Annotated in this window: 49 protein-coding genes and 1 riboswitch (1 of these 50 cut by a window edge); of the genes, 32 read left to right on the top strand and 17 right to left on the bottom strand. The window is 74.5% G+C overall.

The genetic code is table 11. From position 1 onward, the window contains the following. Positions 1–98, bottom strand: the beginning of a protein-coding gene (locus AC3EVP_RS33370) for a TetR family transcriptional regulator (protein WP_435136565.1). Its footprint begins 700 nt before the window's first position; 98 of the gene's 798 nt are visible here — the first part of the coding sequence; the start codon lies at positions 96–98; its stop codon lies beyond the left edge, outside the window. 104 nt (positions 99–202) lie between these two features. On the opposite strand from AC3EVP_RS33370, the gene AC3EVP_RS33365 reads away from it, so the two are divergent. Both AC3EVP_RS33365 and AC3EVP_RS33360 read left to right on the top strand, forming a co-directional pair. Then, positions 203–355 carry a hypothetical protein gene (locus AC3EVP_RS33365; RefSeq protein WP_200823366.1) on the top strand — a complete coding sequence of 51 codons (153 nt, stop codon included), beginning with the start codon at positions 203–205 and terminating at the stop codon, positions 353–355. Positions 356–498: 143 nt separating this feature from the next. Beyond that, positions 499–714: a DUF4190 domain-containing protein gene (locus tag AC3EVP_RS33360; protein WP_335976915.1), complete on the top strand. Its 216-nt coding sequence runs from the start codon at positions 499–501 to the stop codon at positions 712–714. Positions 715–805: 91 nt separating this feature from the next. Here AC3EVP_RS33360 and AC3EVP_RS33355 read toward each other — a convergent pair whose 3' ends face one another. After that, on the bottom strand, positions 806–2,281 hold the full coding sequence (locus tag AC3EVP_RS33355; RefSeq protein ID WP_335976398.1) for a glycine hydroxymethyltransferase: 1,476 nt from the start codon (positions 2,279–2,281) through the stop codon (positions 806–808). A 27-nt stretch (positions 2,282–2,308) separates the two neighbouring features. Further along, a riboswitch (ZMP/ZTP riboswitch) is annotated at positions 2,309–2,399 on the bottom strand. A gap of 129 nt (positions 2,400–2,528) precedes the next feature. On the opposite strand from AC3EVP_RS33355, the gene AC3EVP_RS33350 reads away from it, so the two are divergent. The 5 genes from AC3EVP_RS33350 to AC3EVP_RS33330 all read left to right on the top strand — a co-directional run bounded on the left by AC3EVP_RS33350 (position 2,529) and on the right by AC3EVP_RS33330 (position 9,271). Further along, positions 2,529–3,539 carry an enoyl-CoA hydratase/isomerase family protein gene (locus AC3EVP_RS33350; protein ID WP_435136561.1) on the top strand — a complete coding sequence of 337 codons (1,011 nt, stop codon included), beginning with the start codon at positions 2,529–2,531 and terminating at the stop codon, positions 3,537–3,539. 140 nt (positions 3,540–3,679) lie between these two features. Continuing rightward, positions 3,680–4,420, top strand: a complete 741-nt coding sequence (locus AC3EVP_RS33345; protein WP_335976392.1) for a class I SAM-dependent methyltransferase — start codon at positions 3,680–3,682, stop codon at positions 4,418–4,420. A gap of 277 nt (positions 4,421–4,697) precedes the next feature. Beyond that, positions 4,698–5,768, top strand: a complete 1,071-nt coding sequence (locus AC3EVP_RS33340; RefSeq protein WP_435136558.1) for a LacI family DNA-binding transcriptional regulator — start codon at positions 4,698–4,700, stop codon at positions 5,766–5,768. Between the two features lie 316 nt (positions 5,769–6,084). Continuing rightward, complete coding sequence (locus tag AC3EVP_RS33335; RefSeq protein ID WP_435136555.1) at positions 6,085–7,992, top strand: ricin-type beta-trefoil lectin domain protein; 1,908 nt, start codon at positions 6,085–6,087, stop codon at positions 7,990–7,992. Between the two features lie 301 nt (positions 7,993–8,293). Beyond that, positions 8,294–9,271, top strand: coding sequence for a lysylphosphatidylglycerol synthase transmembrane domain-containing protein (locus AC3EVP_RS33330; RefSeq protein ID WP_435136552.1), 978 nt, complete (start codon positions 8,294–8,296; stop codon positions 9,269–9,271). Between the two features lie 76 nt (positions 9,272–9,347). Here AC3EVP_RS33330 and AC3EVP_RS33325 read toward each other — a convergent pair whose 3' ends face one another. Next, positions 9,348–11,045, bottom strand: coding sequence for a bifunctional 3'-5' exonuclease/DNA polymerase (locus AC3EVP_RS33325; RefSeq protein WP_435136549.1), 1,698 nt, complete (start codon positions 11,043–11,045; stop codon positions 9,348–9,350). 135 nt (positions 11,046–11,180) lie between these two features. Beyond that, complete coding sequence (trxA, locus tag AC3EVP_RS33320) at positions 11,181–11,585, bottom strand: thioredoxin (protein WP_435136546.1); 405 nt, start codon at positions 11,583–11,585, stop codon at positions 11,181–11,183. A gap of 122 nt (positions 11,586–11,707) precedes the next feature. Between trxA and AC3EVP_RS33315 the strand changes: the two genes are divergently transcribed. Further along, positions 11,708–11,962, top strand: a complete 255-nt coding sequence (locus tag AC3EVP_RS33315) for a hypothetical protein (protein WP_335976379.1) — start codon at positions 11,708–11,710, stop codon at positions 11,960–11,962. Between the two features lie 55 nt (positions 11,963–12,017). Here the strand turns inward: AC3EVP_RS33315 and AC3EVP_RS33310 are convergent, their stop codons facing one another. Further along, a complete protein-coding gene (locus AC3EVP_RS33310) occupies positions 12,018–13,409 on the bottom strand; it encodes a citrate/2-methylcitrate synthase (protein ID WP_435136542.1) in 1,392 nt (463 codons plus the stop codon). A gap of 114 nt (positions 13,410–13,523) precedes the next feature. On the opposite strand from AC3EVP_RS33310, the gene AC3EVP_RS33305 reads away from it, so the two are divergent. The 4 genes from AC3EVP_RS33305 (at position 13,524) to pspAB (ending at position 17,482) form a co-directional block, all read left to right on the top strand. Further along, positions 13,524–14,684, top strand: coding sequence for a citrate synthase (locus AC3EVP_RS33305; protein WP_335976375.1), 1,161 nt, complete (start codon positions 13,524–13,526; stop codon positions 14,682–14,684). Positions 14,685–14,823: 139 nt separating this feature from the next. Next, on the top strand, positions 14,824–15,777 hold the full coding sequence (locus tag AC3EVP_RS33300; protein ID WP_435136539.1) for a quinone oxidoreductase family protein: 954 nt from the start codon (positions 14,824–14,826) through the stop codon (positions 15,775–15,777). 245 nt (positions 15,778–16,022) lie between these two features. Then, on the top strand, positions 16,023–16,922 hold the full coding sequence (gene htpX / locus AC3EVP_RS33295; protein WP_335976372.1) for a zinc metalloprotease HtpX: 900 nt from the start codon (positions 16,023–16,025) through the stop codon (positions 16,920–16,922). Then, a complete protein-coding gene (pspAB, locus tag AC3EVP_RS33290; RefSeq protein ID WP_435136535.1) occupies positions 16,922–17,482 on the top strand; it encodes a PspA-associated protein PspAB in 561 nt (186 codons plus the stop codon). The genes htpX and pspAB overlap by 1 nt, the downstream gene beginning before the upstream one ends. Position 17,483: 1 nt before the next feature. Here the strand turns inward: pspAB and AC3EVP_RS33285 are convergent, their stop codons facing one another. Together AC3EVP_RS33285 and AC3EVP_RS33280 are read right to left on the bottom strand one after the other, a co-directional pair. Further along, on the bottom strand, positions 17,484–19,025 hold the full coding sequence (locus AC3EVP_RS33285; protein WP_335976367.1) for an APC family permease: 1,542 nt from the start codon (positions 19,023–19,025) through the stop codon (positions 17,484–17,486). A 139-nt stretch (positions 19,026–19,164) separates the two neighbouring features. Further along, positions 19,165–20,121, bottom strand: coding sequence for a hypothetical protein (locus tag AC3EVP_RS33280; protein ID WP_435136531.1), 957 nt, complete (start codon positions 20,119–20,121; stop codon positions 19,165–19,167). Positions 20,122–20,384: 263 nt separating this feature from the next. Here AC3EVP_RS33280 and AC3EVP_RS33275 point away from each other — a divergent pair, with 263 nt between their 5' ends. The 5 genes from AC3EVP_RS33275 to AC3EVP_RS33255 all read left to right on the top strand — a co-directional run bounded on the left by AC3EVP_RS33275 (position 20,385) and on the right by AC3EVP_RS33255 (position 28,382). Further along, on the top strand, positions 20,385–21,908 hold the full coding sequence (locus AC3EVP_RS33275) for an NsdA family TPR-like regulatory protein (RefSeq protein ID WP_435136528.1): 1,524 nt from the start codon (positions 20,385–20,387) through the stop codon (positions 21,906–21,908). 147 nt (positions 21,909–22,055) lie between these two features. Continuing rightward, a complete protein-coding gene (locus tag AC3EVP_RS33270; protein ID WP_435136525.1) occupies positions 22,056–23,219 on the top strand; it encodes a CaiB/BaiF CoA transferase family protein in 1,164 nt (387 codons plus the stop codon). 110 nt (positions 23,220–23,329) lie between these two features. Further along, entirely contained in the window at positions 23,330–24,544 is a 1,215-nt protein-coding gene (locus AC3EVP_RS33265) for an acetyl-CoA C-acetyltransferase (RefSeq protein ID WP_435136522.1), read from the top strand. 85 nt (positions 24,545–24,629) lie between these two features. Next, entirely contained in the window at positions 24,630–26,816 is a 2,187-nt protein-coding gene (locus AC3EVP_RS33260) for a 3-hydroxyacyl-CoA dehydrogenase NAD-binding domain-containing protein (RefSeq protein ID WP_435136519.1), read from the top strand. 150 nt (positions 26,817–26,966) lie between these two features. Next, positions 26,967–28,382, top strand: coding sequence for a M1 family metallopeptidase (locus tag AC3EVP_RS33255; protein WP_435136516.1), 1,416 nt, complete (start codon positions 26,967–26,969; stop codon positions 28,380–28,382). Between the two features lie 34 nt (positions 28,383–28,416). On the opposite strand, the gene AC3EVP_RS33250 is transcribed toward AC3EVP_RS33255, so the two are convergent. Both AC3EVP_RS33250 and AC3EVP_RS33245 read right to left on the bottom strand, forming a co-directional pair. Continuing rightward, a complete protein-coding gene (locus AC3EVP_RS33250; RefSeq protein WP_435136513.1) occupies positions 28,417–28,893 on the bottom strand; it encodes a macro domain-containing protein in 477 nt (158 codons plus the stop codon). A 47-nt stretch (positions 28,894–28,940) separates the two neighbouring features. Beyond that, a complete protein-coding gene (locus AC3EVP_RS33245) occupies positions 28,941–30,032 on the bottom strand; it encodes a fatty acid desaturase family protein (RefSeq protein WP_435136510.1) in 1,092 nt (363 codons plus the stop codon). 291 nt (positions 30,033–30,323) lie between these two features. On the opposite strand from AC3EVP_RS33245, the gene AC3EVP_RS33240 reads away from it, so the two are divergent. The 5 genes from AC3EVP_RS33240 to AC3EVP_RS33220 all read left to right on the top strand — a co-directional run bounded on the left by AC3EVP_RS33240 (position 30,324) and on the right by AC3EVP_RS33220 (position 35,817). Further along, on the top strand, positions 30,324–32,741 hold the full coding sequence (locus AC3EVP_RS33240) for a Tex family protein (RefSeq protein ID WP_335976913.1): 2,418 nt from the start codon (positions 30,324–30,326) through the stop codon (positions 32,739–32,741). Positions 32,742–32,936: 195 nt separating this feature from the next. After that, on the top strand, positions 32,937–33,119 hold the full coding sequence (locus AC3EVP_RS33235) for a hypothetical protein (protein WP_328472075.1): 183 nt from the start codon (positions 32,937–32,939) through the stop codon (positions 33,117–33,119). 61 nt (positions 33,120–33,180) lie between these two features. Next, on the top strand, positions 33,181–33,726 hold the full coding sequence (locus AC3EVP_RS33230) for an MOSC domain-containing protein (protein WP_435136507.1): 546 nt from the start codon (positions 33,181–33,183) through the stop codon (positions 33,724–33,726). Between the two features lie 7 nt (positions 33,727–33,733). Continuing rightward, positions 33,734–34,408 carry a riboflavin biosynthesis intermediates N-glycosidase gene (gene ybiA / locus AC3EVP_RS33225; RefSeq protein WP_435136504.1) on the top strand — a complete coding sequence of 225 codons (675 nt, stop codon included), beginning with the start codon at positions 33,734–33,736 and terminating at the stop codon, positions 34,406–34,408. Then, on the top strand, positions 34,405–35,817 hold the full coding sequence (locus AC3EVP_RS33220) for an FAD-dependent oxidoreductase (protein ID WP_435136501.1): 1,413 nt from the start codon (positions 34,405–34,407) through the stop codon (positions 35,815–35,817). Before ybiA ends, AC3EVP_RS33220 begins: the two co-directional genes overlap by 4 nt. Here AC3EVP_RS33220 and AC3EVP_RS33215 read toward each other — a convergent pair. Further along, positions 35,801–36,646, bottom strand: a complete 846-nt coding sequence (locus AC3EVP_RS33215) for a hypothetical protein (RefSeq protein WP_335976334.1) — start codon at positions 36,644–36,646, stop codon at positions 35,801–35,803. The two genes, AC3EVP_RS33220 and AC3EVP_RS33215, sit on opposite strands and share 17 nt — an antisense overlap. Before the next feature lie 208 nt (positions 36,647–36,854). On the opposite strand from AC3EVP_RS33215, the gene AC3EVP_RS33210 reads away from it, so the two are divergent. Continuing rightward, complete coding sequence (locus AC3EVP_RS33210) at positions 36,855–37,262, top strand: hypothetical protein (RefSeq protein ID WP_435136498.1); 408 nt, start codon at positions 36,855–36,857, stop codon at positions 37,260–37,262. On the opposite strand, the gene AC3EVP_RS33205 is transcribed toward AC3EVP_RS33210, so the two are convergent. Continuing rightward, positions 37,249–37,857: a class I SAM-dependent methyltransferase gene (locus tag AC3EVP_RS33205; protein ID WP_435136495.1), complete on the bottom strand. Its 609-nt coding sequence runs from the start codon at positions 37,855–37,857 to the stop codon at positions 37,249–37,251. The two genes, AC3EVP_RS33210 and AC3EVP_RS33205, sit on opposite strands and share 14 nt — an antisense overlap. Positions 37,858–37,870: 13 nt before the next feature. On the opposite strand from AC3EVP_RS33205, the gene AC3EVP_RS33200 reads away from it, so the two are divergent. From AC3EVP_RS33200 to AC3EVP_RS33190, 3 genes are all read left to right on the top strand, one after another. Next, positions 37,871–38,206 carry a YnfA family protein gene (locus tag AC3EVP_RS33200; RefSeq protein ID WP_335976323.1) on the top strand — a complete coding sequence of 112 codons (336 nt, stop codon included), beginning with the start codon at positions 37,871–37,873 and terminating at the stop codon, positions 38,204–38,206. A 119-nt stretch (positions 38,207–38,325) separates the two neighbouring features. Then, positions 38,326–38,730: a roadblock/LC7 domain-containing protein gene (locus tag AC3EVP_RS33195; RefSeq protein ID WP_335976321.1), complete on the top strand. Its 405-nt coding sequence runs from the start codon at positions 38,326–38,328 to the stop codon at positions 38,728–38,730. Positions 38,731–38,939: 209 nt separating this feature from the next. Continuing rightward, complete coding sequence (locus AC3EVP_RS33190; protein WP_435136490.1) at positions 38,940–40,226, top strand: DUF6397 family protein; 1,287 nt, start codon at positions 38,940–38,942, stop codon at positions 40,224–40,226. Here AC3EVP_RS33190 and AC3EVP_RS33185 read toward each other — a convergent pair. Next, positions 40,133–42,646, bottom strand: a complete 2,514-nt coding sequence (locus AC3EVP_RS33185; protein WP_435136487.1) for a DEAD/DEAH box helicase — start codon at positions 42,644–42,646, stop codon at positions 40,133–40,135. The two genes, AC3EVP_RS33190 and AC3EVP_RS33185, sit on opposite strands and share 94 nt — an antisense overlap. Before the next feature lie 133 nt (positions 42,647–42,779). On the opposite strand from AC3EVP_RS33185, the gene AC3EVP_RS33180 reads away from it, so the two are divergent. Further along, positions 42,780–43,574 (top strand): metal-dependent hydrolase, encoded by a 795-nt coding sequence (locus tag AC3EVP_RS33180; protein ID WP_335976314.1) that lies wholly within the window; start codon positions 42,780–42,782, stop codon positions 43,572–43,574. Between the two features lie 4 nt (positions 43,575–43,578). On the opposite strand, the gene AC3EVP_RS33175 is transcribed toward AC3EVP_RS33180, so the two are convergent. After that, a complete protein-coding gene (locus tag AC3EVP_RS33175) occupies positions 43,579–44,841 on the bottom strand; it encodes an MFS transporter (protein WP_435136484.1) in 1,263 nt (420 codons plus the stop codon). A 135-nt stretch (positions 44,842–44,976) separates the two neighbouring features. On the opposite strand from AC3EVP_RS33175, the gene AC3EVP_RS33170 reads away from it, so the two are divergent. Further along, a complete protein-coding gene (locus AC3EVP_RS33170) occupies positions 44,977–45,735 on the top strand; it encodes a hypothetical protein (protein ID WP_435136481.1) in 759 nt (252 codons plus the stop codon). Here AC3EVP_RS33170 and AC3EVP_RS33165 read toward each other — a convergent pair. Further along, on the bottom strand, positions 45,650–46,621 hold the full coding sequence (locus tag AC3EVP_RS33165) for a LysR family transcriptional regulator (RefSeq protein ID WP_435136478.1): 972 nt from the start codon (positions 46,619–46,621) through the stop codon (positions 45,650–45,652). The genes AC3EVP_RS33170 and AC3EVP_RS33165 overlap by 86 nt on opposite strands. A 146-nt stretch (positions 46,622–46,767) precedes the next feature. Between AC3EVP_RS33165 and AC3EVP_RS33160 the strand changes: the two genes are divergently transcribed. Further along, entirely contained in the window at positions 46,768–47,739 is a 972-nt protein-coding gene (locus AC3EVP_RS33160) for an NADP-dependent oxidoreductase (protein ID WP_435136475.1), read from the top strand. A gap of 32 nt (positions 47,740–47,771) precedes the next feature. Here AC3EVP_RS33160 and AC3EVP_RS33155 read toward each other — a convergent pair whose 3' ends face one another. Together AC3EVP_RS33155 and AC3EVP_RS33150 are read right to left on the bottom strand one after the other, a co-directional pair. After that, positions 47,772–49,556, bottom strand: a complete 1,785-nt coding sequence (locus AC3EVP_RS33155) for an ABC transporter ATP-binding protein (RefSeq protein ID WP_435136472.1) — start codon at positions 49,554–49,556, stop codon at positions 47,772–47,774. Then, entirely contained in the window at positions 49,553–51,487 is a 1,935-nt protein-coding gene (locus AC3EVP_RS33150; RefSeq protein ID WP_435136469.1) for an ABC transporter transmembrane domain-containing protein, read from the bottom strand. The genes AC3EVP_RS33155 and AC3EVP_RS33150 overlap by 4 nt, the downstream gene beginning before the upstream one ends. 308 nt (positions 51,488–51,795) lie before the next feature. On the opposite strand from AC3EVP_RS33150, the gene mscL reads away from it, so the two are divergent. After that, positions 51,796–52,260, top strand: a complete 465-nt coding sequence (mscL, locus tag AC3EVP_RS33145; RefSeq protein WP_335976300.1) for a large conductance mechanosensitive channel protein MscL — start codon at positions 51,796–51,798, stop codon at positions 52,258–52,260. 167 nt (positions 52,261–52,427) lie between these two features. Here the strand turns inward: mscL and AC3EVP_RS33140 are convergent, their stop codons facing one another. After that, positions 52,428–53,024, bottom strand: a complete 597-nt coding sequence (locus AC3EVP_RS33140; RefSeq protein ID WP_435136465.1) for a MarR family winged helix-turn-helix transcriptional regulator — start codon at positions 53,022–53,024, stop codon at positions 52,428–52,430. A 140-nt stretch (positions 53,025–53,164) separates the two neighbouring features. On the opposite strand from AC3EVP_RS33140, the gene AC3EVP_RS33135 reads away from it, so the two are divergent. Both AC3EVP_RS33135 and AC3EVP_RS33130 read left to right on the top strand, forming a co-directional pair. Next, on the top strand, positions 53,165–55,069 hold the full coding sequence (locus AC3EVP_RS33135) for an ABC transporter ATP-binding protein (protein WP_435136462.1): 1,905 nt from the start codon (positions 53,165–53,167) through the stop codon (positions 55,067–55,069). Between the two features lie 101 nt (positions 55,070–55,170). Then, positions 55,171–55,563: a DoxX family protein gene (locus tag AC3EVP_RS33130; RefSeq protein ID WP_435136459.1), complete on the top strand. Its 393-nt coding sequence runs from the start codon at positions 55,171–55,173 to the stop codon at positions 55,561–55,563. Positions 55,564–55,618: the final 55 nt, after the last annotated feature.

Here is a 55,618-nt window from a genome sequence, read left to right as displayed (position 1 = left end):
CGGCGGGTGCCCGGCCGGGGTTCCCCGGTGCCCGGTCCCGGTCCCGGCCCCGGCCCTGATCCTGGCTGCGGCCGCGGGCCGTCGGAAGTGTGACTCATGTCATTCAGTAAACAACCGTTCTCCGACTTTGGCCACCGTACACTGGAGAAGTCAGTGAACAACTGTCATCCGAAATCTCGAACTCGCTGGAGGTGCAGCAGACATGAGCCTCGTCGTCCTCCTGCTGGGGATGGGCATCCTGATGGGTGCCGCCGCCCACACCTCGCTCACGGTCTTCACCGTCCTCGCCGCCGCCATCGCGGCCTGGCTGCTCGGTTTCGCCGTCCGCGAGGGCATCGCCCGCCGCCACCGCTGAGCGGGCGCCCGACCGACGCCCGGAAGAACCCACCGTTTTCCGAGAGGAACACCGTGAACACCGCAGCGCACCCCGTCAGCGCCGCCACCCCGGCCGCCCCCGCGACCCCGGCGGTCTCCCGCAACGTCCGCGACGCGGACGGCATGGCGGTCGCCTCCTTCCTGCTCGGCCTGCCCGGACTGCTCGTGCTCAACGTCGTGCTCGGCCCGGTCGCCGTCGTCCTCGCACTCGTCGCGTTCGCCCGCGGCACCCGCCGCCGCGGCCGCGCCGCCCTCGGCCTGGTGCTCGGCGTGGCCGACCTGGCCGTCATGGTCGCGGTCACCGTCGCCAACCACGGCGTCATCTGGTCCTTCACCTGAGCGGCCCGGCGCAGCACCCCACACCGCGAACGGCCCGCCCCTCGTACGGATCGACGTACGAGGGGCGGGCCGTTCGGCGTCCCGGCGGGCGTCAGCTCAGGTCGATCCCCGGGTAGAGCGGGAAGCCCGCCAGCAGGTCCGAGGAGCGCGCCGCGACCTGCTCCGCGACGGCCGGGTCCAGCACGTAGTTCGCCTTCGAGGTGCCGCCCTTGGCCGCGGCCGCGGGCGTGGCGGCGGTCAGCACCGTGTCGATCAGGCCGGCGATCTCGTCCATCTCCGGCGCGCCCAGCCCCCGGGTGGTCAGCGCCGGGGTGCCGATCCGGATGCCGGAGGTGTACCAGGCGCCGTTCGGGTCCTGCGGCACCGAGTTGCGGTTGGTGACGATGCCCGCGTCCAGCAGCGCGGCCTCCGCCTGGCGGCCCGTCAGGCCGTAGGAGGAGACGTCGATCAGCGCGAGGTGGTTGTCGGTGCCGCCGGTGACCAGCGTCGCGCCGCGCCGCAGCAGGCCCTCCGCGAGGGAGCGGGCGTTGTCCACCACGGCGTGCGCGTACGTGCCGAACTCCGGCCGGGCCGCCTCCGCGAGTGCCACCGCCTTGGCCGCCATCACGTGCGGCAGCGGGCCGCCGAGCACCATCGGGCAGCCGCGGTCCACGTGCTCGGCGAGCGCGTCGTCGCACAGCACCATGCCGCCGCGCGGACCGCGCAGCGACTTGTGCGTGGTCGTGGTGACGATGTTCGCGTGCGGCACCGGGTCGAAGTCGCCGGTGAGCACCTTGCCCGCGACCAGCCCGGCGAAGTGCGCCATGTCCACCATCAGCGTCGCCCCGACCTCGTCGGCGATCTCGCGCATGATGCGGAAGTTGACCAGCCGCGGGTAGGCGGAGTAGCCCGCGACCAGGATCAGCGGCCGGAACTCGCGGGCGGCGGCGCGCAGCGCGTCGTAGTCCACCAGGCCGGTCGCCGGGTCGGTGCCGTAGCTGCGCTGCTCGAACATCTTGCCCGAGATGTTCGGCCGGAAGCCGTGCGTGAGGTGGCCGCCGGCGTCCAGCGACATCCCCAGCATCCGCTGGTTGCCGAAGTCGGCGCGCAGTTCGGCCCAGTCCGCCTCGGACAGGTCGTTGACCTGGCGGGCGCCGGCCTTCTCCAGCGCCGGGCGCTCCACCCGCTGCGAGAGCACCGCCCAGAACGCGACGAGGTTCGCGTCGATGCCGGAGTGCGGCTGCACATAGGCGTGCGCGGCGCCGAAGACGGTGCGGGCGTGCTCGGCGGCGAGCGACTCCACGGTGTCCACGTTGCGGCAGCCGGCGTAGAAGCGGCGGCCGACGGTGCCCTCCGCGTACTTGTCGCTGAACCAGTTGCCCATCGCCAGCAGCACCGCGGGAGAGGCGTAGTTCTCGCTCGCGATCAGCTTCAGCATCTCGCGCTGGTCGGCGACCTCGGCGGCGATCGCGTCGGCGACCCGCGGCTCGACGCTCCGCACGACCTCCAGCGCGCTGCGGAACGCGGTCGAGGCGACAGAGTCGCGCTGCGGGGAGGCGGAGTGGGAGGGGACGGACGGCTCGGCCATGGCGGGGTCCTCCGGAGGTTTCGGCAACGGGGTGGCCCAGGCGTACGGCACTTCGGTCCAGAACGAGCCGCTTCCCGATGGTTGCACCCATCCCAGCACGCCAGTCACGGCTCACCGGCAGCGTATCAAGGCGGAGGTCCGCCGCGTAGGGTCGGTCCGGGGCCGCCGCCGGGGCGGCCTCCTTACGGCGGGGGCCGGGCCGGCGCGGCGCGCCCCCGGTGCGGACGGCGAGCGGCGGGAGCGGCGGATGGGAACGGCACGGGCCTCGGCATCGGTACGGGGCGAGGTCACCGCCGCGGGCGCGGGCGTCATCGCATTGGACCGGCCCCGCGCGCTCAACGCGCTGGACCTGGACATGGTCCACGCGATCGGCGCGCTGCTGCGCGGCTGGCGGGAGGACCCGGCGGTACGCGCGGTGGTGGTGCGCAGCACCTCGCCCAAGGCGTTCTGCGCCGGCGGCGACATCGTGGCGATGCGCGCCGCGGGCATGGCCGGCGACGACGCGGCGGTCCGTGCGTACTTCAGCGCCGAGTACGCGCTCAACGCGCTGATCGCGCGCTACCCGAAGCCGTACACCGCGCTGGTCGACGGCTACGCGATGGGCGGGGGCCTGGGGATCTCGGTGCACGGCTCGGCGCTGGTCGCCACCGAGCGGGCGGTGCTGGCGATGCCGGAGACGGCGATCGGCTTCTTCCCCGACATCGGCGCCACCTACTTCCTGCCGCGGCTGCCCGGCGCGGTCGGCTGGTACCTCGGGCTGACCGGCGCCCGGCTGACCGGCGCCGCGGCCGTCGGGTGCGGCCTGGCCACGCACTACGTGCCCGCCGCCGAACTGCCCGCGCTTCAGGAGGCCCTGACCGGGCCGGACGGGGGCGCGCCGGACGCGGTGCTGGCGCGGTTCGCCGTGCCCGCCCCGCCCGCCGAACTCGCCGGGCGCGGCGCGGTGATCGAGCGCTGCTTCGGCGCGCCGGACCTGGACCAGGTGCGGGAGCGGCTGGCCGCGGCGGCCGCCGGCGGCGGCGCGGACGACCGCGCCTGGGCCGAGGACGCCCGCGCGCTGCTGGACCGGGCGAGCCCGATGAGCCTGGACCTGACCTTCCGGATGCTGCGCGAGGGAGAGGGCGCGAGCCTGGAGCAGTGCCTGGCGAACGAGTTGGAGAACGCCTGCCGCACCGCCCGGCAGCCCGACTTCCACGAGGGCGTGCGCGCGGCCCTGGTGGACCGGGACCGCACCCCGGTCTGGGCGCCCCGGCCGTAGCCGCGGTGTGAGCATTCCGTCGTTCCGCCATATGAGACGTCGGTATCACCATGTGGGCGGATCGGCGTACGCTGGCACCCGACGGCACCGGACCGCCGCCGTCGGGCGGCCGGCGGTGGCCGCGGGACGATTGGAGCGCCATGCCCCGGGAATGGGACGCCAGGACGTACGACTCCCTGCCGCTGCCGCACCTCGGCTGGGGGCGGCGCACGCTAGGGCGGCTGCCCCTGCGCGGTGGCGAACGCGTGCTGGACGCGGGCTGCGGGACCGGGCGCGACACCGAGGGGCTGCTCGACCGGCTGCCGGACGGCCGCGTCGTCGCCGTGGACGGTTCCGCCCAAATGCTGGACAGGCTGCGGGAGCGGCTGGCCGGGCGGCTGGACCAGGTGGAGGTCGTGCTCGCCGACCTGACGAAGCCGCTGCCCTTCGAGGGCGAGGTCGACGCGGTCTTCAGCGTCGCCGCCTTCCACTGGATCGAGGACCACGCCGCGCTCTTCGCCGCGCTCGCCGAGCGGATGCGGCCCGGCGCCCGCCTGGTCAGCGACTGCGGCGGCCGCGGCAACATCGCGGCCATCAACGCCGCCGTCGCCGACGTCACCGGCACCCCCTCCGACACCTGGGAGTTCGCGGGCGTGGACGACACCCGCGAGCGGCTGGCCGCCGCCGGGTTCACCGACATCGACGTGCGGCTGCGGCCCGACCCGGCGGTGTTCGAGCGCGGCGAGCAGCTGGAGGCGTTCCTCGCCACCCTCATCCTCGGGCCGCGGCTGGACGCCATGGCCGAGGACGACCGTGAACCGTTCGTCAAGGCGGTCGCGGCGCGGCTGGCCGAACCCGTCGCGGACTACGTCCGGTTGGAGATCTCCGCGGTGCGCGGCTGAGGGGTGCTTCCTGGGCGGGCGGCGCGTGGGCAGGAGGCCGGCGGGCAGGGGGCGCCGGCGGTGGACCGGCGGCGCGGGTGGGGCGAGGCGGGCACGGTGGGCGCGGTGGCGGGGGCAGGAGCGGCTCAACCGGTTGAGCCCGCGGCGCCCTGACGCGCCCCCACTTGCCGCCTGCGACAGCACCTGCGGACCGGTTCAGCGTTGTTAAGCTGGGTGGCCCGTCCGCCGCACCCGGCCCGCCCGCGGGCCCCATACCGCCCGAGGCCGTATGCCCCCCGTGTCGTCGCCCGTGCCCCCCGCCTCGCCCCGCAAGCGCCCCACGATCGCCGACATCGCCGCGGCCGCGGGCGTCTCGAAGGGCGCGGTGTCCTACGCGCTCAACGACAAGCCCGGCGTGTCCGAGGGCACCCGCGCGCGGGTCCTGGAGATCGCCGCCCGGATGGGCTGGCACCCCAGCAGCGCCGCCCGCGCGCTGTCCGACGGCCGCTGCGGCGCGATCGGCCTGGTGGTGGACCGCCCGGCGTGGGTGCTGGGCATCGAACCGTTCTTCATGCGGCTGATCTCCGGGGTCGAGGCCGGGCTCGCGGCCACCGGCACCGCGCTGCTGCTCCAGGTCACCGAGGACGTCGGCGCGGAGGCGGCGGCGTACCGGCGCTGGTGGGGCGAGCGGCGGGTGGACGGGGTGCTCCTGGTGGACCTGCGCGAACCCGACCCGCGGCCCGGGCTGCTCGCCGAACTCGGCATGCCCGCCGTGGCGGTGGGGCACGCCGGGCGCCTGTCGGGGATGCCGTCGGTGTGGATCGACGACGCGGTCGCGGTCCGCGAGACCGTGGCCTACCTCGCCGCCCTCGGGCACCGCGAGGTCGCCCGGGTGGCCGGGCCGCCGCACTTCGTGCACACCCGCGAGCGCAGCGAGGCGTTCGAGGCCGCCGCCGAGGAGTTCGGGATCGGCGGGGTCACCTGCGTCTACACCGACTACACCGGCGAGGGCGGCGCCCGGGCGACCCGGCGGCTGCTGTCGGGCACCCGGCGGCCCACCGCCGTCGTCTACGACAACGACGTGATGGCCGTCGCCGCGCTCGGGGTGGCCCAGGAGATGGGGGTGCCGGTGCCGGGCGAACTGTCCCTCGTCGCCTGGGACGACAGCGAGCTGTGCCGGCTGGTGCACCCCGCGCTGACCGCGGTCAGCCGCCATGTGCCCCAGTACGGCCGCCAGGCCGCGGAGGTACTGCTCGCGCACATCCGGGGGGAGCAGGCTGCGGGCGCGGCCCCGTTGGAGCCGCCGGTGCTGGTGCCGCGCGGGAGCACCGCCCCGGCGCGGTCGGTGGACGGCGCGGCATCGGCCTGAGCGGCACCGGCCTGAGCGGCATCGACCCGAGCTGGCCAACGCCCTTTTGTTTCACGGTGTTTCAGTGCGCCGATGCATGTGTGGGCCCTTGACGGCCCGGAACGGCGCGAGTTAAATCACGTCGCGATAAAAGTCGTGAAACAAGTCCGGGAACAGCTGATGAGCGCAGGCGTGCGGGCCCCCTCGCCGCATGGCTGCCTCGCCCGGACTGCGGACGTACGGGCGTACGCCCCGCTCACGGCACCGCGCGCACGCCCGTACGCCCGCACGCCCCCCATGTCAGCCCATGCCACATTGCCGAGAAGGGCAACGAACCATGAGCGCAGCAACACGCCCCCGCGCGGGCGCAACCCGGATGCGGCGCACCCTCGTCGGGGTGGTGACGGCCGCCGCCGCGGCCGTCGCGCCGATGCTCGCGGCGCCCGCCACCGCGCACGCGGCCGGCGAGAGCGTCCAGGTCTACCTGACCACCACCAGCGACTCCGGCGGCCGGAACGTCACCAAGGGCCTGGAGCAGCAGGCCCCGCTGGCCTTCTCCGCCGGCACCGGCGGTTCCGGTCAGCAGGTCACGGTCGACGAGAACACGCAGTACCAGCAGTTCACCGGCGGCGGCGCGTCGTTCACCGACACCGCCGGCTACCTGCTGGGCTCCAGCGGCGCCCTGTCGGCCGCGACCCGCGACTCGGTCATGAAGAAGCTCTTCGACCCCGTCGACGGGATCGGCCTGGACTTCCTGCGCAACCCGATGGGCGCCTCCGACCTGGCCCGCAGCAGCTACACCTACGACGACATGCCGGCCGGCCAGACCGACCCGTCCCTCGCGCACTTCTCCATCGCCCACGACCAGACCGACATCCTGCCGCTGACCAAGCAGGCCGAGCAGATCAACCCGGACGTCACGGTGATGGCCACCCCGTGGACCCCGCCGCCGTGGATGAAGGACAACGACAGCTATGTGCAGGGGTGGCTCCAGGCGCAGTACTACGGCGCCTACGCGCAGTACTTCGTGAAGTACATCCAGGCGTACCAGGCCGCGGGCGTGCCGATCGACTACGTCTCGGTGCAGAACGAGCCGACCGTCGGCGGCGACTACCCCGGCGCGAACTGGAACGGCTCCGGGCTCGCCTACTTCACCAAGAACGACCTGCTCCCGGCGCTGCACACCGCGGGCCTGTCCACGAAGGTGCTCGCCCTGGACTGGAACCCCGACTCGTACGACAGCTACGCCGCGCCCACCGTCGACGACGCCGCGATCCGCGACGACCCCAACTTCGGCGGCATCGCCTGGCACGGATACGAGGGCAGCACCAGCGAGCAGACCACGATCCACGACAAGTACCCGGACGTGCCGGACTTCGACACCGAGCACTCCGGCGGCACCTGGATCGGCAACCAGCAGAAGGAGGACATGGAGAACCTGATCGACTACACCCGCAACTGGGGCCAGAGCTGGGTCAAGTGGAGCCTGGCGGTCGACCAGGACATGGGCCCGCACAACGGCGGCTGCGGCACCTGCACCGGCCTGGTCACCGTGCACAACGGCGACAGCCGCAGCGGGCAGGTCGACTACACCATCGAGTACTACACGATGGGCCAGCTGACGAAGTTCGTCCGGCCCGGCGCCCACCGGATCAGCTCCGACGACAACTCCACGATCCGCAACGTCGCCTGGCGGAACCCGGACGGCTCCAAGGCGCTGATCGCCTACAACGAGTCCTCCTCCGCCCAGCCGGTCACCGTCGACTGGGGCGGCGAGCACTTCACCTACACGATGCCCGCGGGCGCCTCGGCCACGTTCACCTGGTCCGGCACCCAGAGCAGCGGCGGCACCTCCTCCGGCCACACCGGCACCATCACCGGCTACGGCGGCAAGTGCGCCGACGTCGCCGGCGGCAACTCCGCCAACGGCACCGCGGTCCAGCTCTACGACTGCAACGGCACCTCCGCCCAGCAGTGGACCGCGAGCGGCAACACCCTCCAGGCGCTGGGCAAGTGCCTGGACGTCACCTCGGCCGGCACCGCCGACGGCACCCCGACGCAGCTGTACGACTGCAACGGCACCGCGGCCCAGCAGTGGACCCGCGGCCCGAACGGCGAACTGGTCAACACCGGTTCGGGCAAGTGCCTCGACGCCACCGGGCCGAGTTCGGCCAACGGCACCAGACTCCAGATCTGGAGCTGCACCGGGGCCGCCAATCAGCAGTGGACGGCGCCCGCCGCCTGATCCACTGCCCGCAACGGCCGGGTGGCGGACCTCTCACCGCCGCCCGGTCGCGCTGAGGGAAGAGCCGCCGGTCCGCGTCACCTCGCGGACCGGCGGCCGCAACTGCTCCCGCCTACCGGGCCTTCTCGGCTCCGCCGCCTGGCCGGCCCCCCTTGCGGGGGAAGGCGTACCTGTGCGCGCGAAATCCCCCGGTCGACTGATGTTCCCCAGCGCTTTGACCCAAGTGGCCCTGGGCGGGTAGGAGAGCGGCTCCACCAGGTCCTAGCCTGGAGCAGCCGTCCCCACGCGCCGAGGAGTCGCCGTGTCCGTCGCACGCACCGATGGAGCCCTTTGGCAGCGCGCCTCCGTGCGGTCCACGGCGATGGCCCTACCGCTCGCCGCCGTCGCGGTCCTGCTGGTCAGCAAGTGGACGGTCATCAACTCCGGTGCGGGGCGGCTGGGTTCGGCCGACGGCGAGTGGCTCTCGGTCGCCTGCCTGGCCGCGGTCATGACCTGGGTGTTCTCCGCCGTCGCGCTCCAGGGCGCCGTGGTGCGCGCGGTCCCGCCCGGGCGGCTGCTGGCCGCGCAGTTCGCCGCCTCGGCCGCCAACCACGTGCTGCCGGCGGGCGTCGGCGGGAATGCGGTGAACCTGCGCTTCCTGGTCCGGCGCGGCATGACCCCCACCGCCGCGCTCGCCGCCCTCGCGGTGCGCGCGGCCGCGGCCGTCGCCGGGCGGATCGCGCTGCTGCTGGTGGCGCTGCTGGTCTTCCCCGACGCCCTGCACATCCGCCGGGTGGTCGCCGGGCGGCCCGCGCTGCCGGACCACCCGCTGCTGCTGGCCGTCGGCGGTACCGCCGCGGTCGTCGGGATCGTGCTGCTGCTGCGCTACGCCCGCCGGCTGGGCGCCCGGCTGCGCGGCTTCCTCACCTCGGTCGTCCAGGACGTGCGGGCGGTGCACCGCGACCCGGCCCGGGCCGCCGCCCTGTGGGGCGGGTCGCTCTGCTTCCCGCTGATGCACGGCGCGGTGGTCGTCGCGGTGATCCGCGCGGTGCACGCGCCCGTGCCGGTCAGCGGCGCCCTGGTGGCGTACCTGTGCGCGAGCACCGCCGCGGGCTGGCTGCCGACCCCGGCCGGAATCGGCTCGCTCGACGCCGCGCTGGCGCTGGCCCTGGTCACCGCGGGCGCCTCCGGGGTCGCCGCGACCTCCGCCGTCCTCGGCTACCGCCTGCTCACCACGTGGCTGCCGCTGGTCCCCGGCGCCGTGGTCCTCGCGGTGCTGGTCCGCCGCGGCGAGCTGTGAGGCCCGCGGTCCGGGGCTCATCGCCTGGGGCCCGGCTTCGGGGCCCGGGGTCCGGTGCGCGCGGCGGCAGGCGGCGTTACTTCGCGTCCGCGTAGCACTCGACGGCGTGCGTCTCCAGCGGGAAGGGCACCGGGGTGGCACCGAAGACGAGGCGGCGGGCCTCCTCGCCGGCCTCGGTGACGGCCGCTTCGACGGCCGGGGCCAGGTCGGCGGGCACATGGACGACGACCTCGTCGTGCTGGAAGAGCACCAGCCGCGGCTGCGGGCCGATCACGGCCAGCCGCCTGCGCAGCGCCGCGAGCATCGCCAGCGCCCAGTCCGAAGCGCTGGCCTGGATCACGAAGTTGCGGGTGAAGCGCCCCCAGGAGCGGGCGGCCCGCAGGTTCGGCGAGGAACTGTCCCCCGGGTCCTCGGCCGCCCCCGGCTCCGCACCGTCGGCGTCGAGGAACCGGCCCGCCGACGGGGTGGGCGAGGTGCGGCCGAGCCGGGAGCGCACGACACCGCCCGCCTCACCGGTGCGGGCCGCCGCCTCCACCAGGGCGAGCGCGGTCGGGAAGCGGCGCCGCATGACCGCCAGCAACTGCCCGGCCTCCCCGCTGGTCTGCCCGTACATCGCCGCGAGCAGCGCGATCTTCGCGCGCGGCCGGTCACCGGCGAACGCGTCCAGGGCGAGCGCCGCGTACAGGTCGCCGCCGGACGCGGCCCTGGCCAGCCCGGGGTCACCGGACAGCGCGGCCAGCACCCGCGGTTCGAGCTGGCCGGCGTCGGCCACCACCAGCCGGTGCCCGGGATCGGCGACCACCGCGCCGCGCAGCAGCCGCGGGATCTGCAACGCCCCGCCGCCGCGCGTCGCCCACCGCCCCGACACCACCCCGCCGACCACGTACTCCGGCCGGAACCGGCCGCCGCGCACCCACGCCTCGCGCCACGCCCAGCCGTGCGCGGCATGGATACGGGACAGCTCCTTGTACCGCAGCAGGAGTGCGGCGGCGGGGTGTTCGACCTCGCGCAGCTCGTGCGAGCGGGTGGTGCGCAGCGGCACCCCGAGCCGGGCGAAGGCGGGCAGCACCTGCGCGGGGGAGTCGGGGTTGACCGGGCGGCCCAGCGCCTGCTGGATGCGCCGGGTGAGGTCGCCCAGGACGGCGGGGCGGGCGCCGCCGGCCGGGCGGGCGCCGAGCAGGCCGGTGAGCAGTTCGTCGTGCACGGCCGCGCTCCACGGCAGGCCGTCGCGGCCCATCTCCACCGCGGCCAGCGCACCGGCGGACTCCGCGGCGCACAGCAGCAGGGTACGGTCCGGGTGCCCGCTCCCGGCGATACGGCGCCGCTGGTCGGCGTAGACCGCGATCAGCGCGGCCAACGGGTCGGTGTCCGGCGGCAGATGGTGCCGGTCGGCCGCGAAGAGCACCGGCTGGTCGTCGGCGCCGGGCTCCGGCGCGTCCGCCGGCTCGGGCAGGTCGTGCAGCCGCGCCCAGGCCGCGCCCAGGGAGCGCGGCCGCGCGTGCCACCCGGCCATGCCCAGCAGCAGGGACTCCACGAGTTTCACGTCATGGCAGCGGCCCGGCCGTACCGCGGCGCGCTCCAGCAGCCATGGATAGATCTCGTCGGTGGCCGCCCACACCCAGCGCGGCCGCTCGGCCGCCTCGCGCCGCGCCACGGCCGCGGCCAGGTCGGGCACGGCCTGCACCGGCCCCGCCGCACCCCCGTCCGCCGCGAGCGCGCACCACCGACCGCCGGACCCCACCGGGTCCGCGACGACGGCCACCACACTCTCCACACCCCGACCTTAGGTCCGACCACTGACAGTGCCGTGTCCCGGGGTCTTCGCGCAGGTCACCCCGCCCGGACGGCACGTCGGCCGCCGGGCGGGGCGGGGGAGAGGGCAGGGCTGGGGAGGGCGGGGGTGCGGGGCTCAGGCGGAGGCGCCGCCGGCCGCCTCGCCCCCGGACGCGCCGCCGGCCTGGGACTCGGCGACCGCCTTGCGCACCTCGGCCATGTCCAGCGCGCGGGCCTGCGCGATGACGTCCTCCAGCGCGGGCTCGGGCAGTGCGCCCGGCTGCGCGAAGACCGCGACCTTGTCCCGCACGATCATCAGCGTCGGGATCGACTGGATCTGGAAGGCGGCCGCCAGCTCCGGCTGCGCCTCGGTGTCGACCTTCGCGAAGACCAGATCACCGTGCTTGTCCGACGCCTTGTCGTAGACGGGCGCGAACATCCGGCACGGCCCGCACCAGGCGGCCCAGAAGTCGATGAGGACGAAGTCGTTGGCGGACACGACCTCGTCGAAGTTCTCCTTGGTCAGCTCCACAGTGCTCATGACTGTCGCAACGGCCGTGGCCCGCCGGAAATTCCGGCCCCGCGCGGCGCGGCCGTCACTCGTTCGTGTGCCGCGTCGGCCGCCGCAGTGGCTGTACCCGACTCGTCCTCGTTGATCGGCGTATGGCAGCAACGAAGTGGGTTCGCCAGGATCTGACGGTCAGCGGCACCGCCGCGACCCCGGCCGCGGGGACGCCGGCGGCCTGGCGGACGGGGAGCGCGCCCGGCCCTGGCGTAACGGTTCTGCAGGCGCCGGACGCGCCGCTGTTCTCGGCCCTGGTCGCCCAGTGGCAGTCCGCCGGGCGCATGGTGCCCGGCCAGATCGACGCCGAGTGGGCCGAGCTGGTCGGGCGCGTCCCCCGGCTGACCGGCGTGTGAGCCCGGGCGGGGCGGGGCAGGTCGGGCGCGTCCCGGCCGTGCCGTTCGGCGCCGGTCAGCGCGGGTCGGGCCGGGGGAGCGGGCAGCCGGGGCGCGGACCGGCGTAGGCGCCGATCAGCCGCATCCGCAGCGGCGGCTCCGCGTACTCCTCCAGGGCGTGGGCGATCCAGCCCGCGGTCCGGGCGACCGCGAAGACCGTCTCGCCCGCCTGCGGCGGCATCCCGTGGGACACGGAGAGCACGCCGAGCGCCAGGTCGACGTTCGCGTGCAGGTCGCGGTGGCGGGCGGCGGCGGTGGCGACCACGTCGCGGGCCGCGCCGAGCGCGTCCGCGGCGGCCGGCACCTGGTCCAGCAGCGCGAACAGGGCGAGGGCGCGCGGGTCCTCGCCCCGGTAGAGCCGGTGCCCCAGGCCCGGGACGCGCTGCCCGGCCCGCAGGTACTCCGCGACGACCGGCCCGGCGCCGCCCTGCACCGCGACCTCGGCGAGCATGCGGTGGGCCAGCGCGCTGGCCTGCCCGTGCAGCGGCCCGTCCAGGGCGCCGAGCCCGGCCGAGACGACGGCGTAGGGGTGCGCGCGGGCGGAGGCCGCGACCCTGGCCGCGAGCGTGGACGCGGCCAGGTCGTGGTCGATGAGCAGCGACAGCGCCGTGTCCAGGACGCGCAGCGCCGCCGCGTCTGCCGGGGCGGCGGTCAGCTTCGGCCACAGCCGGTGCGCGAGCGGGCCGCCGCCGGGGTCGGCGCGGCCGACCGGCGGCAGCGCGTCCACCAGTGTGGCGATCAGGCTGCGCGCGGTGCCCAGGACCGCGGGCTCGGACAGGTCGAAGCGCAGCGGGTCCGCGCTCGCCGCCGCCGCGACGGCGACCCGCAGCCGGTCCATCGGGCCGCTCCCGGCCGGCAGCGCGCCTGCCGTCGTCCGGGCGGCGGCCAGCGGCGCGGGGGCGGCGGTGAAGCGGGTGCCGGGCCGCAGCGCGCCCGTCCACAGCCATTCCGCGATCTCCTCGTAGGCGTACTCCCCGGCGAGTTCGACCGCGTCGACGCCCCGGAAGAAGTACCGCTCCGGGCCGATCAGGGTGATGCCGGTGCGCAGCCGGCCCCAGCCCTCGGTGGTACCGCCGCCCGGCGCCGCGCCCGGTTCCCGCACCGCGGGCGGCGCGGCAGCCGCCGGGTCGGGCTGGGCCGCCGGGCGCCCCCGCCGGGCGAGGGCGGCGACCTGCGCAGGGTCGAAGGTGCTGCCCCGGCCGCCCTGCGCGCGGCGGCTGTCCAGCAGTCCGCGGGAGACGTACGCGTACAGCGTCTCCGGCTTCACCCCGAGCCGCCGGGCCGCCTCCCGGGTGCTGATCCGCGCCGGCGGCTGCGGTCCGGCCGGTTCGCCGCTGCCGTCGGTGCCCCTGCTGCCGTCGGCGCGCGCGTCCTGCGGCTCCGGCTGCCCTTCCTGCTCCCTCGTCATGGGCCCCACCGTATCTGTACATCTGTACTGGACGGGTCTTCATATTGATGAAATCAACGTTGACACGCTTGAATCAATCATGGACAGTCGCGTACATACCCAAGGAGGAACACCATGCCGACCACCGAGCCCAGCGCCCCGATCGACGTACCCCGCGGTCTCAAGGGCGTCGTCGTCACCGAGACATCCATCGGCGACGTACGCGGGGCCGAGGGCTTCTACCACTACCGCGAGTACTCCGCGGTGGAGCTGGCGCGCACCCGCACGTTCGAGGAGGTCTGGCACCTGATGTGCCACGGCGTGCTCCCCGACGCGGCGCAGCTGGCCGCCTTCCGGGCCCGTACGGCCGAGCTGCGGCACCTGCCGGCCGACGTCGTGGACGCGCTGCCCGCCATCGCCCGCTCCACCGCGCTGTCCGGGCCGCTCGCGGGCCTGCGCACCGCACTGTCGCTGGCGGGCGCGTCCGCCGGGTTCCGGCCGCTGTACGACATCGACCCCGAGCAGCGGAAGGCCGACGCGCTGGCCGCCTGCGCCGCCGTACCCACGCTGGTGACCGCGCTGCACCGGCTGGGGCAGGGCCTGGCGCCCGTAGAGCCGCGCGACGACCTGCCGTACGCGGCCAACTACCTCTACATGCTGACCGGGCGCGAGCCGGAGCCGGCCCGGGCGCGGGCGGTCGAGAGCTACCTGATCTCCACCGTCGACCACGGCTTCAACGCGTCCACGTTCACCGCGCGCGTGATCGCCTCCACCGGCGCCGACCTGGCCGCCTGCCTCGTCGGCGCCCTGGGCGCACTGTCCGGCCCGCTGCACGGCGGCGCCCCCAGCCGCGCCCTGGACACCCTGGACGCGATCGGCACCCCGGACCGGATCGACGCCTGGCTGCGCGAACGGGTCCTCGCGGGCGACCGCATCATGGGCTTCGGGCACCCCGTGTACACCACCGAGGACCCGCGCTCCCGGATGCTCAAGTCCATCGCGCGCGGCTTCGGCGGGGAACTGGTCGACTTCGCCCTGGAGGTGGAGGAGCGGGCCGAGGCGATACTCGCCGAGCTGAAACCCGGCCGCGAGCTGCACATCAACGTCGAGTTCTACGCCGGTGTGGTCATGGAGCTGTGCGGGCTGCCCCGGGAGATGTTCACCCCGACCTTCGCCGCGGCCCGGATGGTCGGCTGGAGCGCCAACGTGCTGGAGCAGGCCGAGGACAGCAAGATCATCCGACCGCTGGCCCGCTACGTCGGTCCGCCGCCGGCCCGCCCGGTGCCCGCCGCATGACCCGCGGACCCCACCGCGGCTGCGGGACCTGACCGGGTCGGGCGGAGTCGCGTGCGCCGCATACTGACCAGTCGGTAGTCTTTGCGGGCGAGCTCCCCGCCACCCGGCGGGGACCGCCCCACCCGGAGGAGTGGCGACCGTGCGCGCGATCCAGATCACCGAGTTCGGCGGCCCGGAGGTACTGCACCTCACCGAACTGCCCGAGCCCGTACCGCAGCCCGGCCAGATCCTGATCGACGTCGACTCCGCGGGCGTCAACTACGCCGACACCCACACCGTCGAGAACAGCTACCTGGCCGCCTCCTCGCTGCCCATGGTCCCCGGCGCCGAGGTCGTCGGCCGCACCGCCGACGGCCGCCGCGTCGTCTCCCTCACCGACAACGGCGGCTACGCGCAAAAGGCACTGGCGGCCGAGCACCTGGCCCACGAACTGCCCGACGGCGTCAGCGACGGCCAGGCCCTGGCCCTGGTGGTCCAGGGCGTCACCGCGTGGCACCTGCTGCGCACCTGCGCGCGGCTGGCCGAGGGCGAGAGCGTCGTGGTCCACGCGGCGGCCGGCGGCACCGGGTCGCTGGCGGTGCAGCTCGCCAAGGAGTTCGGCGCCGGCCGGGTGATCGCCACCGCCTCCACCGAGGAGAAGCGGGCCCTCGCCCTGGAGCTCGGCGCCGACGCCGCCATCGACGGCGCGCCCGAGGGCCTGACCGAGCGCCTGGTCGAGGCGAACGGCGGCCGCAAGGTCGACGCCGTCCTGGAGATGACCGGCGGCCCGGTCTTCGACGCCTCGCTCTCCGCCCTCGCCCCCTTCGGCCGCCTGGTCACCTACGGCATGGCCTCCCGCGTCCCGCCCACCCCCGTCGAGCCCGCCCGCCTGATGGGCCGCTCGCGCGCGGTCATCGGCTTCTGGCTCGCCCACTGCCTCGGCCGCCCCGGTATGTACCACGAGCCGCTGGACGAGCTGCTCGCCATGACCGCCGGCGGCCGGCTGCGCCCCCTGATCGGAGCGGTGCACCCGCTGGCCGACGCCGCCCGCGCCCACGAGGACCTGCGGGCCCGCCGCACCACCGGCAAGCTCGTCCTGGACGTGCGCGCCTGACCCGCGGGGTACGAGGGGCTTCGCGCACCGCGGGCTGTGGACTGAGGACTGTGGACTGTGGACCGGATTGTGGACTGGACTGTGGGCGACTCCACCCGAATGCCGCAGCGCCCGTGGAACCGGACGGGACGTCCGGAACGTTGCACCGTTGGGCAGGTAGCCGTCGGGCACACCTGTCCAGCACCCTAGGGAGCACGCGGGCCGCAGGCTTGCGACCCGCGCCCCCGCACCACTCGGGAGGGGCCATGCCACGTAACCGCTTCGCCCCCGACCGGGGACTGACGACCCGCATGGTCGTCACGATGTTCCTGATCGGACTGCTCTACGTCGTCTTCGTCGGCGTGCTGCTCGCCCTGCTGCACGGCGCCTGGCCGATGATCCTGATCATCGCGGGCGGGCTCTTCGTCGCGCAGTTCTGGTTCAGCGACAAGATCGCCGCCTTCAGCATGGGCGCCCGCGAGGTCACCCCCGAGCAGGCCCCCGAACTGCACGGCGTCGTCGACCGCATCTGCGCCCTCGGCGACATGCCCAAGCCCAAGGTCGCCATCGCCGACTCCGACGTGCCCAACGCGTTCGCCACCGGCCGCAACCAGCGGAACACGATGGTCTGCGCCACCACCGGCCTGCTGCGCCGGCTGGAGCCCGAGGAGCTGGAAGGCGTCATCGCGCACGAGATGTCGCACGTCGCGCACAAGGACGTCGCCGTCATGACGATCGCGTCCTTCCTCGGCGTGCTCGCCGGCGTGATGACCCGCATCGCGCTGTTCGGCGGCTTCCGGCGCAGCCGCGACCCGGGCAGCAACGCACTGATCGTCCTGATCCCGCTGGTCAGCGCGGTCGTCTACGCGATCAGCTTCCTGCTCACCCGGATGCTGTCGCGCTACCGCGAGCTGTCCGCCGACCGCAGCGCCGCGCTGCTCACCGGCCGCCCCTCGGCGCTGGCCTCCGCGCTCACCAAGGTCAGCGGGCAGATCGCCGCCATCCCCACCGAGGACCTGCGCCGCTCCCAGCCGTTCAACGCGTTCTTCTTCGCCCCCGCGCTGAGCGCCGGCGCCACCGCCTCCAAGCTGCTGTCCACCCACCCCACCCTGGAGCGGCGGCTGGAGCAGCTCGCCCAGATCACCCGTGAACTGGACCGCCGCTGATGGGACTGCTCGATGTGCTGCTCGGCCGCAGCAAGCCGGTCCGCCCCGACCTCGACCAGCTCTTCGGCCTGACCTCCGCCGCGATCACCCTCCAGGCGGCGAGCGACCTGCGCCCGACCGGCATGGGCGCGGTGTGCTTCGCCGCGGTCGAGGGCGGTGCGTTCGCCGAGACCCAGCAGGACCTGCGCGCCCTGCTGCCCTCGGTGGAGACCAGCCAGGACAGCTACGGCTACACCTGGCTGCTGTCCCGCCACCGCCCCGAGGAGACCACCGACCTGGTCACCGACCTGCACGCCATCAACTCCGCGCTCGAACAGCAGGGCTTCGGCCCCCAGCTGCTGTGCTCCCTGGTCAGCTTCGAGGACGCCGCCGGCCATCTGCTGGCCCTGGTGTACCTCTACAAGCGGGGCAGCTTCTACCCCTTCTGCCCGCTGCCCGGCGAGAAGCGGGACAACGCACTGGAGCTCCAGGTCAAGGCGCTGGTCGCCAACGACCTGCGGCTGGAGGAGGACCTGTCGCGCTGGTTCCCGGTCTGGGGAGCGCCGGGCCTCACCGGCTGAGCTACTGCGCCGGGCCGGCCGCCGCGGCTGCCTTCTCCAGCTGGAACGCCTCGTTGCCCTGGCCGATCCTGGCGTGCACCTCGGGGCGCCGGCTCCGCAGCACCGCGCCGTGCACCAGGCCGATCGCGGCGGCCAGCGCGATGATGCCCGGCAGTATCCAGCGCAGCCCGTGGCCCGGGTCGGCGCCCAGCAGCACCGCGAAGTCCTTCACCGAGTACCCGAAGATGACCAGCAGCCCGATCGCGGCCAGGCCCGAGGTCACCAGCCGCCAGCCCTGCACCGCCGCCGCGCCGCGCTTGACGAAGAAGACGATCACCGCGACCGCGGCCATGGCCATCAGCAGCACCACACCGAGCGCGCCCACGTTGCCCGCCCAGGTGAACAGCCGCAGCACCGGTGCCGTCGGGTCCGGGCCCTGCGGGCCGAACGAGCCGTGGTCGGTCACCGCGAAGACCGCCACCACCACCAGCGCCACCAGCGACTGGAGGAAGGACCCGGCCGCCGGGGCACCGCTGGCCTTCGACGTCCGGCCTACGGCCGCCGGCAGCAGGCCGTCGCGCCCCATCGCGAAGGCGTAGCGCGCCACCACGTTGTGGAAGCTCAGCATGGAGGCGAAGATCCCGGTGATGAAGAAGACGTTCAGGGTGTCGGTGAACGCGCCTCCCAGCCGGCTCTGGTTGAGCGCGAAGACCAGGTTCGCCGACTGCTCCCGCGACTGCCCGACCACATGCGCCGGTCCGGTGGCCACCGTGATCGCCCACGAGCTGAACGCGAAGAAGACCGTCGCGAAGCCGATCGCCAGGAACATCACCTTCGACACCACGCGGTGCGGCTCGCTGGTCTCCTCCGCGTAGACCGGCGCCTGCTCGAAGCCGACGAACCCGGCGATCACGAAGCACAGCGCGGTGCCCAGCCCCGCGCCGCTGAGCGTGCCGGGGTCGAAGGCGTGCAGCGAGACCCCCTGCGGTCCCGGGTCGCCGAGGAAGCTGATGTCGAAGACCACCGTGAGCAGGGTCTCCACCAGCAGCAGCACGCCCAGCGTCCTGGCGTTCAGGTCGATCTTCAGCGCGCCGAACACCGCGGTGACCGCCACCCCGCACAGCGCGGGAATCCACCAGGCCACCTGGTGGTGCCAGTGCTGGAAGACCTGCCCGGATATCTCGAAGCCGAAGATCCCGTAGGTGCCGATCTGCATGATGCTGTACGCGAACAGCGCGACATAGGACGCGCCCGCGCCCATGGTGCCGCCCAGGCCGCGGGAGATGTAGGCGTACAGGGCGCCCGCGTTGTGCACATGGCGGCTCATCTCCGCGTAGCCGAAGCTGAACAGCGCCAGCACCACGCCGACGATGACGAAGAGCAGCGGCACCCCGACGATGCCCATGGTGCCGAAGGTTGTCGGGATGACACCGGCCACCACCATCAGGGGGGCCGTCGCGGCCAGCACCGACAGCAGCAGGGCGGGCGCGCCGATCCGGCCCGCCCGCAGCGCGCGCTGCTCACCCTTGAACGTGTTGATCTCGTGCGGACTGCCCGTCAACATGCCTTCGGTTCCTTCCGGTACACGGTGGGAGGTGCGGATGGAGCACGGTCTGCCGGGGGGAGTGCGGGTGGTGCTGGGCGGCGCCCGGGGCGCGGGCGGGTGGGGCGACTTCCGGCCGATTCCGGTCAGTCCGTCCCGGTCACGACGGTCCAAAACCTAGGGCGTAGTTGCGTGCGGCGAGGAACGCCTTCTTGGGGTCGCGGTCCGGGTACGACCAGGGCACGCGGGTGGCGGCGGTGCCGATCCGGCTGAACAGCGAGGCGGCCTCCACGGTGTCGCCGACGTGGAACTTGCCGTACGCCACGTAGTTCAGGTCGACCGGAAGCCGCGGGTAGGGTGCCCCGTTCCACCCCAGCCACCAGTCGAAGCCGGTCCGGACGCTGTTGCGGGCCCGCGCGGTGGTCCAGTACGGCAGGCCGTCGGGCTCGGGCGGCAGCGTACCGGCCGCGGCCAGCACGCGGTACCGCTCCACCAGGGCGACCAGCGGCAGCGCGACCAACGGTGAGGCGGGACCCGCCTCACCGGCCGCCCAGTCGGCGAACTCGTACACCTCGTGGAACGGGTCGTCGCCCTCGGTCTTCTGACGTTCCGCCAGACATCGCGTCATCAGATAATGTGCGTGGTGGTGGCCGCGGTGCCGGCCGCGTACCTGGTCGAAGGCGCGCACCTGCTCGTCGTCGCTGCCGGTGTGCCGGGCCAGGACCAGCAGGAGCAGCCAGGGTGTCGGGTCGGCCGCCGCCATCCGCGCCACCCGCAGGCACTTCTCCCGCGCTTCCTCCGGCTTCTGCTTGCCGGCGATGGCCCGGAAGACCGCCGCGGCGGCGGCCAGCGCCGCGGCGTCCGCGCTCTCCGGCTCGGCGAGCCGCCACTCCTCCGCCCACGCGGCGGCCGACTTGCCCTCGCCGAGCACCACCAGGCGGTGGCCGCGGCAGTCCCAGTCGTCACCGGTGCCGGCCAGCAGGGTGCGGACCACGGTCCACCGCCCCTGATTGAGGGCCGCCCGCGCGGCGACGAGCTGCTGGTCGCCGAACGCGGGGTCGAAGGACATGCCGTCCTTGCCGCGGGAGAAGCGGAAGGGTGGGGGCGGTGGGGTCATCCGCGGGCAGCCCTCCACGGCGCACGTTACGTCCAGTGATCGCGAACAGCCAATCGGTATGCAACAGTTCAGGACAAGGGCGCACCTGTTGTCTTCGTGTAGTCCCGTATCGTTGCCGGAGTTTGGGAGCCGGACCGCGGCACAAGGCGCTGGGCCACCGGTCGCCCAACAGGTGCGGAACACGGCATAGTTGACATTCGAAAACCTGCTCACCGGGCGGCTGTCGCACGGCGAACCGGGTGAGTCCAGTGGGGACCAGGTGAATGGACGAAAGTAACGTGGCACGAGAGGGCACGCCCGCCGCGTCCACGCATCCACTCGCCTACGTGCGCCGCCGGCACGGCTGGAGCTACCAGGACCTCGCGCGGGTGATCGCCGACCACGCGCGGGCGCTCGGCGTCCCGATGGCCGCGCGGCGCGAGAAGGTGTGGCGCTGGGAGCACTGGGGCGTCGTGCCCGAGGCGGACAGCCAGCGCGCCCTCGCCCGCGCGCTCGGCGTCGCCCCGCGCGAGCTGGAGCTCCACCCGTGGCCCCAGTGGCTGCCCGCCCACACCGGGATGCCTGACGGCCTGTCATGGGACGCGGACGGCTCCCGCGCCGCCCTGGAGGCGCTCCTCGACGGCGCCGACGACTCCAGCGGCTGCGCGGTCGCCCAGGGCCACGCGCTGAGGAACGCGATCGCCGAGTGGGACACCGCCCTCGCGGCGCCGCCGCGGGAGCCGGTGGCCGTGCCGTCGCCGCCGGAAAGCGTGGTGGGCACCACTCTGCGGGGCCCTGGAGGCGCCGGCGCGCGGGCCGCCGGCCGCGCGGCCGTGCGGTCGGCCGACCCGGCCCGCGGCGGCCGCCCGGTGGTGCCGCGCCCCGCGCCGGGCGCCGTCCGGCGCACCCGGGTGCCCGAGCAGGCGGGGGCGCCGGGCGCCGTGGACAGCGGCGTGCTGGAGTGGCTGGAGGCCGGTGTGCTCGGGCTGCGGCGGCTGGACGACCGGCTCGGCGGCTCGGCCGTACGGCACCGGGTCGAGGCCGATCTGCGGCTGGTGCGCGGGCTGTTGGCGCGCCGCTCGCACAGCGCCGCCATCGAACGGCGCCTGCTGCGGACCGCCGCGGACCTCGCCCAGCTCGGCGGGCTGGCCGCCACCGACGGCGGCCGCTACGGCGCCGCCCAGCGCCACCACCTGACCGGGCTGCGGCTCGCCCACGCCGCGGGGGACCGGCCCCTCGCCGTCGCCCTGTGGGGCGGCATCGCCCTCCAGGCGGTGCTCACCGAACGGCCGCAGGACGCCGTCGCGGCGGCCGAGGCGGCGGTCCGGGCCGCGGGCGGCACCCCCTCGGCGGTACGCGCGCTGGCCGCGATCAGGCTGGCCCGCGCCCATGCCGCGCTCGGCGCCGAGGGCGCCTTCCGGCGGGCCGCCGCCGAGGCCGAACGCCGGCTGGCCGCAGCGGAGGACGAGGCCGGGGCCGACCGGGCCGCCGCGGCCGCGCCGCCGTGGCTCTACTGGCTGGACGGGCCCGAACTCGCCGCCCAGCAGGGCCTGGCGCTGCTCGACCTCGAACTGCCCTACGAGGCCCGCCCGCTGCTCGAACAGGCGCTGGCGATGCAGAACCCCTGCTTCGTCCGCAACCGCGCGCTGTACTCGGCGCGCACCGCCCACGCCCGCGCGCTGACCGGCGACCATGACGCCGCGCGCGCCCTGGCCCGTGACGCGGCGCGGCTGTCCCGGCACTGCGCCACCGCGGCCCTCACCCAGGCGCTCGACCTGGTCGCCCCCCTGCTCACCAGCCCGCGCTGAGCCGGCCGCCCGCCTGCCGTCGCGCTCCGGTGCTGCTCACCGACCGCGCCGCGGCCCGACCGGGCCTCGGCCCGGCCGTGGCGACGCGCTGAGCGAGCGCTCAGTCAGCCCTTGCCAAAACTGGAACACGTTCCTACCATCGCGGAAGTGACAGCAGAATCGCCGAACCCGGCCGCCGGTCCCGCACCCGGCCCGCTGGCAGGCGTGCGCGTCCTCGAACTCGCGGGCATCGGGCCCGGACCGTTCGCCGCCATGCTCCTCGCCGACCTGGGCGCCGATGTCGTCCGCGTCGACCGCCCCGGCGGCCAGGGCCTGGGCATCGACCCGGCCCTCGACGTCACCAACCGCAACAAGCGCTCCGTCCTGGTCGACCTCAAGGCCGAGGGCGGCCCGGCCGCCGTACTGGACCTCGCCGCCCGGGCCGACATCCTCATCGAGGGCTACCGCCCGGGCGTCGCCGAGCGGCTGGGCGTCGGCCCGCAGCCCTGCCTGGCCCGCAACCCCCGCCTGGTCTACGGCCGGATGACCGGCTGGGGCCAGGACGGACCGCTCGCCCCGACCGCCGGCCACGACATCTCCTACGTCGCGGTGACCGGGGCCCTGCACATGACCGGCGACCCCGACCGGCCGCCCGCCCCCGCGGCCAACGTCCTGGGCGACTACGCGGGCGGCTCCCTCTACCTCGTCACCGGGGTGCTCGCCGCGCTCCACCACGCCCGCGCCCACGGCCGCGGCCAGGTGGTCGACGCCGCCATCGTGGACGGCACCGCGCACCTGACCGCCATGCTCCACGGCATGCGCGCCGCCGGCGCCTGGCAGGACCGCCGCGGCTCCAACCTCCTCGACGGCAGCGCCCCGTTCTACGGCGTGTACGCCACCTCCGACGGCGGCCACATGGCCGTCGGCGCCCTGGAACAGCGCTTCTACGACCAGTTCGCGGCCCTGCTCGGCCTGCCCGCCGCCACCGCCGCCCTGCGCGACGACCCCGCCCGGTGGCCCGAGCTGCGCGCGGCCGTGGCCGCCTCGTTCCGCACCCGCACCCGCGAGGAGTGGACCGCCGTCTTCCACGGCACCGACGCCTGCACGGCCCCCGTACTGCCGCTCGGCGAGGCCGCGGAGCACCCGCACCTCGCCGCCCGCGGCACCCTGACCACATATGAAGGCGTGGTCCAGCCCGCCCCCGCGCCCCGCTTCTCGGCGACACCCGGGACGCTGCGCCGCGCTCCCGCGCTGCCCGGCGCGCACACCGCGGAGGTGGCCCGCGACTGGGGCGTCCCCGCGCCGGCCCGCGCCGACGACCCGCCCGGCTGACCCGCACCGCCGCCGTACAGACCCCCCGTACCAGGCCCGCCACAGGGCCCCCGCACCCGCATTGCCCACCCGCACCGCCCACCCGCGAACCCTCAACGAAAGGCACGACGTTGAGCACCGACGCCTACGTCTACGACGCCGTACGCACCCCGCGCGGGCGCGGAAAGGCCAACGGCTCCCTGCACGGCACCAAGCCGATCGACCTCGTCGTCGGCCTCATCCACGAACTGCGCCGCCGCTTCCCGAACCTCGACCCGGCCGCGATCGACGACATCGTGCTCGGCGTGGTCAGCCCGATCGGCGACCAGGGCTCCGACATCGCGCGCGTCGCCGCCATTGCCGCGGGCCTGCCCGACACCGTCGCGGGCGTCCAGGAGAACCGGTTCTGCGCCTCCGGCCTCGAAGCGGTCAACCTCGCCGCGGCGAAGGTCCGTTCCGGCTGGGAGGACCTGGTGCTGGCCGGCGGCGTGGAGTCGATGTCCCGCGTCGCGATGGGCTCCGACGGCGGCGCCTGGGCCATGGACCCGATGACGTCCATGGAGACCGGCTTCGTGCCCCAGGGCATCGGCGCCGACCTGATCGCCACCATCGGCGGCTGGAGCCGGCACGACGTCGACACGTACGCCTCGCTGTCGCAGGAGCGGGCCGCGCAGGCGTGGAAGGAGGGCCGCTTCGACCGCTCCGTCGTCCCGGTCGTGGACCGCGCCGGGCTGACCGTCCTGGACCGCGACGAGCACATGCGCCCGGGCACCACCCCCGAGTCGCTGGCCGCCCTCAAGCCGTCCTTCGCCACGATCGGCGACGCCGGCGGCTTCGACGCGGTCGCGCTCCAGAAGTACCACTGGGTGGAGCGGATCGACCACGTCCACCACGCCGGCAACTCCTCGGGCATCGTGGACGGCGCGGCGCTGGTCGCCATCGGCAACCGCGAGGTCGGCGAGCGCTACGGCCTCACCCCGCGCGCCCGGATCGTCTCCGCGGCCGTCTCCGGCTCCGAGCCGACCATCATGCTCACCGGACCCGCCCCCGCCTCCCGCAAGGCGCTGGCCAAGGCCAGGCTGAGCGTCGACGACATCGACCTGATCGAGATGAACGAGGCGTTCGCGGCCGTCGTGCTGCGCTTCGCCGCGGACCTCGGCGTCAGCATCGACAAGGTCAACGTCAACGGCGGCGCGATCGCGCTCGGCCACCCCCTGGGCGCGACCGGCGCGATGATCCTGGGCACCCTCATCGACGAACTGGAGCGCCGCGACCAGCGCTACGGCCTCGCCACCTTGTGCGTGGGCGGCGGCATGGGCGTCGCCACCGTCGTCGAACGCCTCTGACCGGGCCGCCCCCGCCCGGTCCCTGCCCAGTCCCGCCTCGCCCCCACCTCGCCGGACCAACCGGACCAACGGAGCTTCGAAGACCATGAGCGAGTCCACCACCATCCGCTGGGAGCAGGACGCCGACGGCGTCGTCACCCTCGTCCTCGACGACCCCGCGCAGTCCGCGAACACCATGAACGCGGCCTTCGCGGACTCCCTGGACGCCACCCTCGACCGCCTGGAAGCCGAACTCGACGGCATCCGCGGTGTGATCATCATCTCCGCCAAGAAGACGTTCTTCGCCGGCGGCGACCTGCGCGACCTGATCCGCGCCACCCCTGAGACCGCCGAGCAGGTCTTCACCGGCTCGCTGCGCATCAAGCGCCGCCTGCGCCGCCTGGAGACCCTCGGCAAGCCCGTCGTCGCGGCGATCAACGGCGCCGCGCTCGGCGGCGGCTACGAGATCGCGCTCGCCTGCCACCACCGCGTCGCCCTGGACGCGCCCGGCAGCAAGATCGGCTGCCCCGAGGTCACCCTCGGGCTGCTGCCCGGCGGCGGAGGCGTGGTGCGCACCGTGCGCCTGCTCGGCATCGCCGACGCCCTGCTCAAGGTGCTGCTCCAGGGTCGCCAGTACGCCCCGCAACGCGCCCTGGAAGCCGGCCTGGTGCACGAGGTGGCCACCGACCCCGACGACCTCCTGGCCCGGGCCCGCGCCTTCATCGACGCCCACCCCGAGGCCCGGCAGCCCTGGGACGAGCCCGGCTACAAGATCCCCGGCGGCACCCCGAAGAGCCCCGCCTTCGCCGCGAACCTGCCCGCCTTCCCCGCGAACCTCACCAAGCAGCTGGCCGGCGCCCCCTACCCGGCGCCGCGCGCCATCCTGGCCGCCGCCGTCGAGAGCTCCCAGGTGGACATCGACACCGCGTTCACCATCGAGGCCCGCTACTTCACCGAACTGGCCTGCGGACCGGTCTCGAAGAACATGATCCAGGCGTTCTTCTTCGACATGCAGGCCGTCAACTCCGGCGCCAGCCGCCCCGAGGGCGTGCCCGCCCGCCAGGTCGCCAGGGTCGCGGTGCTCGGCGCCGGCATGATGGGCGCGGGCATCGCGTACTCCTGCGCGCGCGCCGGGATCGACGTCGTGCTGAAGGACGTCACCCAGGAGGCCGCCGAGCGCGGCAAGGCGTACTCCGCGGGGCTGCTGGACAAGGCGCTCGCCAAGGGCCGCACCACGCCCGGCAAGCGCGAGGCGCTGCTCGCCCGGATCACGCCGACCGCAGACCCGGCCGACCTCGCCGGCTGCGACGCCGTCATCGAGGCGGTCTTCGAGGACGCCGCCTTGAAGCACAAGGTATTCCAGGAGATCCAGGACGTGGTCGCGCCGGACGCGCTGCTGTGCTCCAACACCTCCACCCTGCCGATCACGGCCCTCGCCGAAGGGGTGCGCCGGCCGGACGACTTCGTCGGGCTGCACTTCTTCTCGCCGGTCGACAAGATGCCGCTGGTCGAGATCATCCGCGGCGAGCGGACCGGCGACGAGGCGCTGGCCCGCGCCTTCGACCTGGTGCGGCAGATCCGCAAGACGCCGATCGTCGTCAACGACTCGCGCGGCTTCTTCACCTCCCGGGTGATCGGCCAGTTCATCAACGAAGGCGTCGCCATGGTCGGCGAGGGCGTCCCGGCCGCCTCCGTCGAGCAGGCCGCCGCGCAGGCCGGCTACCCGGCGAAGGTGCTGTCCCTGGTCGACGAGCTGACGCTGACACTGCCGCGCAAGATCCGCGCCGAGACGCGCGCGGCCGTCGAGGCGGCCGGCGGCACCTGGCGGGCCCACCCGGCCGAGCAGGTGATCGACCGCATGGTCGACGAGTTCGGCCGCACCGGCCGCTCCGGCGGCGCGGGCTTCTACGACTACGAGGACGGCCGCCGGACGCGGCTGTGGCCGGGCCTGGCCGAGCACTTCGGCAAGGCGGCGGACGAGCCCCCAGCGGTGGCCGGGTCGCCGCTGCGCGACATGCAGGAGCGGATGCTCTTCGCGGAGTCCCTGGACACCGTGCGGCTGCTGGAGGAGGGCGTCCTGACCTCCGTCGCCGACGCCAACATCGGCTCGGTGCTGGGCATCGGCTTCCCGGCGTGGACCGGTGGCGTGCTCCAGTACATCAACGGGTACGAAGGCGGCGTCGCCGGCTTCACCGCCCGCGCGCGGGAGCTGGCCGCCGCGTACGGGGAGCGCTTCGAGCCGCCGGCGCTGCTGGTGCGGAAGGCGGAGAGCGGGGAGCGGTTCACGGACTGACCCGGCGGGGCGTGGCGGGCCGCGGCGCTCGCGGTAAGGGCCGGTCGCCTGGCGCACGGGTCTTACCCTGCGTCCGGGCGGCTGGGGGCGGGCCGCTCCCGGCCGCCGCTCCGGGCGCGCGCCGGCCGGCCACCTCGTACGCTGGCCGGCGTGCGCCTACGCCTGCCGCCGCGCGCGGTCCCGCTGCTGCTCGCGGGCTGCCTGCTCGCCTGCGGCGTGTCCTGCACCGGCACCGGCGACCCCTCCGCCACCGGCGCCCCCGGTGTCGGCGACCGGCTCTTCCCCGACGCGGGCAACGGCGGCTACGACGTCGGCCATTACACCCTCGACCTGGACTACGACCCCGCGTCCGGGCAACTGCGCGGCACCGCCGTCCTCACCGCCACCGCCGACCGGCAGCTGGACCGCTTCGACCTCGACCTGGCCGGGCTCACCGTCCGGCGCGTCACCGTCGACGGCGCGACGGCCCGCACCAGCCGGAAGGGCGACGAACTGCGGGTCAGCCCCGCGCACCCGCTGCGGCCCGGCGCCCGTTTCACCACGACCGTCGCCTACCAGGGGGCGCCCCGGCTGCTGACCGACCCGGACGGCTCGCACGAGGGCTGGTTCCGCACCGACGACGGCGCCCTCGCCCTCGGCGAACCGGTCGGCTCCATGGCCTGGTTCCCCGGCAACGACCACCCGTCCGACAAGGCCGCCTACGACATCACCGTCACCGTCCCGCGCGGCCTCACCGCCGTGTCCGACGGCGAACTGGTCGCCACCCGCCCGGTCGCCGACGACCGCACCTCCTACCACTGGCGCAGCACCGCACCGATGGCCACCTACCTGGCGACCGTCGCCATCGGGCACTTCGACGTCACCCGTTCGACGACACCGGACAAACTGCCCCTGTACGTCGCGGTCGACCCGCGCTCCGACGACGCCGCGACCGCCGCGGCGCTGGCCCGCATCCCCGAGATCCTGCACTGGGAGCAGGGCCTGTTCGGGCCCTACCCCTTCGCCTCGGCGGGCGCCATCGTGGACCACCTGGCGCGCGGGCGGGTCGGCTACGCGCTGGAGACGCAGAACCGCCCGGTCTTCCCCGGCGACGGCCCGCCGCCCGCGGTCGACACGACCACGCTCGTGCACGAACTGTCGCACCAGTGGTTCGGCGACTCCGTCACCCCCGCCGCCTGGCAGGACATGTGGCTCAACGAGGGCTTCGCCACCTTCACCGAGTGGCTGTGGAAGCAGCACGAGGGCGGCCCGTCCCTCGACGCGAGCGCCGCCTCCGCCTTCGCCTCCGACGCCGACTGGGCCTTCCCGCCCGCCTCCCCGCCCCACGCGGCGGCCGTCTCCGCCGCGCCCGTCTACGGCCGCGGCGCCCTGGTGCTGTACGAACTGCGCCGCGCCCTGGGCGCCCCCGCCTTCGACCGGCTGCTGAAGCAGTGGCCGGCCGCGCACCGCCACGGCAACGCGTCCACCGCCGACTTCACCGCCTTCTGCGCCCGGTTCACCTCCCGCGACCTGCGGCCGCTCTTCGCCACCTGGCTGTACGGCACGGCCAGGCCCGCCCGCCTGTGAACCCGCGGCCCCCGAGCGGACCCGGGCCCGTACCTCACTCCTGGTCGTAGACCGTGACGCCCACCCCGCGCTCCACCAGCCGCGCGGTGACGAGCGGTTCGACGCGCTCCCACCGGCCCCCGGCCAGGCCGCACCCGACACGCGGCATGTGCACCGACGCGCCCAGCTCCAGGGCGCGGCCGCCCAGGGCCGCCAGCGCGCTGTCGATCGCCTCGTAACGCACCGGCACGCCCTTGCTGCCGGTGCGTATGCCGCGCTGTCCCACCATGTTGGCCACCCAGGTCCGGCGATCGACCCGGACGAGTTGGAGGGCGCCCAGCCCGAAGTCGTTGCGCGCCCGGTCGCGGTGCCAGCGCCGGTAGGCCGCCTCCGGTTCCGGCCAGCGGCGCGAGAGCGCCACCACGAACCCCTTGCCCCAGCCGCCGATGTCGTTGCAGACGTGCGCGATCACCTTGACGCCCTTGCCCCGAGGTGCGGTGGCGTCTCCCCGCACATACGTGATCTCCCCCATGCCCTTCACGCTAGCCGCCACCACTGACAGCGGGACCGGGCGCCGGTTCAGCGCAGCGGCTCGCCGACCGCGTGCATGTGGCCGAGCGCCTGCCGGTAGGACGCGACCAGCCCCGTCTCGGTGTAGGGGATGCCCAGGCGGGCGCAGTGCGCGCGGACCAGCGGCTGGGCCAGCCGCAGGTGCGGGCGCGGCATGCTCGGCACCAAGTGGTGCTCCACCTGGTAGTTGAGACCGCCCAGGAGGAAGTCGACGACCGGGTTGCCGCGCACGTTGCGCGAGGTGAGCACCTGGCGGCGCAGGTGCCCCCAGCGCGATCCCTCCTCTGGCATCGCCATCCCCTTGTGGTTGGGCGCGAACGCGCACCCCAGGTGCACCCCGAACAGCGCGTGGTGCAGCGCCGCGAACGCCACGGCCTGCGCCGGCGACAGCGCGGTCAGCAGCATCGCCGCGTACCCCGCCGTGTGGGCCACCAGCAGCCCGCCCTCCACCAGCCGCTCCCGGCGCGGGAGGCGCCGCAGGTCCTGGAAGCTGGCGACCTTCAGCGCCAGCCCTTCGAGCAGCAGCATCGGGAAGAACAGCCACGCCTGGTACTTCGTCAGGAAGCGGGCGAAGCCGCGCCGTTCGACCGCCTGCGCCCGCGTCCACACCAGGGCGCCCACCTCGACATCGGGGTCCTTGCCGACGTGGTTGGGGTTGGCGTGGTGCTTGTTGTGCTTGTCGGACCACCAGGCGGCGCCCATCCCCAGCAGCAGGTTCCCGTGCAGCAGCGCGATCGCGCGGTTCGCCCGCCGCCCGGCCGCGATCTGCTGGTGCCCCGCGTCGTGCCCGACGAAGCCGGAACGGGCCGACAGCACCGCCGCGGGCAGCGCCAGCGCCAGCACCCGCCACGACCCGGTGCCGCCGACGAGGAAGACCGCCGCCCACACCGCGGCGAACAGCAGCAGGTTCACCGTCATCGACACCGCGTAGTGCCCGCGCCTGCGCCGGAGCAGCCCGGCGTCCTTGATCTGCCGCAGCAGCGGCGCGAACTCGCTGCCCGCGGCCTGTTCCGGGGCCGTCGGACCGCCCTGCGGTACAGGACGCGGGACCGCGGGCACGACGGGCGGCGCGGCGGTCAGCGTACGGCTTTCGGGCGGCATGGACGCTCCTCGGGGCAGGCTCCCGTACCGCGTTGCCGCAGACGGGGAGTCGGGGTGGTGAGCGACCGCGACGGCCGCACCCCCGACGCTAGGAACCGCCGCCGCCCGCAACCATGGCGCCATCACCCGGCTTCCGCCGGGCGGGCCCCACGCCCCACCGGGGGATAACCCCACCCCCGCGGCCCCGCGCCCCGCGGGCGTTCGGGTGCTCCTGGCGTCCTTGGTGCGGCCGACTCCGTCCGGCACCGCCCGGCGTCTACGATGCAAGACACACGCGGGGCGGCGCGCGGGATGCGCCGCCCGGCAGGCGAGCTTAGGAGCGAGATCATCAGCGGCAACGTGTCGGTGGAAGCCAGGATCGCCGAGGAGCTTGGCGTACGCGAAGGACAGGTCCGGTCGGCGGTCGACCTGCTGGACGGCGGTGCGACGGTGCCGTTCATCGCCCGCTACCGCAAGGAGGCGACCGGCACCCTGGACGACGCCCAGCTGCGCACCCTGGAGGAGCGGCTGCGCTACCTGCGGGAGTTGGACGAACGGCGCACGGCCGTCCTGGAGTCCATCGACGCGCAGGGCAAGCTCGACGACGCGCTGCGCGCCCAGATCATGGCCGCGGACTCCAAGGCGCGCCTGGAGGACATCTACCTGCCCTACAAGCCCAAGCGCCGTACCAAGGCGCAGATCGCCCGCGAAGCCGGCCTCGAACCGCTCGCCGACGCCCTGCTCTCCGACCCGGGCCTGGACCCGCAGGCCGAGGCGGCCGGATACGTCGACGCGGACAAGGGTGTCGAGGACGCGGCAGCCGCCCTCGAAGGCGCCCGCGCGGTGCTGACCGAGCGCTTCTCCGAGGACGCCGACCTCGTCGGCGAACTGCGCACCAGGATGTGGAACCGCGGCCGGCTGATCGCCAAGGTGCGCGACGGCAAGGAGGAGTCGGGCGCGAAGTTCGCCGACTACTTCGACTTCGGCGAGCCCTTCACCAAGCTGCCCTCCCACCGGGTGCTCGCCATGCTGCGCGGCGAGAAGGAGGAGGTCCTCGACCTCACCCTGGAGCCCGAGGAGCCCGGCGACGGCCCGACCAGCTTCGAGCGGCGCATCGCCCAGCAGTTCGGGATCGCCGACCGGGGCCGGCCCGCCGACCAGTGGCTCGGCGAGACCGTCCGGTGGGCCTGGCGCACCCGCTTCCTGGTCCGCCTGGGCATCGACCTGCGCGTCCAGCTGCGGCAGGAGGCCGAGGACGAGGCCGTCCGCGTCTTCGCCGCCAACCTGCGCGACCTGCTGCTCGCCGCCCCCGCCGGCACCCGCGCCACCATGGGCCTGGACCCGGGCCTGCGCACCGGCGTCAAGGTCGCCGTGGTCGACGGCACCGGCAAGGTCGTGGCCACCGACACGATCTACCCGCACGCCCCCCGCAACCGCTGGGACGACTCCCTGGCCGCCTTGGCGCGGCTCGCCGCCGCCCACCGCGTGGACCTGATCGCGATCGGCAACGGCACCGCCTCCCGCGAGACGGACAAGCTCGCCGCCGACCTGATCAAGGCGCACCCGGAGCTGAAGCTCACCAAGGCGGTCGTCTCCGAGGCGGGTGCGTCGGTGTACTCCGCGTCGGCGTACGCCTCGGCCGAGCTGCCCGAGCTGGACGTGTCGCTGCGCGGCGCGGTGTCCATCGCGCGCCGCCTGCAGGACCCGCTCGCCGAGCTGGTCAAGATCGACCCGCGCTCCATCGGCGTCGGGCAGTACCAGCACGACCTGTCCGAGGTGAAGCTGTCGCGCTCCCTGGACGCGGTCGTCGAGGACTGCGTCAACGGCGTCGGGGTGGACGTGAACACCGCGTCGGTGCCGCTGCTGCGGCGGGTGTCGGGCATCACCGAGGGGCTGGCCGGCAACATCGTGGCGCACCGCGACGCCAACGGGCCGTTCCGCACCCGCAAGGACCTCAAGGGCGTCGCCAGGCTCGGCCCGAAGGCGTACGAGCAGTGCGCGGGCTTCCTGCGCATCCAGGGCGGCGAGGACCCGCTCGATGCCTCCAGCGTGCACCCGGAGGCGTACCCGGTGGTACGCCGGATCAGTGCGAGCGCGCAGACCGACATCCCGGCGCTGATCGGCAACGGCGCGGTGCTGCGCGGCCTGCGCCCGCAGGACTTCGTCGACGACTCGTTCGGCCTGCCGACCGTCACGGACATCCTCGCCGAGCTGGAGAAGCCCGGCCGGGACCCGCGTCCCGCCTTCAAGACCGCGACCTTCAAGGAGGGCGTGGAGGAGATGAAGGACCTGCGGCCGGGGATGCTGCTGGAGGGCGTGGTCACCAATGTGGCGGCCTTCGGCGCGTTCGTGGACGTCGGTGTCCACCAGGACGGCCTGGTGCACGTCTCCGCGCTGTCCGACTCCTATGTGTCCGACCCGCGGGACGTCGTCAAGCCCGGCGACATCGTGCGCGTGAAGGTGCTGGACGTCGACCTGCCGCGCAAGCGGATCTCGCTGACGCTGCGGCTCCAGGACGAGGCGCGGCCGCGCGGGGGCGACCGGCAGGGCGGGGAGCGGCAGGGCGGCGACCGGCGCGGCGGACCGCCGCGGCAGGGCGGCCGCGGCGGCAACGGAGGAAAGGGCGGCGGCCAGGGCAACGGCGGCCGGCGGGGCGGCTCCGGCCAGCCCGCTCCGAGCGGTGCGATGGCCGACGCGCTGCGCCGCGCGGGCCTGACCGGCGGAAAGTAGGGCCCGGGCTCCAGGCGCGCGCTCCTTACCGCCGCACCCCGTGCTGCCCCGACGGCCCCGCGATGTCTTGCCCGGTTTTTACCCGCCGGGTCTTGCGTCGCGGGGCCCCGGGAACCGCGGCGGCTCGCGGCGCGTTCCACTGGACAGGTACGGTGAGGACGCGGCGCGGGCCGCCGTGAGACGGAGGCGGGGACCATGACGAATCGCACGAAGGTCGCCATCGGTGGCGTGGTGGTCGGGCTGATCCTGCTCGCCTGGATTCCCTGGTGGGTGTTCTTCCTGGTCGTGATCGGCGTGCCGGCGGTCGCCTACTTCACGCTCGACTCCTCCCAGCGCCGCCGGCTGCGCCGCGTGAGCCGGCGGCAAATCGGTCGCTGAGCCCGGGCTCCCCCGATAGGGTGAAGCGTCGGGTCAGGGAATCCGATCGAGGGGACACCCCATGCTCAGCGCTTCTGTCCTGGCAGTCAGCCGAGATGCGAAGCACCGGTTCAGCAAGGCCAACCAGCACAGCATCCGGCTGCTGGCCGGACTCGGCGTCGAGGGCGACGCGCACCTGGGCGTCACCGTCCAGCACCGCTCCCGTGTCGCCCGGGACCCCAGCCAGCCGAACCTGCGGCAGGTCCACCTGATCCACGCCGAACTCTTCGACGAACTGCGTGCGGCCGGGTACGACGTGGCGCCCGGCGACCTCGGCGAGAACATCACGACCAGCGGTCTGGCCCTGCTCGACCTGCCCACCGGCACCCGGCTGCGCCTCGGCCCGGCCGCGGTCGTCGAGGTGACCGGCCTGCGCAACCCCTGCCTGCAGATCGACGCCTTCCGCAGCGGCCTGCTCAAGGAGGTCGTCGGGCGGGACGAGACGGGCGCGGTCGTCCGCAAGGGCGGCGTCATGAGCGTCGTGGTCGTCGGCGGCGTCGTACGGCCCGGGGACGCGATCGCCGTCGAACTGCCTGACCCGCCGCACCGCCCACTGGAAAGGGTCTGAAGCCGTCATGCCGGCAGACACCCCCGCAGCCGCCGCGTCCTCCGCCGGGACACCCGGCGCCGACGCTGCCGCCGTCCGCTCGGTCCCGGACCTCGCCGCCCTGGTGGCCGCCGGCACCCGCGTGAAGTACCTGCACTTCTGGGGTCACCGCCCGCAGCGCGACGGAAGTGTCGGCGCGGGCTGCCTCAGCCAGTGGTGGCCGGCTCCCTTCACGGTCGACGGCGTCACCTACGCGACCGCCGAGCACTGGATGATGGCGGGCAAGGCCCGGCTGTTCGGTGACGAGGACGCCGAGCGCCGCGCGGTGGCCGCCGGCCACCCCAAGCAGGCGAAGAGCGCGGGCCGCTCGGTCCGCGGCTTCGACGAGGCGGTCTGGCAGCACGAACGCTTCGGCCTGGTCGTGGCGGGCAGCGTGCACAAGTTCGCCCAGCACCCCGACCTGCGCGCCTATCTGCTCGGCACCGCGCGCCGCGTCCTGGTGGAGGCCAGCCCGCTGGACCGGGTCTGGGGCATCGGCCTGGCCGCCGACGACGAGCGGGCCGAGCGCCCCGACGCCTGGCGCGGCCTGAACCTGCTCGGCTTCGCCCTCATGGAGGCGCGGGACCGGCTCGCCGCCCAGACACCAGGACGCGCAGCGGACACCGCACCCCGCCCCGCACTCCAGGAGCACACCGCCTCATGACCGAGCGCCTCGTCGTCGTCGGCGGCGACGCCACCGGCATGTCCGCCGCCTCCCGGGCCCGGCGCCGCAGGCCCGCCGACGGCCTGGAGATCGTCGCCTTCGAGCGCGGGCAGCACGTGTCCTACAGCGCCTGCGGCATCCCCTACTGGATCGCCGGGGACACCAGCGGCCCCGACGCCCTCGTCGCCCGTACCGCCGCCGAACACCGCGACCGCGGTATCGACGTGCGCCTGGGCACCGAGGTGACCCGGATCGACCCCGAGGGCGGCCGCGTCCTGGTGCGCGACCCCGACGGCCACGAGAGCTGGACCGGCTACGACCACCTGGTGCTCGGCACCGGCGCGGTGCCCGTACGGCCACCGATCCCCGGCATCGACGCCCCCGGTGTCTTCGGGGTGCAGACCCTGGACGACGGCGAGGCCGTCCTGCGCGGCCTGGACCGTACCGGCGTCCGGCGGGCCGTGGTGGTCGGCGGCGGCTACATCGGCGTCGAGATGGCCGAGGCGATGCTGCGGCACGGCCTGGAAGTCACCCTCGTGGACCGCAACCCGCAGCCGATGACCACCCTGGACCCCGACATGGGACGCCTGGTGCGCGAGGCGCTCGAAGGGCTCGGCGTCACCGTGGTCTCCGGCGCGGCTGCCCGCGAGGTGCTCACCGACGCCGAAGGGCGCGCCCGCGCCGTCGCCACCGACGACGCGGAACACCCCGCCGACCTCGTCGTCCTCGGCCTGGGCGTCCGGCCGAACACCTCCCTCGCCCGCGACGCCGGACTCCCGCTCGGCACACACGGCGGGCTGCTCACCGACCGTTCGATGCGGGTGCGCGGCACCGACCGGATCTGGGCCGGCGGCGACTGCGTCGAAGTGCTCAACCTCGTCTCCCGCGCCTGGCAGCACATCGCCCTGGGCACCCACGCCAACAAGCACGGCCGGATCATCGGCACCAACATCGGCGGCGGCTACGCCACCTTCCCCGGCGTGGTCGGCACCGCCGTCAGCAAGGTGTGCGACGTGGAGATCGCCCGGACCGGCCTGAAGGAGTCGCAGGCCAGGGCCGCCGGCCTGGACTTCGTCACCGCGGTCATCGAGTCCACCAGCCGCGCCGGGTACTACCCCCACGCGGCCCCGATGACCGTGAAGGTGCTCGCCGAACGCGGCACCGGGCGGCTGCTCGGGATGCAGATGGTCGGCCGGGAAGGCGCCGCGAAGCGGGTGGACATCGGCGCGGTCGCGCTCACCGCGGGGATGACCGTCGGGCAGATGGTCGACCTCGACCTCGGCTACGCCCCGCCCTTCTCCCCGGTCTGGGACCCCGTGCTGGTCGCAGCCCGCAAGGCCGCGGAGGCGGTGGCCGCCGACATCGTACGAACGGCGCCCGCCGCCCGGGACGTCACGAAGCCGGGCTGACCTCGGCCGCGGCGAGCCGGCTGAGCGCTTCCAGCAGCGGTGGCAGTGCGGCGCCGCGGCCCACCGGCAGGACCTCGCCGGGCTCCTCGTCGAGCAGTACGAACGCCATGTCGTCGGTCCGGGCCACCAGGCTCCAGCCCGGACCGTCGGCGCGGACCGCTCCGTACGCGGTCCGGACCCGGCCGGGCGGAGGTGGCTCGCGGGTGTACGCCTCGGCGCTCTCCAGGGCGCGGCGGACACCGTCGTGCGAGATGGCGCCGAGAGCGGCCCTAGGATCGGCGGACGCCGCCGGGGACGCCGGGCTGTCGTCGCCGCGGGCTCCTTGCGGTCCTGCGGCGGCCGGGCCGACCTGGTCGCGCCACTCCAGCCACCTGACCGCTATCTCGTCGGCCCCCAGCCGCCGTTGCGGCGGCCCCCACACCGACGTGTCGGGCGGCGCGAGAACCGGTCCGGCATCCGGCGCACCGTCAGGGTCGTGCGGCTCGGGCACCCCGGGCGCCGAGACCGCGACCGGCAGCGGCCAGCCCGGCAGGGACGCGACCATGGTGCTCTCGTCCGGCGCCAGTTCGTAGGCGAGCCCGCAGTCCCACGCGGCCAGCGCGCACGCGACCATCGCGGCATCGCTGGTCACCACCGTCCAGCGGGCCCCGGCGGAGTCCTGTCCGAACACCAGGCCGTAGCCGCCGGCCAGCGGTTCGAGCCCCAACCCTGCGCAGGCCGCGGGATAGTCGTCGCCCAGCACACCGGGAAAGCCGCCGGGCGTCAGCATCGCCGCCGTCAGCACGAGGAGCGCGTCCTCCTCAGGCGTGTCCTGCGCGTTGCCGCCCATCCCCAACCTCCCTGTCGCCACACGGGTCCGCCGCACCCTAACCAGCCGGTAACCTCCGCGTCGAGTAGTGCGGAGTGAGGAATCCGTGCAGGTGGTGCGCTCGCGCGCCGCATCGCCCCCGCCGGTCAGGAGCCGCGCGGCCCGCGGTACGCCGCGCCTGCCGCAAATCACTGGCGGGGCGGCGCCGTTGCCTTCTACGATCCCGCGCATGTCCGGTATCAGGCGCTCCCACTTCGTCTGCGTGTCCTGCCGCGCCTCATGGAAGAAGCAGACGGGACGGGTGGACCGCGGCGACGTCTGCCCGCGCTGCGCCGGGCCGCTCGTCGACGCGGGGATTCAACTCGCGGTGCCGCGCAAGCGGGACACGGCCGGTTGGCGCGCCCTGGAAGCGGTGCTGGCCGCCGGGCTGCGCTTCAACCCGTCCTGTATCGGCTGCATGGACGGTCCCGGCTACCGCCCGCGCACCCCGCGGGAGGTCAGGGAGCGGCTCGCCCACGCAGCGGCGACCGGTGTGCCCGTGGCGGAGGCGCTCGCCTGCCAGGACCCGACCCACAGCGACCTACGCCCCGGGCCGGGGGCGCGCCGTGCGGGCGCCGGCCGGCTCAGGACTTCCTGACCGCCAGGGCCAGATAGCGGACGGCGGAGTCGTCGAGGCTCCTCAGCTCCCAGCCGCTTTCGTCCAGCAGCCGTCCGAGCTGCGGCTGCGCGCGGATGTCGTCGGGCGACAGCGCGTGCCCGTGGCGGGCGGCCAGCGCGGCCCGGCCGCAGGGGTAGAAGAGCGCCAGGCGGCCGCCGGTCCTGGTGACACGGGCCAGTTCGCGCAGACCGGCACCCGGGTCGGGCAGGTGGTGCACCAGGCCCGAGGCGAGTACGGCGTCGAAGGCGCCGGATCTCAGCGGCAGTCGGGCGCAGTCCGCCTCCACCAGGGCGCCCTGGGCCCGGCGGCCCAGTGCGGCCGCCTCCCGCAGCATCTCGGGCGTCAGGTCGACCCCCACCACGACGCCTCCGGGCCCGACCGCGTCCCGCAGGTGCGGCAGCGCCCGCGCCGTACCGCACCCCGCGTCGAGCGCCGACCGGCCCGCACCCAGCTCCAAGGCGGCGACCGCGGCCGCGAACGCCGGGCCGTCGTCGGGGAAGCGCTCCTCCCAGCCAGCGGCCCGCGCCGCGAAGAACTCCCGCACCCCGCCCCGTCCGCGCCCTGTTCCGGCCATGCATCATGTTCGCATGATCACGCTGCGTTCCGTCGCCCTGTTCCTGCTCGCCGCGGTGCTCGAGATCGGTGGCGCGTGGCTGATCTGGCAGGGCTTGCGCGAGCACCGCGGAATCGGCTGGATCGCCGCGGGTGTCCTCTCCCTCGGCTGCTACGGATTCGTCGCGACCCTCCAGCCGAGCGCCGACTTCGGACGCATCCTCGCGGCTTACGGCGGGGTGTTCGTCGCGGGATCGCTGGTGTGGGGCATGATCCTCGACGGCTACCGGCCGGACCGCTTCGACGTGATCGGCGCGGCGGTGTGCCTCGTCGGCGTCGGCGTGATCATGTACGCCCCGCGCGGTGGCTGATTCCCGCCGTCCGCGGGCGTGCGAACGGCCGTCCGAACGCCGTCGGCGCGAAGGTGGGGCTTGCCCTCGCGCGCCGGGCGTACCAGGCTGCGTAGCGCAGCGGAGACGGGAGGCAGGCGATGACGGTGGGCAACGGGCTCGCATGGCTGCTCGATGACCTGACCAAGCGGGTGCCGCACGTGCAGCACGCGCTCGTGCTGTCCAACGACGGCCTGGTCACGGGGGCCAGTGGCGACCTCGACCGGCCGACCGCCGAGCACCTGGCCGCTGTGTCATCGGGTTTCCACAGCCTCGCCAAGGGCGCCGGCCGGCAGTTCGGCACCGGCGGGGTGCGGCAGACCATGATCGAGTTCGAGGAGGGCTTCCTCTTCGTCACCGCGGCGGGCGACGGCAGCTGCCTGTCCGTGCTCAGCGGGATGGACGCGGACATCGGCCAGGTCGCGTACGAGATGACGCGGCTGGTGCGCCGGGTCGGCGAGCATCTCGGCGTGGCGCCGCGGCAGTCCGGCACCGCGCACGCGTGAACGGCCAGGCCCTCCCGCCCGGCCCGGCCCGAGCGCGCCGGGCTCGCCCTCGCCGACCGGGCGAGTTGTCCTGGCCGGAGCGCTTGAACCGGTCCTGAACTGCGGTTTCCTGCGGTTCTCGGAGTTGTCCACAGGCGCTCCGCGGGGGGTTTCCGTTCCGCGCTAGTTTGGTCACTGTCAGTGATCGAACTTCGCGGAAGGTGATGGACATGGGTGTGACGCAGGAGCGGCAGCAGCGGTTCGAGACGCAGCGGCCGACGGGACAGGCGGGTGCGGCAAGGGCACGGCGGGCGGCGCGCCCGGCGCAGGACCGGCTCGCCGTGGACGGGCCGCCCGCGGTGGCGGACGGCTCCTTGATGACGCTCGCGCGAGCCCGCGACGCGCTGGGCCTGGACTATGACGAGTTCGAGCTCGCCGTGCAGATCGGCGAGGTCTCCACGGTCGTGTGCGGGACGCACAGTTGGAAGGTGAAATCGGAGGAGGTGGACCGGCTCCTGGCGGAGGAGGGCCATCCCCTGCCGCTGCTCGACCGGGTCCGGCTGGTCGGCAGCGCCGAGGCGGCCAGAGAACTCGGGGTGGGCCGGGAGCGGTTCGTCCGGCTGGCCAGAGCCGGGCACATCCGTCCGGTCCGCTGGTATGTGAACAGGTACCGCGCGCTGGTGTGGATGTATCTGGCCCGGGATCTTCCGGTGCTCGCCGAGCAGTTCCCTGAGCTGCTCAAAGGCCCGCTGCCCGAGGAGCTACGGGCCGCGGTGGCCGAAGGCGGGGACGAACGGGCCCGCGGCTGGCGCTCCCGCCGCGTCACCCAGCTGCTGCGCGACGCGTCCGACGCGTGGGACGAGGCGGCGGTCTGGTCGGCGCTGCTCGGGCCGGAGCTGGTCGACAGCGCGGTTCCCGACCCCTACGAACGGGCGCATCTGCGCAAGTTGCGCGCGGCCCTGCCGCCCGGCCGGCCCGGCATGGCCACACCCGAGCAGATCAAGGCGATCGCCACGGCCGACCACCCGGACGAGGTCGCACCGGCCCTCGTGGCGCTCGCGGACGCGCTCGGTCGGGCCAGGAACGCGCGCCCCGCGCCGGGGCGGGCCGTCGGGGCCGCGGCCGGACTCGTCGCCGGGCTCGCCCCGTTGCCGGCGGCGCCGCCCCCGTCCCAGCCGGTGCCGTCGTCCGTGCCGCCGGCATCCGTCACGCCACCGCCGGCGCTGCCGGCGCCGGGGCGCCCTGCCGCCGCAGCTGGACCGAAGACAGCGGGGCCGAAGACAGCGGGGCCGAAGACCGCCGAGCCGGAGGCGGCAGCGGCCACGCCGGGCCTGCGCGGGCTGCTGCGGCTGCTCGGGCGCAGGCAGCGGTCAGCGGGCGCGGGCGCGGACCCCGGCCGATGTGGCACCGACCGGGGCAGAACTCACAGCTCGCCGACGTCGGTGACCCGGACCACCGCGCGGCCCTCCTCGTCGGAAGCCGCGAGGTCCACCTCGGCCGAAATGCCCCAGCCGTGATCGCCGTTCGGGTCGGCGAAGGTCTGGCGGACCCGCCACAGGCCGTGCTCCGGCTGCTCCTCGATGAGCAGGAGCTTCGGACCGCGCGCGTCCGGTCCGGTGCCGAGGTCGTCGTACTCCTCCCAGTAGGCGTCCATGGCGTCGGCCCAGGCGTCGGCGTCCCACCCGGAGTCGGCGTCGAGTTCGCCGAGCTGGTCGTACTTCTCCAGCGCGGCCAGCTCGACACGGCGGAAGAGGGCGTTGCGGACCAGCACCCGGAAGGCGCGCGCGTTGGCGGTCACCGGCTTGACCTGATCGGCGCGCTCGGCGGCCTCCTCGGCGCTCTCCTCCTCGGGGTTGGCCAGCTGCTCCCACTCGTCGAGGAGGCTGGAGTCGACCTGCCGCACCAGCTCGCCGAGCCAGGCCGTCAGGTCCTGGAAGTCCTCCGACTTCAGGTCGTCGGGCACCGTGTGGTCCAGCGCCTTGTATGCGCCCGCCAGGTAGCGCAGCACGATGCCCTCGGTCCTGGCCAGCTCGTAGTAGGAGACGAACTCCGAGAAGGTCATGGCCCGCTCGTACATGTCGCGGATCACGGACTTCGGCGACAGCGGATGGTCGCCGACCCACGGGTGGCTCTTGCGGTACACGCCGTAGGCGTGCAGCAGCAGCTCCTCCAGCGGCTTGGGGTAGGAGACGTCCTGGACGCGCTCCATCCGCTCCTCGTACTCGACCCCGTCGGCCTTCATCTCCGCGATCGCCTCGCCGCGCGCCTTGTTCTGCTGGGCGGCGAGGATCTGGCGGGGGTCGTCGAGAGTGGACTCCACGACGGAGACCATGTCGAGGGCGTAGGAGGGGGAGTCGGGGTCGAGGAGTTCGAAGGAGGCCAGCGCGAAGGTGGACAGCGGCTGGTTGAGCGCGAAGTCCTGCTGGAGGTCCACGGTGAGGCGGACGATCCGGCCCTCGGCGTCGGGCTGGTCGAGCCGCTCCACCACACCGCCGTCCAGCAGCGACCGGTAGATCGCGATGGCCCGCCGGATGTGGCGCAACTGGGACCTGCGGTCCTCGTGGTTGTCCTCCAGCAGCCGACGCATCGCCTCGAACGCGTTGCCCGGCCGGGCGATCACCGACAGCAGCATCGCGTGGGTCACCCGGAAGCGGGAGGTCAGCGCCTCCGGCTCGGACGCGATCAGCTTCTCGAAGGTGTTCTGCCCCCAGCCGACGAAGCCCTCGGGCGCCTTCTTGCGCACCACCTTGCGGCGCTTCTTCGGGTCGTCGCCGGCCTTGGCGAGCGCCTTCTCGTTCTCGATCACGTACTCGGGCGCCTGCGCCACCACGAACCCGGCGGTGTCGAAGCCGGCCCGGCCGGCGCGCCCGGCGATCTGGTGGAACTCCCGGGCCCGCAGCACCCGCACCCGCTGCCCGTCGTACTTGGTCAGTGCGGTGAACAGCACCGTGCGGATGGGCACGTTGACCCCGACACCGAGGGTGTCGGTGCCGCAGATCACCTTCAGCAGCCCGGCCTGCGCCAGCTTCTCCACCAGCCGGCGGTACTTCGGCAGCATCCCGGCGTGGTGCACCCCGATGCCGTGCCGCACGTAGCGGGAGAGGTTGCGGCCGAAGGCGGTGGTGAAGCGGAAGTTGCCGATCAGGTCGGCGATGGCGTCCTTCTCCGCCCGCGTGCACATGTTGATGCTCATCAGCGCCTGCGCCCGCTCCACCGCCGCGGCCTGCGTGAAGTGCACGATGTACACCGGCGACTGACGGGTCTCCAGCAGTTCGGTGAGGGTCTCGGTCAGCGGGGTGGTGCGGTATTCGTAGCTGAGCGGCACCGGCCGGGTCGCGGAGCGGACCACCGCGGTGGGCCGCCCCGTGCGCCGGGTGAGGTCCTCCTCGAACCGCGACACGTCGCCGAGCGTCGCCGACATCAGCACGAACTGCGCCTGCGGCAGTTCCAGCAGCGGGATCTGCCAGGCCCAGCCGCGGTCCGGCTCGGCGTAGAAGTGGAACTCGTCCATGACGACCTGGCCCACGTCGGCGTTCCGGCCGTCGCGCAACGCGATCGAGGCCAGCACCTCCGCGGTGCAGCAGATCACCGGCGCGTCCGGGTTGACCGAGGCGTCGCCGGTGAGCATGCCGACGTTCTCGGTGCCGAACATCTTGCACAGGTCGAAGAACTTCTCCGAGACCAGCGCCTTGATCGGCGCGGTGTAGAAGGTGACCTCGTCGCGGGCGAGCGCGGCGAAGTGGGCACCGGCCGCCACCAGGCTCTTCCCGGAGCCGGTGGGGGTGGACAGGATCACGTTCGCGCCCGAGACCACCTCGATCAGCGCCTCCTCCTGGGCCGGGTAGAGCGTGATGCCCTGCCCCTCGGCCCACGTCGAGAACGCTTCGAAGAGGGCATCGGGGTCGGCGTTGGAAGGGAGCTGATCGATAAGGGTCACCCCTCCATCTTGCCCGTCCGAGCGGCCGAGGGCGGAACCGGCGGTGAGAGCGATGATCACCACCGGTAGTGTGTGGCGTCGACCACACGTCAACTCCGCCCGCGGGCGGCCGAATCGGGGGTACCGCAGCACCATGATGGGACCAGCACACTCGCTGTCGGGAGCGGCGGCCTGGTTGGCGGTCGGCGCCATCTCGGCCGGCCTCGGCGATCCGATGCCGTGGCCGACCGTCGTGGTCGGTGCGCTGATCTGTGCCGGTGCGGCGCTCGCGCCGGACCTGGACCACCAGGCAGCGACGATCTCCCGCGCCTTCGGCCCGCTGTCCCATGTGGCCTGCAAAGTCATCGACGCGCTGTCCCACCTCGCCTACCGGACGACCCGGAAGAGCGGCGACCCCCGACGGGCCGGCGGCCACCGCACGTTGACCCACACCTGGCTGTGGGCGGCGATCCTCGGGGTCGGCTTCTCGGCACTGGCCGTCTACGGCGGCCGGTGGGCGGTGCTGGCGATCCTCTTCGTGCACATGGTGCTCGCCGTGGACGGCCTGCTGTGGCGGCAGGCCCGCACCTCCAGCCACATCCTGGTGTGGCTGCTCGGTGCGACCAGCGCCTGGATGCTCGCGGACGTGCTGGACGATCCGGGCCAGGGCAAGGCATGGCTGTTCACCCAGCCCGGCCAGCACTACATGTGGATCGGTATGCCGATCGTGCTCGGCGCCCTGGTGCACTGCGTCGGTGATGCCATCACGGTCTCCGGGTGCCCGATCCTGTGGCCGATACCGATCGGCCGCCGCCGCTGGCACCCGCTGGGCCCGCCGAAGTTCATGCGGTTCCGCGCCGGGAGTTGGGTGGAGCTGAAGATCCTCACGCCGGTGTTCTTCGTCGCGGGCGGCGTCTGCGCCGTCGGCGCCCTGGGGTTCGTCGGCTGACGGCTCAGCCCTCCTTCGCCCGCTCGGCCGGGCGGCCGCGGCCCGCCCGCACCGGCTGCCGCGGCCGGGCGCCGCGCACCGCGGGCACAGCGAGCACCGCGGCCACCGCCGCGACCTGCCACACCGGCCCGAAACCCAGCACCCGCGCGGAGCCGAGGAGCGCGGCGGCCGGGCCGGCTGCGGCCAGGCCGATCGGGCCGAGGACATAGGCCCCGAACGAGCCGTAGGCGCTCACCCGGGCGAGGACCTCCGGCGGCACACCGCCCTGTACCCCGGCCAGGTAGAGCGTGGTGCAGAACGCCGAGCCCACGCCGCCCAGGAAGGCCGCGGCGCAGACCCAGCCGAGGGGAAGTCCGGCGGCGAGGGTGGCCGGTGGCAGCGACCAGCCCAGCGAGGCGGCCGTCCCCACGAGCAGGGGGCGGCGCGGGCGGCGGCCGAGCAGGGCGAGGCCGCCGGCCACCGCCCCGGCCCCGTAGCCGGCCATCACCAGCCCCCAGGCCGCGGAGCCGCCGAGCCGCTGCTGGGCGACGACGGGGCCGAGGACCAGGAACGGCGCCCAGACGAAGAGGTTCATCAGGCCCATGTGCACCGTCGTCACCCACAGCCAGATACGGGAGCGGAAGGCCGTCCAGCCGCTTCGCAGGTCGGCGGCGAAGGACGAGCGGCGGGCGGCGGGCCGGACCGTGCGCGGGAGCAGCAGGAGCGCCGCGACGCTCACGGCGTAGCTGGCGGAGTCCAGTGCGATCACGCTGGACGGGCCGCTGACGGCGGTCAGCACCCCGGCGAGCGCGGGCCCGGCGATGGAGGTCGCCGAGGCGGCCGTGCCGAGCAGGGCGTTGGCGTCGGAGAGCGACGCGGTGCCGGCGAGGTGGGGGACGAGGGCGTTGAGCGCCGGGTTGAACAGCGCCTCGGCCACGCCCCAGAGGCCGACGAGGGTGACGAGTGCCCACAGCGGTGGCCGGGAGCCGAGGAGCACCGCGGCGAGGGCGCCTTGGGTGAGGCAGCGCACCGTGTCGGCGGTCAGCATCACCTGCCGGCTGCCGAGCCGGTCCGCGAGGACGCCGCCGGCCAGGAGCACCAGGACGAGCGGCGCGATCCGGGCGCTGAGGACCAGGCCGAGTTCGGTGCCCCCGCCGCCGGTGGTGAGGATCGCGAAGGCGAGCGCGACGGAAGCGGTCGAGGAGCCGAGGAGGGAGGTGGCGTAGCCGATGAAGAAGCGGCGGAAGTCCCGTTCGCGCAGCAGGGAGAGACCGGAGGGGAGAGGCATGGGCGCAGCGTGCAGGGCGCGTGCGGCGACACGCCAGATCGGGTGACGAAAAAAGCTGAGCCGAGGTGAGTCAAGTTATGCTCTGCCTGGAGCATTCCGAAGTGCGTTTACTGCGATGGGCTCAACGGGGGCGATATGAGTCGGCCGGTGGAGTACGCGGTGGCCGTGGAACGGTTCGTCGCCGCGGCGGAATTGGGGGCGGGCTCCCGGCGGGTCTACCGGATCGCCCTCGCCACCTGGGCCTGGTCGCTGGTGGACAAGGCCCCGCCGGTGGGGGAGGGGCGCAGGGGCGCCACACCGCCGACGGTGCCGCTCGGCCTGCTCGACGCCCCGCGGACCGCAGAGCGGCTGCGGGAGGCGTTCCGCGCGCGGGCCGGGGCGGTCGGGGCGCGCACCGCCAACCGCGAGCTGTCGATCCTGGCCGCGGCGCTGAACTGGTGGCGCGAGCAGGGGTGGTTGACGGGCGACCCGCTGTCCGGCGTGAGCCGCCTGCCGACGTCGGCCGCCCGGCAGCCGGAACCGCGGCTCGACGCCGGCCAGGTCCGCGCTGTCCTCGGTCTGCCCGTCCCCTTGCGGGAGAAGGCCTTCTGGCACCTGCTCCATGAGTCCGGGGCGAGCATCGAGCGGGTCCTCGCCCTCGACATCGGCGACCTGGACCTGGCCGGCCGCCGAAGCCGCGGGCGGGCCGCACTGCACTGGGGCGAGGGTGCGGCCGCGCTGCTCCCGCTGCTCACCCTGGGCCGGCTGGACGGGCCGCTCTTCGTGACCGGGCGGGGGCGGCTGTCCTACCGCCGCGCCGCGGAGGTCTTCACCGCGGCGACCCGGCCGCTCGACCCGCAGGGGCGCGGGTGGACGCTGCGGCGGCTGGCGTCCGCGGCCGGGCCGCGGGCGTAGGGACGGGCGTGGGGGCGGGCGCGGAGTCGGGGCCGGGCGCGCCCATCCCGAGGGCGGCCGCGGCGGAGGCCGCCGCCCGCACCAGCGCGGCCACCCCGCGGCTGCGGGAGTGCTCCGGCCAGGCGATGACCAAAGTGGCGGGCGGGCAGTCCGCGAGGGGCACGTAGGAGACAGCCTGCCGCGGGTAGCGCGCGGCGACCGACCGGGGCAGCACGGTCGTCGTGGCACCGAGGCCGACGAGGGCGAGGAGCTGCGCGAGGTCGTGGACGCCCTGCGCGGCGATGTCGCGTTCGGCCCGGTCGTCGACCTCGTCGGGGCCGATGCCGAGGTCGGCCAGGCGCACGGCGGCGGCACCGGCGAGCGGATGACCCGCGGGCAGCGCGGCCACACGGGGTTCGCGCGCCACGACATCCGCGTCGATGCCGCTGGAGTCGTACGGCTCGAACATCAGGGCGGCGTCGGCCTCGCCGGTCCGCAGCAGCCGGGTGCGCTCGCGCCAGCCGCACAGCCGTACGGCGACCGGTTCGGCACCGGGCTCCTCGGCGACCGCGGCGAGGAGGTGTTCCAGCAGCCCGCCGTCGGCGTCGGCCTTGACGGCGAGCAGCAGCCGGCGGTCCGCGGTCCCGGCGCGCACGGCGCGCCGGGCGGCCGCGTCGAGCGCTTCGAGTGCGGGCCGCACCTGGCTGAGCAGCACCTCGCCGGGCTCGGTCAGGGCCACCACCCGGGTCGTGCGCTCGAACAGCCGCACCCCGAGGTCGGCCTCCAGGCCCCGGATCGCCCGTGACAGCGCGGGGGCGGCGATGCCGAGCCGCTCGGCGGCGCGGGTGAAGTTGCGTTCCTCCGCCACGGCGACGAAGTACCGCAAGGGTCGGGACTCCACGGGCATGGCCCCATTATGACCCGCCCGGTCGAATGATTGTTGCCCGCTGGGTCACAGTCGGTGCCGAGCTGGTCGTTCTGCCGTGGCCGCCGCGCCCGCAGACTGGGGAGCGCCGCAGGGCGTACGTCCCTCGGCGGAACGGAGCAGGACCCATGCGCGCAGTCGGCATCGAGCGCTTCGGCGACACCCCGGAACTCAGGGAGGTGCCCGAACCCGAGCCCGGCCCCGGCCAGTTGCGGGTCGCCGTCAAGGCCGCGGCCACCAACCCGCTGGACCTGGCGATCGCCTCGGGGGCACTCGCGGAGGCCGGCGCCTACCGCTTCCCGCTCACGCTCGGCATGGACGGCGCGGGCACGGTCACCGCGGTCGGCGCGGGCGTCACCGGCTTCCGGGTCGGGGAGCGCGTCTTCGGGCAGTTCTGGAGCAGCCCCTTCCAGTTCGGCACCTTCGCGGATGTCTGCGTCGTCCAGGAGGCACCCGCGCTCGGCGCGCTCGCCGCCGTACCCGACGAGCTGCCCGGCCACCTGGCCGCCGCGCTGCCGACCGCCGCCATGACCGCGCTCGGCGTCATCGAGCAGGCACAGCTGCCCGCGGGGGGCACCCTGGTCGTCATCGGCGCCACCGGAGGCGTGGGGACGTTCGCGGTGCAGGCAGCCGCGGCCCGCGGCCTCCGCGTCGTCGCCACCGCCTCCACCGCCTCGGGCGGGCGCGCCGACCGGCTGCGGGAACTGGGCGCCGACACAGTGCTGGCCGGTGGCGGACAGCCGCTCGACCAGGCGCTGCGCGACCTCGCGCCCGACGGGGTGGACGCGGTCCTGGACGCCGTCGGCGACCGCGCCCTGGCCGGCAGCGCGGCCGGCGCCGTACGGGACGGCGGCGCCCTGATCTCGATCGCCTTCGGGCTGGACGAACGCGCACAGGCCGACCAGCGCATCCGCGCCGCGAACTACCGCCTCGACCACAAGCCCGAACTCCTCGCCCAGGTCGCACACCTGGCCGCCGCAGGCACCCTGCGGCCCGTCATCGGCGCCGAGGTCCCGCTGGAGGACGCCCCGCGGGCCCTCACCGGCGCCGTCCCCTTCACCGGCGGCCTGCGCGGCAAGGTCGTCGTCCGGGTGGGCTGAACGCGCCGCCCGCGGCAGGCACCCGGGCCTCCTCACCCGTGCCAGGACCGCCACAGCGCCGCGTAAGCCCCCTCCGCCGCCACCAGTTGGTGGTGGCTGCCCAGCTCGCTGATCCGGCCGTCCTCGACCACCGCGATCACGTCCGCGTCGTGCGCGGTGTGCAGGCGGTGCGCGATGGCCACCACGGTACGGCCGGCCAGCACCCGGGACAGCGAGCGTTCCAGGTGCCGGGCGGCCCGCGGGTCGAGCAGGGAGGTCGCCTCGTCGAGCACCAGGGTGTGCGGGTCGGCCAGCACCAGCCGGGCCAGCGCGAGTTGCTGCGCCTGCGCCGGGGTCAGGGCGGCGCCGCCGGAGCCGACCTCGGTGTCCAGCCCGTCCGCCAGCGCGGCCGCCCACCCTCGCGCGTCCACGGCGGCCAGCGCGTCCCACAGCTCGCCGTCGCCGGCCGCCGGGCGGGCCAGCCGCAGGTTGTCGCGCAGGCTGCCGACGAAGACGTGGTGCTCCTGGTTGACCAGCGCGACGTGCTCCCGGACCCGCTCGGCGGGCATCCGGGCCAGCGCGGCACCGCCGAGGGTGACCTCGCCGGTCCGCGGCGCGTAGAGCCCGGCCAGCAGCCGCCCGAGCGTGGACTTGCCCGCGCCCGACGGCCCGACCAGCGCCAGCCGGGTGCCGGGCGGCACGTCGAGCGACACGCCGTGCAGCACGTCGGTGTCCTCGGTGTAGCCGAACCGGACCTGGTCCGCGGTCATGGTCCGGCCGTCCGGCACCAGTGCGCCGTCGCCCTCCTCGACCTCCACCTCGCGCACACCCACCAGCCGCGCCAGCGACGCCTGCGCGGTCTGCAACTCGTCGTACCAGCGCAGCATCATGCCGATCGGGTCGACCAGCATCTGCGCGTACATCGCGCCGGTGGTCAGCGCGCCCACCGCCAGCCAGCCGTGCAGCGCGAAGCCGCCGCCGATCAGCAGCACGGCGGTGAGGATCAGCACGTGCGTCATCGTGACCGCGGGGAACAGCACGCTGCGCAGCCACAGGGTGTACCGGCTCCAGTCGATCCAGTTCCGCAGCCGGGCCCGGGACAGCTCCTCGCGCCGCCCACCCAGGCCGTGTGCCTCGATGGTGCGGCCGGCGTCCACGGTCTCCGCGAGCGCGGCGGCCACCGCCGCGTAGCCGGCCACCTCCGCGCGGTAGGCGCGCGGCGCCCGCCGGAAGTACCAGCGGCAGCCGACGGCCAACAGCGGCATCGCCACCACCACGGCCAGCGCCAGCGGCGGGGCGGTCACCACCAGCGCGCCGAGCAGCAGCAGCGCCCACACCACCGCGACGGCCAGCTGCGGCACGGCCTCGCGCATCGCCTCCGACAGCCGGTCGACGTCGGTGGTGATCCGCGACAGCAGATCGCCGGTGCCGGCCCGCTCCAGCACGCCCGGGGGCAGCGAGACCGCACGCACCAGGAAGTCCTCGCGCAGGTCGGCGAGCATGCGCTCGCCCAGCACCGCCCCGCGCAGCCGCACCTGCCGCACGAACCACGCCTGCACCGCCAGCGCGGCCAGGAACAGGCAGACGGTACGCGTCAGATGGATGTCGCGGTGGCCGTCGGCCAGGTCCTGCACCAGGTCGCCCAGCAGGAACGGGCCGACCATCGACGCCACGACCGCGACGGTGTTGACGCCGAGCAGCAGCGCGAACTTGCCGCGGTGCCGCCCGACCAGCTCCCGGACGTAGCCGCGCACCGTGGCGGACGAGCCGACCGGCAGCGTGGCGTTGTTCGCGACCGGCGCCGAGGGGTCGTGCTCCGGCGGTCGTACGCCGATCATGCGAGGTCCTCCTTCGTCGACATGTCGCCACGGGCACCGGCCGCCTCGGCCGCCGCCACCGCTTCGTCCGCAACCGTCCCGTCCATCGCCGCTCCGTTCGCCGCGGTCCCGTTCGCCGCGGTCCCGTTCACCACCGCGTCGTCCTCCTCGCGGGTCACCACGGACCGGTACAGCGGCGTCGTCCGCAGCAGTTCGTGGTGGCCGCCGGCGGCCAGCGCGGTGCCGTCGTGGACGAACACCACCCGGTCGGCGCGGTCCAGGACCAGCGGGCTGGAGGTGAGGACCACGGTGGTGCGCCCGGCCCGGATCTCCCGCAGCCCGTGCGCGATCCGCGCCTCGGTGTGCGCGTCGACCGCCGAGGTCGGCTCGTCGAGCACCAGCACCCCGGGGTCGGCCATCAGCGAGCGGGCCAGCGCGAGCCGCTGCCGCTGCCCGCCGGACAGCGACCGGCCGCGCTCGATGATCCGCGCCCGCATCGCGTCCCCGGACGCCGCGTCGGCGCCGGCCAGCGACCGCACCAGCGCGTCGAGGACGTCGCCGCACTGCGCGGCGGCCAGCGCCGCCTGCGCGGCCACCCGGCCCGAGGCGGGCACGTCGAGCAGTTCGGCCAGCGTGCCCGACAGCAGCACCGGGTCCTTGTCGTGGACGAGCACCGCCGAGCGGGCCGCCGCCAGCGGTACGGCGTCCAGCGCCCGCCCGCCCAGCAGCACCGACGGGTCGCCCTCGACGGCGGCGGGGCTGTGCCCGCCCAGCCGGTCGGCGAGCCGGCCGGCGGCGTCCGGGTCCCCGCACACCACGGCCGTGAGCAGCCCGGCGGGGGCGAGCAGCCCGGTCGCCGGGTCGTACAGGTCGCCCGCGAGCGCGGCCTCGTCCAGGGCCTGCCCGGCACCTGCCCCGCCCGCCCCCGCCGCGCCTGCCATACCCGCCACGTCGGTACGCCGCAGCGCCAGCACCCGCGCGGCCCGCTTCGCCGACGGCCGCGAGAACGACCACGCCATGGCGATCTCCTCGAAGTGCTGGAGCGGGAACAGCAGGAAGGACACCGAGCCGTACACCGTGACCAGCTGGCCGACCGAGATCTGCCCGTCCAGCGCGAGCCGCGCCCCGTACCAGGCGACACCGACCAGCAGCAGCCCCGGCAGCGCGACCTGGACGGCCGCGATGGTGGCCCACATCCGGGCGCTGTGCACCGCGGCCTGCCGCACCTCCTGCGACGTACGGCGGTAGCGCTCCAGGAACAGCTCCTCGCCGCCGATCCCGCGCAGCACCCGCAGCCCGGCCACGGTGTCGGCGGCCAGCTCCGTCGCCCGGCCGCCCTTCTCCCGCTGGAGGTCGGCCCGGCGGGTGGCCGCGGGCAGCAGCGGCAGCACCGACAGCGCCAGCACCGGCACGCACGCGGCGACCACGACCCCGAGCTTCGGCTCGTAGACCACCAGCGCCACGGCCACGCCGACGGTCGCCAGCAGCGCCGAGGTGAAGCGGGCCAGCGCCTCGACGAACCAGCCGATCTTCTCGACATCGCCGGTGCTGACCGCCACCACCTCGCCCGCCGCGACCCGGCGGGTCAGGACCGCGCCCAACTCGACCGCCTTGGCCGCCAGGAGCTGCTGCACCTTGGTGGAGGCGCTGATCCAGTTGGTGACCGCGGTGCGGTGCAGCATCGTGTCGCCGAGCGCGGTGAGCATGCCGAGGACGAGCACCGCGACACCGGCCAGCACCAGCCGGGTGCCCGAGCGGTCCACCACCGCCTGCACGGCCACGCCGACCACGGCCGGGAAGCAGGCCAGCGGCCCCATGCGCAGCAGGCCCCACGCGGCGGCGGCCACCTGGCCGCGCCACTGGCCCAACTCCAGCCAGATCAGCAGCCGGCGGCCGGAACGGGTGTCGGGACGGCCGGGATCGGCGAAGGGGAGGGCGGTGAGGGACGGCATGATGTCCTGAGGTGGGTGCGTGGCTGCGGGCAGGGGTCAGCGCCCGGACCCGGCTGGGCCCGGGGCGGAGCGGACGTCCCACGGCCCCCTCGCCGCATTCCGGGCGATCCCCCGCGATCCCCCGCGATCGGGCCGGAAGCCGCCGTGGACCGTGTAAGACTCCCTGCGCACCGGCCGCCGGGTCAAATGGATTTCACGGAACAAGATCACTCGTGTGGGTGACCTCCACCACACCGACTTTGCGGTGCGATGGCTGGAAACGGCACACTGTGTGGCTCCACATCTTGGTTACTGAGGAGACCCCCCACATGAAGGGCTTTCGGGCATTTCTGCTGCGCGGCAACGTCGTCGACCTGGCGGTCGGTATCGTCGTCGGTGCCGCTTTCACCGCGCTGGTGAACGGTTTCGTCGGAGCGTTCCTGACGCCGATCGTCGGCCTGGTCAGCGGTGCCACCGGTGATTTCAGCCACCGCAGCTTCCACGCGGAGGGCGTCACCTTCCCGTACGGCGTGTTCATCAACGCGCTGATCAGCTTCGTCATCGTGGCGGCGGTGATCTACTTCCTGGTCGTGCTGCCGATGAACCGCATGCAGGAGAAGTTCTTCCCGAAGGCCGCGGCCGCGCCGATGCGCGAGTGCCCGGAGTGCCTGACCGCGATCCCCGTCGCCGCCAAGCGCTGTAGCGCCTGCACCGCGGTGCTCGCCCCGTCCGTGCCGGCCCAGGGCGGCGAGAGCGAGGCCGCGAGCGACGGAGCGGTCGACATCTCGAAGTAGAAGTCCTCGCAGGAGAAGGACAGGAGAAGGAGGGGTCCACGAGGCCCGGGGTCCCCTCCCCGGTCCTCCCCGGCTCCGGGTGAACGGCGCGCCGCACGGACGAGTGGCGCGCCGCAGCCTTTTCCGCCCTACCCCCGTCGGCGCCCTCGTCCCCCCGCGCGGCCGCGCTACTCCCGCGGCCCGCCGCCCTTCGCGCGCCCCTTCGGCCCGCCGCCGGGCCCCCCGCCGGGCCCGCCGTGGCCCCCGTGCGCTCCATGCGCCCCGTGCGCCCCGCGCCCCTGCGGCTGCCCCTCCCCGAGCGTGTCCAGCAGCGCCGACAGCGCCGCCCGCTTCTCCTCGTCCAGCGGTGCCAGCAGTTCGGCGGCCGCGGCCCGGCGCACCGCCCGCAGCTCGGACAGCGCCCGCGCGCCCTCGTCCCGCAGTTCGATCCTGATCACCCGCCGGTTGTGCGGGTCGGGCACCCGCCGCACCATCTCCCGCTCCTCCAGCGCGTCCACGAGCGTGGTCACCGCGCGCGGCACCACGTCGAGCTGCTGTGCGAGGTCGGCCATCCGCGGCGGCGCCTCGCAGTGCGCGAGCGCGCGCAGCAGCCGGGACTGCGCCGGAGTGATGCCCAGCGGCTCCATCAGCCGCCGCTGCGCGCGGTGCAGCCACCGGCTCAGCGTCAGCAGCTGGTCGGCGAGGCGTCCGGTGGTCTCCTCGGCGCCGCCGGGCGCCGGGCGGGACCGGCTCTCCTCGGTGGCCGCGGTGGTGGGGGAATCCATGGCCTCAGGCTATCAGGATGAACCTCATTGTGAGTATAGGTAACAATGACCTACACTCCCTTTGTCCACGCGTCCCGGGCCACCCGACGCCCCGGACGCGCACCCCGACCCGGAGGAGCCCTTTGCGTCCCCAGAACACCGTGTCCGACCGATGGACACCACCGAAAGGCAAGCCCGTCACCCGCGCGGACGTCGACGTCCGCCGCATCCTGCGCCTGTTCCGCCCCTACCGCGCCCGGCTCGTCGTCGTGGGGCTGCTGGTCGCCCTGTCGTCCCTGGTCTCGGTCGCGTCGCCGTTCCTGCTGCGTGCGATCCTCGACACGGCCATCCCGCAGGGCCGCAGCGGACTGCTCGCCCTGCTCGCGCTGGGCATGATCGCCACCGCCGTCGCCAACGGCGTCTTCGGCGTGCTCCAGACCCTGATCTCCACCACGGTCGGCCAGCGCGTCATGCACGACCTGCGCACCGCCGTCTACGAGCGGCTCCAGCGGATGTCGCTCGCCTTCTTCACCCGCACCCGCACCGGCGAGGTGCAGTCCCGGATCGCCAACGACATCGGCGGCATGCAGGCCACCGTCACGTCCACCGCGACCTCGCTGGTCTCCAACCTCACCTCGGTGGTCGCCGCGGTGGTGGCGATGGTCGCCCTGGACTGGCGGCTGACGATCGTCTCGCTGCTCCTGCTGCCGGTCTTCGTCTGGATCTCCCGCAAGGTCGGCCGCGAGCGCAAGAAGATCGCCACCAAGCGGCAGAAGCAGATGGCCACGATGTCCGCCATCGTCACCGAGTCGCTGTCGGTCAGCGGCATCCTGCTCGGCCGCACCATGGGCCGCACCGACTCGCTCACCCGCGACTTCTCCACCGAGTCCGAGCGCCTGGTCGACCTCGAGGTGCGGTCGAACATGCAGGGCCGCTGGCGGATGGCCGTGATCGGCATCGTGATGTCCGCGATGCCCGCGCTGCTGTACTGGGCGGCCGGCCTCACCGGAGGCGGCGGCCCCGGCTCCTCGATCTCCATCGGCACCCTGGTCGCGTTCGTCTCCCTCCAGCAGGGCATGTTCCGCCCGACGGTCTCGCTGCTGGCCACCGGCGTGGAGGTGCAGACCTCGCTCGCGCTCTTCCAGCGCATCTTCGAGTACCTCGACCTGCCCGTGGACATCACCGAGCGGCCCGACCCGGTCCGCATCGAGCGGGTCCGCGGCGACATCCGCTTCGAGGACGTCGACTTCGCCTACGAGGCCGCGGACGGCGGCCGCGCCGAACCCACCCTGCGCGGCATCGACCTCGCCATCCCCGCCGGCGGCAGCCTCGCCGTGGTCGGCGCGACCGGCTCCGGCAAGAGCACCCTCAGCTACCTGGTGCCCCGCCTGTACGACGTGACCGGCGGCCGGGTCACCATCGACGGCACCGACGTGCGCGACCTCAGCTTCGACACCCTGGCCGCCGCGGTCGGCGTGGTCTCCCAGGAGACCTACCTCTTCCACGCCTCCGTCGCGGAGAACCTGCGCTTCGCCAAGCCCGACGCGACCGACGCCGAGATCGAGGCGGCCGCCCGCGCCGCGCAGATCCACGACCACATCGCCGGCCTGCCCGACGGGTACGACACCCTCGTCGGCGAACGCGGCTACCGCTTCTCCGGCGGCGAGAAGCAGCGCCTGGCCATCGCCCGCACCATCCTGCGCGACCCGCCGGTGCTCGTCCTCGACGAGGCCACCAGCGCGCTGGACACCCGCACCGAGGCCGCCGTCCAGGACGCGATCGACGCGCTCTCGGCCGGCCGGACCACCATCACCATCGCGCACCGGCTCTCCACGATCCGCGACGCGGACCAGATCGCCGTGCTCGACGCCGGCCGCGTCGTGGAACGCGGCACCCACGACGAACTCCTCGCCCTCGACGGCCGGTACGCCGCCCTCAGCCGCCGCGGCGCCGACCACCCGGACGCGGCAGCAGCCGAGGCCGCCGCCGAGGGAACCGCGGCAGCCGCCGTGACCGCGGCGACCGGGCCGGCGACCGCGCTCGCACCCGCGGCCACCCCGCGCTGAGCGCCGGCGCGGGGGCCGTACGGGGCTTGCCGGCGCCACCTTACTCACGGGTAAGGTGGGCCTCGGGCGGGAGCCGCCCGCCAGTCGGAGGAGGCCGCCCCGTGTCCGTACGCCCCGCATCCCTGCGCCCGGCCCCGCTGCTCGCGGGGCTGCTGGCCACCGCCGGCGCCCTGCACTTCCTGGTGCCCGCGCCCTTCGACGGCATCGTGCCCACTGCCCTGCCGGGCCGCCCGCGCGACTGGACCCGGGCCAGCGGCGCCGCCGAACTCGCGCTCGCCGCCGCCGTCGCCCTGCCGGCCACCCGCCGCACCGGCGGCCTGCTGGCCGCCGGCTTCTTCGCCGCGGTCTTCCCCGCCAACGTCAAGATGGCCTACGACTGGCGGCACCGTCCCGCCCCGCTCAAGGCCGCCGCCTACGCCCGGCTCCCGCTCCAGGCGCCGCTGGTGATGTGGGCGCTGAAGGTCAGCCGCTCGGCGGCGTCCGGATCGCGCTGACACGGATCGCGCTGACACGGATCGCGCTGACACGGATCACTGCGATCACTCCGAC

The sequence above is a fragment of the Actinacidiphila sp. bgisy144 genome, from assembly GCF_057708105.1.
The sequence above is the reverse complement of the archived record's forward strand: the minus strand, read 5'-3'. Positions and strand labels throughout refer to the sequence as shown.

What these genes read in the sequence shown, in the direction of transcription:
- AC3EVP_RS33365 (WP_200823366.1), top strand. Translation starts at nt 203, where the DNA reads ATGAGCCTCGTCGTCCTCCTGCTGGGGATGGGCATCCTGATGGGTGCC.
- AC3EVP_RS33360 (WP_335976915.1), top strand. Translation starts at nt 499, where the DNA reads ATGGCGGTCGCCTCCTTCCTGCTCGGCCTGCCCGGACTGCTCGTGCTC.
- AC3EVP_RS33355 (WP_335976398.1), bottom strand. Translation starts at nt 2,281, where the DNA reads ATGGCCGAGCCGTCCGTCCCCTCCCACTCCGCCTCCCCGCAGCGCGAC.
- AC3EVP_RS33350 (WP_435136561.1), top strand. Translation starts at nt 2,529, where the DNA reads ATGGGAACGGCACGGGCCTCGGCATCGGTACGGGGCGAGGTCACCGCC.
- AC3EVP_RS33345 (WP_335976392.1), top strand. Translation starts at nt 3,680, where the DNA reads ATGCCCCGGGAATGGGACGCCAGGACGTACGACTCCCTGCCGCTGCCG.
- AC3EVP_RS33335 (WP_435136555.1), top strand. Translation starts at nt 6,085, where the DNA reads ATGAGCGCAGCAACACGCCCCCGCGCGGGCGCAACCCGGATGCGGCGC.
- trxA (WP_435136546.1), bottom strand. Translation starts at nt 11,585, where the DNA reads ATGAGCACTGTGGAGCTGACCAAGGAGAACTTCGACGAGGTCGTGTCC.
- AC3EVP_RS33315 (WP_335976379.1), top strand. Translation starts at nt 11,708, where the DNA reads ATGGCAGCAACGAAGTGGGTTCGCCAGGATCTGACGGTCAGCGGCACC.
- AC3EVP_RS33310 (WP_435136542.1), bottom strand. Translation starts at nt 13,409, where the DNA reads ATGACGAGGGAGCAGGAAGGGCAGCCGGAGCCGCAGGACGCGCGCGCC.
- AC3EVP_RS33305 (WP_335976375.1), top strand. Translation starts at nt 13,524, where the DNA reads ATGCCGACCACCGAGCCCAGCGCCCCGATCGACGTACCCCGCGGTCTC.
- htpX (WP_335976372.1), top strand. Translation starts at nt 16,023, where the DNA reads ATGCCACGTAACCGCTTCGCCCCCGACCGGGGACTGACGACCCGCATG.
- pspAB (WP_435136535.1), top strand. Translation starts at nt 16,922, where the DNA reads ATGGGACTGCTCGATGTGCTGCTCGGCCGCAGCAAGCCGGTCCGCCCC.
- AC3EVP_RS33285 (WP_335976367.1), bottom strand. Translation starts at nt 19,025, where the DNA reads ATGTTGACGGGCAGTCCGCACGAGATCAACACGTTCAAGGGTGAGCAG.
- AC3EVP_RS33280 (WP_435136531.1), bottom strand. Translation starts at nt 20,121, where the DNA reads ATGACCCCACCGCCCCCACCCTTCCGCTTCTCCCGCGGCAAGGACGGC.
- AC3EVP_RS33275 (WP_435136528.1), top strand. Translation starts at nt 20,385, where the DNA reads ATGGACGAAAGTAACGTGGCACGAGAGGGCACGCCCGCCGCGTCCACG.
- AC3EVP_RS33260 (WP_435136519.1), top strand. Translation starts at nt 24,630, where the DNA reads ATGAGCGAGTCCACCACCATCCGCTGGGAGCAGGACGCCGACGGCGTC.
- AC3EVP_RS33250 (WP_435136513.1), bottom strand. Translation starts at nt 28,893, where the DNA reads ATGGGGGAGATCACGTATGTGCGGGGAGACGCCACCGCACCTCGGGGC.
- AC3EVP_RS33245 (WP_435136510.1), bottom strand. Translation starts at nt 30,032, where the DNA reads ATGCCGCCCGAAAGCCGTACGCTGACCGCCGCGCCGCCCGTCGTGCCC.
- AC3EVP_RS33240 (WP_335976913.1), top strand. Translation starts at nt 30,324, where the DNA reads ATGCGCCGCCCGGCAGGCGAGCTTAGGAGCGAGATCATCAGCGGCAAC.
- AC3EVP_RS33235 (WP_328472075.1), top strand. Translation starts at nt 32,937, where the DNA reads ATGACGAATCGCACGAAGGTCGCCATCGGTGGCGTGGTGGTCGGGCTG.
- AC3EVP_RS33230 (WP_435136507.1), top strand. Translation starts at nt 33,181, where the DNA reads ATGCTCAGCGCTTCTGTCCTGGCAGTCAGCCGAGATGCGAAGCACCGG.
- ybiA (WP_435136504.1), top strand. Translation starts at nt 33,734, where the DNA reads ATGCCGGCAGACACCCCCGCAGCCGCCGCGTCCTCCGCCGGGACACCC.
- AC3EVP_RS33220 (WP_435136501.1), top strand. Translation starts at nt 34,405, where the DNA reads ATGACCGAGCGCCTCGTCGTCGTCGGCGGCGACGCCACCGGCATGTCC.
- AC3EVP_RS33215 (WP_335976334.1), bottom strand. Translation starts at nt 36,646, where the DNA reads ATGGGCGGCAACGCGCAGGACACGCCTGAGGAGGACGCGCTCCTCGTG.
- AC3EVP_RS33210 (WP_435136498.1), top strand. Translation starts at nt 36,855, where the DNA reads ATGTCCGGTATCAGGCGCTCCCACTTCGTCTGCGTGTCCTGCCGCGCC.
- AC3EVP_RS33205 (WP_435136495.1), bottom strand. Translation starts at nt 37,857, where the DNA reads ATGGCCGGAACAGGGCGCGGACGGGGCGGGGTGCGGGAGTTCTTCGCG.
- AC3EVP_RS33200 (WP_335976323.1), top strand. Translation starts at nt 37,871, where the DNA reads ATGATCACGCTGCGTTCCGTCGCCCTGTTCCTGCTCGCCGCGGTGCTC.
- AC3EVP_RS33195 (WP_335976321.1), top strand. Translation starts at nt 38,326, where the DNA reads ATGACGGTGGGCAACGGGCTCGCATGGCTGCTCGATGACCTGACCAAG.
- AC3EVP_RS33190 (WP_435136490.1), top strand. Translation starts at nt 38,940, where the DNA reads ATGGGTGTGACGCAGGAGCGGCAGCAGCGGTTCGAGACGCAGCGGCCG.
- AC3EVP_RS33180 (WP_335976314.1), top strand. Translation starts at nt 42,780, where the DNA reads ATGATGGGACCAGCACACTCGCTGTCGGGAGCGGCGGCCTGGTTGGCG.
- AC3EVP_RS33175 (WP_435136484.1), bottom strand. Translation starts at nt 44,841, where the DNA reads ATGCCTCTCCCCTCCGGTCTCTCCCTGCTGCGCGAACGGGACTTCCGC.
- AC3EVP_RS33170 (WP_435136481.1), top strand. Translation starts at nt 44,977, where the DNA reads ATGAGTCGGCCGGTGGAGTACGCGGTGGCCGTGGAACGGTTCGTCGCC.
- AC3EVP_RS33165 (WP_435136478.1), bottom strand. Translation starts at nt 46,621, where the DNA reads ATGCCCGTGGAGTCCCGACCCTTGCGGTACTTCGTCGCCGTGGCGGAG.
- AC3EVP_RS33160 (WP_435136475.1), top strand. Translation starts at nt 46,768, where the DNA reads ATGCGCGCAGTCGGCATCGAGCGCTTCGGCGACACCCCGGAACTCAGG.
- AC3EVP_RS33155 (WP_435136472.1), bottom strand. Translation starts at nt 49,556, where the DNA reads ATGATCGGCGTACGACCGCCGGAGCACGACCCCTCGGCGCCGGTCGCG.
- AC3EVP_RS33150 (WP_435136469.1), bottom strand. Translation starts at nt 51,487, where the DNA reads ATGCCGTCCCTCACCGCCCTCCCCTTCGCCGATCCCGGCCGTCCCGAC.
- mscL (WP_335976300.1), top strand. Translation starts at nt 51,796, where the DNA reads ATGAAGGGCTTTCGGGCATTTCTGCTGCGCGGCAACGTCGTCGACCTG.
- AC3EVP_RS33140 (WP_435136465.1), bottom strand. Translation starts at nt 53,024, where the DNA reads ATGGATTCCCCCACCACCGCGGCCACCGAGGAGAGCCGGTCCCGCCCG.